Source organism: Congregibacter sp., assembly GCF_965662665.1.
Lineage (GTDB): Bacteria > Pseudomonadota > Gammaproteobacteria > Pseudomonadales > Halieaceae > Congregibacter.
Genome location: NZ_CBFIIF010000004.1, coordinates 1 through 57,671 on the forward strand (window position 1 = coordinate 1; position 57,671 = coordinate 57,671).

The following is a 57,671-nucleotide window of genomic DNA, read 5'->3' on the forward strand; positions in this document are numbered from 1 at the left end:
TTTTCGCCCCGAGAGCTGCTACTGCAGCAGCTCAGTGACCGCATGGGTGTGAGTCGCCTTCTAAAAGTGCCGGGTCTGGCAACGTTGCTGGGGCCGGTTCAGCAAAGCGTCGAGTTTCTCGACAGCTTTGCAGACCCCAATCACCTTTATATGCGTTGCGTAGCTTGTAACCTGAATTAAGCGGAGCGCCGCTTACGCGGCTTTAGGTGTTTCGCCTGAAGTCTCTTCCGGGCGCTGCATATGCAGTTCCATTTGCGGGAAGGGAATAGAGATACCTGCCTCGTCAAAGCGGAGTTTTACCGATTGGGTGGTATCCCAGAGCACGGCCCAGTAGTCCGCCGCATTCACCCAGGGGCGCACCAGAAAGTTGACACTGGAGTCGGCGAGTTCGCCAACGGTGACAACGGCCTCGGGCTCAGCGAGGACGCGGCTGTCAGACTTAATAATGTCCTCAAGAATGGCCTTAGCATCCAGCAGGTTGTCTCCATAGGAAATACCAAACACCATGTCGACGCGCCGCGTGTCTTTTGCCGAGAAGTTTGTGATATTGCCGCCGATGATGCTCCCGTTGGGAACGAAGATTTCTTTGTTATCTGGCGTCGTGAGCGTGGTGGTGAACATGCTGATCGATTCTACGACCCCCATGGTGCCCGCGGCTTCTACAAAGTCTCCCTTTGTGAAGGGCTTGAAGATAATCAGCATGACCCCCGCTGCGAAGTTGCCCAGCGAGCTTTGCAGTGACAGGCCGATGGCCAATCCTGCAGCACCCAGTAGTGCGACGAGAGAAGTGGTATCAACACCCAGTCTGCTTAGCGCAGCAATGGTGACAAACAGCAAGCCTACCCAGCGTAAGATTGAGCAAACAAAGTTAACCAGCGTTTCGTCCGTACCCCGGGAGAGCATAATGCGTTGGCAGACGCTCACTACCCGCCCGACCACCATGCGACCAATGTAAAAAATCACAATAGCGAGCGCTAAAGCGGTGCCGTATTCGATAGCCAGCGGTAGCCACTGCGCGGGGTCTTTTAAAAACTCCATGATCATCTCCTTAATTGGGTTCTAGTGTTGATGTCTGTTTCTACTTCAATAAGCTTTTCATCGCTCAGGGCGTTTGTGGGCAATCCAGGTTTATCAGTAACTGCGGCGGTGAGTTCGTCAGCGAAGCTCCATAGCAACTGGCTCATGGCCAAGGCGATGTCTTCACCATCGCCGCTGCTCAGGGAGCGAGAGTCCTCGAACACGACGGACTCCACGATCACCATATCCTTTGTTTTTTGCTCCCATCGCCCCTCGGCTGCAATGCGCGCTACCGAGCCCGTTGCCTCAAAGTGCGTGATAGTGACACGAAGCTGCCAGTCCGCCGGCGTTGAGGGAGCATCGGGGAAGAGTATTACCCGCTGCGTGTTAAGAGAGGCCTTGAGCCTGCGTCCTAAAACCCGCTGAATCCCCAGATCGAGGGGCTCTGCCCAGCGTTTTGCGGCTTCGTAACGCAGCGCAACGGCACTCTCGCGATGTAGCAGTTCGTCCCGAAGGAGATAGTCGGGAATTTCGATGCCATCCAGAACGATGATGGGGCTGTCGCCTTTGGGAATTTGGGCATCACCCGCAGAAAGTTGCAGGTGCTGGATTTGTGTCGACTGGGCGACACAGCCTGCAAGGACCAGGGCGACGACGGCAATGTAGGGGTAGCGAATCAAGAGTCATCCTCCTTACGCCCGCGAAGCAGTGACTCCGGGTGCTCTTCGAGGCTTCTTGCCAGAGAGCGCAATGCGCGTGCGGCCAGAGTGACTTCCTGCATAGCCTGACTCAGTTGTCGTCGGGGAGGGGAGTCCGGTGCGGAGGCCTGCTCGAGGCCTTCAAGACTCTTGTTGGCCGACACCAAAGCCTCGTCAAGGCGCTGGAGGGAGCTTTCTATGGAATTCGTGATCTCGGGTAACTGTGCATTGAGCGTGGCAACCGTGTTGGTGCCCTCTTCCAACAACGCGGTCAATGCGGGGGAGTTATCGGCTAATGTTGTGGACAAACTATTGCTGGCGGTCTCCAGCGCTGCGAGGCTGCTGCGCATGGAGCCTGGGAGCGCCTGCATATCACTGCTATTGAGTAGCTCGTCCAGTCCTGTGGCGATGTGATCGATGTTTTCCGCGATGGCCGCGTAATCAATGGATTCCAAAGAACGACGGATTTGTTCCAGTTCCGTAGGAATAGTCGGTATTTGTGGATGCGACGAATCGATCTGGCTGAGTGTGGCCTCCTTCTCGGGCTGAAAGTCTAGTTGAATGTATAAAAGCCCGGTCAACAAGCTTTGAGTGTTCAACTGTGCTGACAGCCCCCGCGCTACTAATTCATCGAGCACTGATTCGGTCACGCTGCTCACTAGTTGCATAGACGTGGGATCGATTTCTGCTTCGACAATCATCGTTACTTCACCTTGATCGGCGTCCAGGATCAGGTCGATGTCAGTCACTTGGCCGATAGTCACGCCGCGCAGTGCCACAGGTGCTCCGATGGTCAGTCCGCGGAGCGAACCGTCGAAGACCATGACGACCTTGCCTTTTTCGATGCCCAGGCCACCGCCGGCAAAAAATAGTGCCCCGGCAGAGGAGATGATCAGAGCACCCACAACGAAGGCACCTACTAATATGCTGCTCCTTCGTTCGCTCATGCTGCTGGGCCTCTCTCGATCTGCTGTGCGGCTCGGTTGAGAAACTGCCGTACCACAGCGTGATCGCTGTGATCGCGCATCCAGGCTGGATTTCCGGACTCAATCATTCGCTTGCTATCCGCGTCTAGGTAAATCGCATTGTTGGCTATGGCAAATATGCTGGGCAGCTCGTGAGTCACCATCACAACAGATGCACCGGTGGACTCCTTGAGCTGCAGGATCAGGTCATCCAGCCTCCGGGAGCTAATAGGATCCAGTCCCGCTGATGGCTCGTCAAAAAAGAGAATATCAGGGTCCAGCGCAATTGCACGCGCCAGTGCGGCGCGTTTGCGCATCCCTCCGGAGATCTCAGCGGGTAAAAAGGTCTGATAGCCATCCAGCCCCACCAGGGCCAGTTTGAGAGCGACGATCTCCGAAATATCACTGGGACTGTAGCCGCTGTACTGCTCAAGCGGCAGCGCAACGTTGTCTGCCAGCGTCATGGCACTAATCAGGCCCCCTGACTGGTAGGTGATTCCCCAGTTTTGCCTGAGTTTTTGCCGTTCTTGCGGCTCCGCCTTTGTGAAGCTTTGGCTTCCGTAAAATACTTCTCCTTTGGCGGGCTCAAGGAGTCCCAGAAGATGCTTTAGCAGGGTGCTCTTACCGCAGCCCGAACCTCCCATGATGACAAATATATCGCCACGCATTATGTCGAAACTGACGTCCTGTTGAATCAGCCTGCTGCCATAGGCCATGGTCAGGTTTCGAACGCTGATGACGGCATCACTCACGCCTAAACCCCGAGTAACTGGCAGAGGATGTTGATCCCCGCATCTGCGACGATCAGGTAAACCACCGCCGTAACTACCGCTTCTGTGGTCGCTCGGCCTACGGCCTCGGAGTTCCGCCCAGCATTCATTCCTGCGCGGCAGCCGGCAGTAGCAATGAGTGCGGCAAAAACAAAGCCCTTGAATAGGCCGACGAAAAAGTGCGTCATGGTGATCGCGCTTTCCAGTTGACTAATGTACTGCAGCGGCGTGACGCCCATGCCTCCCGCAACCACCGCGCCGCCAACAATGCCCAGGGCATCCGCGTACACGATGAGCAGGGGCATCATCAAAATTAGTGCCAGTACCCTGGGAACGACAAGAAACTCCAGAGGATTGATACCCAGCGTGCTGATGGCGTCGATTTCTTCGTTGCTCTGCATGGTACTGAGCTGAGCTGCGTAGGCTGCGCCCGTGCGCCCAGCCATAACAACGGCAGTCATTAGCGCACCCATTTCCCGGAGCATGCCGATGGCCACGAGATCAGCGACGAATACGGCCGCGCCAAACTGCTGGAGCTGTGCGGCCCCGAGGTACGCCAGGATCATACCCACCAGGACACTTGTTAGCGTAATGATTCCAATGGCCTGAGGGCCTGCTTGCGCCAGACTCTCTACAAACTCACGGCTGCGCATTGCCGAGCGTCCCAGCAGCGTGCGGAACAGGGCTATCGAGGTTGCGCCCAAAAACTCCAATGAATCCAGTAAATCATCACCAATATCGGCGAGAGCGCCGCGGAGACGTTTGAGAGACAGGAAACCTGAGCGAGTCTCAGCTGTGCCGTCATAGGGCGCAACGGCGGTCGCCAATTTCATGAGCTGGATGTAGGACGCGCTTGCACCGAGGTATGTGATCTCCCGATTACCTGCGCTCGCAAGCCGTTCAAGTTGCAAAAGTCTCGCCTCCAGGCGAGGGTCCCAGTTGTTCACCGCCGTGAGGTTTACAGTCACAGTACCCGGACTGTCCAGGAGGGACTCAAACAGCGGCAGCAGTGCGGGAAGCTGCTCATCGCTCCAGTCACCACTGATCAAAAGCTGACCCTGCTCATCGCTTAGGGAGGCTCGGGCGCTCTCGCTCATGCGCTTGCGTCTGTAAGCATGGAGGAGGGGCGATCAGTCATTCTTGAAAAGGTAAGGGCGGCCGAACCGCCTCAATTGCCTCATAAGCCTGCGCGTAGATATCGCTCACCTGTGTCCTGTCTCCTCCCTCATGTCGTCTGGCAATCATGGTGATAGGAAAGAGGTAGTTTTCGGTTTCGCCTAAGCGCAATGCCCGGCTTCGGCCCTTAATATCCTCGTAGACCACCCAGTGCATATCCAGTTCTGTTGCTAGCAAATCACCCAAAGCAACGCCCATGGCCTGCAGCTCTCTCGTTTGGTCGGCCGTAACATGGCCGTCATCAAGCAGGCGTTGCAGGTATTCCAGTTCACTTTGACTGCGGCAGCAGCGACCTCCGTAGAAGCGCAGGGTGAGTTCGTTGAGCGACTGACGCTGCAAATCCATGTACTGGCGGTCAAGGGGGTTGAGGGCTGTTACTCGCTTGTCCAGCAGCTGGCCAAGCGTTCCCTGAGAAAAAATGAGAGAAGCCAATAGCGCGATAACAGCGGCTGAACGCGCGGTCGCGGACAGCGCTGGGCCCTTTAAGCGCTGTAAAAGTGGCGTTTGAGCTTGGTCGAAGTGCTTTAGAAAAGAAATCAAGGTGCCTAATCCCCTCGGCTTTGCTTGTGTTCGCCATATTGTCATGGATAATTGCGGGCCTTCAATGGCGTAAGAGCCAGATAATCCGAGCGGTACTCATAAGACTATGATCAAAGGCAGTATTGTTGCCCTCGTCACACCCATGCACCCGGATGGTCAGATCGACTACTCCGCGCTTGATGGTTTACTGGACTGGCATGTTAGCGCAGGTACTTCTGCGATTGTCGCGGTAGGGACTACGGGAGAAAGCGCCACTCTGGATGTGAATGAGCATCTGGAGCTCATCAGGCATTGCGTTGACTATCTTGCGGGCAGAATTCCTGTTATCGCAGGCACTGGCGCTAATTCCACGCGGGAGGCTATCGAGTTAACCCGAGGAGCCGCCTCCGTGGGAGTTGACGCCTGTCTGCTGGTCACCCCGTACTACAATCGCCCATCTCAGCGCGGACTTTATGAGCATTTCCGAGCTATCGCTGAGGCCGTAGCGGTCCCGCAGATTCTCTACAACGTGCCTTCCCGGACCGCGGTGGACCTGAGTAACGACACCACGATCCGATTAGCCGCTATCGATAACATCGTGGGCATCAAAGATGCCACGGGAGACCTTTCTCGCGGGCAGGAACTCCTTGCGGAGGTTCCTGACGGTTTTGCAGTGTATTCCGGAGACGACGCCACGGCGGCGCGTTACATGCTCGCGGGAGCGGTAGGCAATATTTCGGTTACGGCAAATGTGGTACCTGACCGCGTCGCGGCACTCTGCACAGCAGCGCTGGATGGCGATGAAGCGACCGTGGAAGCGATTGATGCAAGTCTTGAAGGCTTGAACGCGGCGCTGTTCATAGAAGCGAACCCCATGCCGGTAAAATACGCACTGGCGCGCTTGGGACGTATGCAGAACGGTATTCGACTGCCATTGACCTTACCTGAGGGAGAGTGTGCAGTCACCATTGATGCAGCTCTGGCGAGCATAGACGTATGAGGTACCTGAAACTCGGTGGCCTTTTAATGCTGCTGGCGTCTTTGTCGGCCTGTGGTTACTTGTTTGGCGATAAAGGCGTATTTCGCGACTCGGCGGGAGACTACCGCGAGGCCAAAGACATGCCGCCTATCAGCCTGCCAAGCGGTACGTCCACGGACCAATTAGTGGATATTTATCCCATCCCTCAAATCGAGAGCGACCCGCAGTTTGTTGATTCGGACAAGGTGCCTCGTCCCGCGCCCCTGGTCTCCGCAAGTGCCGACCAGTTAGTGCGAATCCAAAAACTGGGTGACGATACCTGGGCTCTGGTTGCGATTGCTCCGGGGCAGTTGTGGCCGCAGCTGCGCAGCTTTCTGTCCGCGGCAAATATAGATATCGCACGGATGGATGCCCGCGCGGGCATTATTGAATCCACTTACCTTGTGCTCGAGGAAGATCCCCGGCCCACGCGATTCCAATTTCGCGTAGAACGCGGGGTGCAAAGGGGAAACAGCGAGCTCCACGTACTGCAAATGTTTCAGACCAGTGCTGGCGAAGCCTGGCCTGCACAATCTGACGACTTCTTCCTGGAGTCCGAGATGCTTCGCGGTGTGGCTCAGTATGTTGCGAATAGCGCCGATACCGCACCCGTCTCTATGATGGCTGAACAGTCTATTAGCGCGGGCGGAAAAGTCTCCCTGGGAGATGATGAGCAGGGCGGCTTTATTGTGTTGGAGTTGCCCTTTGATAGGGCCTGGGCGTCTACTGCGCGCTCCCTCGATATTTCGGGCTTTGAAATTACAGACCGCAATCGTAGTGAAGGCCGTTACTACCTGCTTTACGTAGGTGACAAAGAAGAGGAGTCTTCGAGCTGGTTTGCCTGGCTTGGCGATGACGAAGAGCATCCCGCCGAAGGCGTTCCGCTGATTCTTGATGTCGAGACTCAGGCACCGGAACGTATGGTCTTGCGACTGTCCTTTGAAGACACTGGCAAATCACTTACCCGAGAGCAGATAGATGCCTTGCTCGTACTGATTAAAGGCAACATCAACTAGTGAGAATGGCTTCTTTGGGGAGCGGCAGCCGGGGCAATGCAACCCTACTGCAAGCTGGCCAAAGTTGTGTGCTTGTGGATTGTGGGTTCACGCTGCGCGAGATGCAGCGCCGGGCTGCGCAGCGGGACCTTGATCTTGCCTCTCTGGATGCCATTTTAGTCACTCACGAACATAGCGATCATGCCAGTGGGGTGGCGGTGCTCGCGAGGCATTATGGAATTCCCGTCTACCTGACTCATGGAACACTCGCCAGCGGTCGCATTGAGAACTGCCCTGATACACGCGTATTTAACGGCGATACCGAGCTTCAAATCGGCGAGTTCACTGTGCAGGCCGTCACGGTGCCTCATGATGCTCGAGAGCCGGTACAGTATTGTTTCGAACATGCGCAGCAGCGCGCTGGGGTGTTGACGGATTTGGGATCCGTAGCTGCTCACGTGCGAGACGCCTTTGATGACTGCGAGCTCTTGCTGCTCGAATTCAATCATGACGTCAGACTATTGGCTGATGGGCCATATCCACAGTCGCTGAAGCGCCGGGTTGGCGGAGACTGGGGACATTTATCCAATGCTCAGGCTGCGCAGCTACTAGGCCAGCTCAATTTGCAGCGTTTGAAGCATCTTGCCATCGCCCATATCAGCGAAAAGAATAACCGGCGGGAATGTGTGGAGACACAGTTGCAACAGATAGACCCGAGCCTACTTAAAAAAACCGTCTGGGCATCTCAGGCGAGTGGCTTTGACTGGATCGATCTTGCGCAGCACACAGTTATCAAAGATGCCTGCGTTGCGTCTGCCTGAGAGCGACAACTGGCGTCCTGCCAGAACGACAGTGCATACTGCCCCTGCTTACTGTTCACGAGGCGCGCGTGTCTAAAGACCCCATCAATATTGTGCAGCGGGGGAACCTCCAGAATCTGGAGAAGACCCTGAGTAAGCAGTGGCGTCTTGGCCAGAATATAGTGCTCTGCTGGTGCTGGGATGAGCGCGGTTTACTGGTTATTTTTGTGCCGCATTACTTTCTCGGTAACTACTGTGCTCACCGCGATGATCCGAAAATTGCCAGCGAGAACGAAAATTACATACGGGTTTTGATTTCCGGAAGGCGTCGTAAAAGCCGTGACGAGCTGTTCGCGGTGGCCGTCCGCCTGAGCGTGTCGCCAACATTCATCAAACTGGAAAACCCTCTCGATGAATCCATTTCGGTGATGAGTGGTGTTGAGGAGATTATTCGGCGCTACGGCATCAGCTTTGTTGAGCGACGTGGCGCTCTCCTCTTTGATATTGCAGATTTTTCGCTGTTCAGTTCCTTTGAGCAGGCCAGTCAGCTAAACAGTTTGTCCTACTCCATGAATTCGGTTTACAACAAACTGGCCGCTCGCGGCATGGAGATTAATTTTGCGCGCACCACCACCGGAGATGGGTATTACGTATGGAACCGTGATAACCATCCGCAAGCAGATCAGGAGCTCTTTCTGTTTTTGCAGCTCGTGCTTGCTGACAATGCGCTGGCAAGGGCGGCATCTCGCGGTAATACGGTACCCGTAGTTCGCTCCGCTTTTCATATTGGCAGTCACTATGAGCTTTATCAGGCGGAGGGTGTGAACCCGACGGTGTTTAGTTACATTGTGGGTGATGTGACCATCGAGTTGGCGCGGATACTGGATAGAACTTTGCCCGGGCAGGTGATGTTGGGTGATTTTGGGGATTGCGCTGGCGAGGAGCATGGCAGCGCGGAGTTCGTGCAGAACTGTACGGAAGCTGCAAAAGCACTTGAGGGCCTCACCCTCATGGGCAAGCCATTGCGCTCGCTGCGCAATTGGCTGTCCCGGGACTCGTCTGACGACGCTGGCGGTCAGCCTGTGGACGTTACCATCACTGATAAACACGGCATCAAGCATCACGCTTTCAACCTTCAAGGCGAGCTTGTGTTTGACGACTCCACCCTGACTCTCGGTATGACGCCCGAGGAGTTTGGTAAAGCGCGTGAGAACAAAATGTCTCGAGGAAGCGGCAAATAAGATTCCTGATGGGTGTCATAGCCGGATCGACATCCGATGAGGAACGCGCAGCGCAAATTGCCCGTCGCTTTGACGTGCCTTTATTAGACTCAATGTGCTCCCCCAGAGGTCTGCCGGAGCGTCGCGCCGTTGTGCAAGTCATCGACGGCATTCCCGGGATACAGCTGACGGGACGGGACGTGCCGGGGGCCGTGACCATCGACTTTGCTGATAAGTCCCTGGCTCACCGGCGACGGGCTGGGCATAACGAGTTATTGGGTAAGGCCGTTGGCTGGAAACAGGCTCGCGCTCCGCGGGTCCTCGATGCCACGGGTGGTTATGGTCGCGACGCGTTTTTACTGGCTGATCTTGGTTGCACCGTGGACGTATGTGAGCGTGACCCCATTATGGGGCTGTTGTTCCAGGAGGCTCTGTCTCGCGGCCTAGCGTCTACGGATGAGTGGTTAGTGTCGGTGCTTGCGCGTATACGCCTCCACAATGAAGATGCACAGACTTTAGATTTGTCGGCGTTAGGCGGTGTGGATGTGATTTATCTGGATCCCATGTTCCCCCTTGATCGCCGTGCTGCGCCCGCCAAAGAAATGCAGATTCTTCACTTGCTACTGGCCTCGGAGGATCGGGAGCCTGTTGCTGAGTCTGAAGACGCTTTAGCTGGGGATCATGATCACACCCGAGAACAGCAGGATGCGGCACTTTTGGCCTGGGCAAGAGCTCAGGAAGTGCAGCGGGTCGTCGTTAAGCGGCCCCGGCGAGCGCCGGAGATAGGGGGGCCGGCCCCCGGGCACTCCCTTACAGGGAAGGCCGTACGTTTTGATGTGTATCCCGTCTCCCGTGAGGGGAGTAATTGATTGCAAACAATAAGGAACCGTAACAGTGAGTAAAAAATTTCGTGCGTTAGTGACCGGTGCATCGGCCGGTCTCGGGGACTCCTATGTTCGGCAGCTCGCTGAACGTTGCGACAGTATGATGGTAGTTGCCCGCCGTGGAGATCGACTTCATGAGCTTGCCGCTACTCTCAAGGATCAGTGTGCATTGGAAGTCATAGAAGCAGATTTGGCTGCGGTCGAGGGGCAGGGGCGCGTCGTGGAGGCGATTCGTCAGGGTCCAGCCGTTGATTTGCTGGTAAACAATGCCGGGTACTCAACCATTGGAGCCTATGCGAGCAGCGATCTGGATGACGAGCTGGGTATGTTACGCCTGCACAATGAAGCTACTCTGGTGCTTATCAGTGCGGTCATCAATGTCGCTTCGGTGGGGGGGCTGGTAACAGCACCCAATGTAGCTGCCTACGCGGCGACAAAAGCTTTTCTTGTGAGTTTTACGCGATCCCTTCGCCAGGAAGTAAAAGCACAGGGTCTGCGCGTGCAGTGTCTTTGCCCGGGCTACACGCGTTCAGAAATTCACAGTCGCGATACCATGGCCGACTTCGATGTGAATATCGTGCCAGAGAAGCTATGGATGGATGCGGACACCGTAGTTGCCGAAAGTCTGGCCGCCATCGAAGATGATGCCGACCAATGGCTTCTGGTCACCGGTGAGCACAATCGAAAGATCGTTGCCAGGGAAATGGACGCTCTGCGGGCAGATCTGCACTACCCGAGTTGATGTTCGGCTGCACGTTGCCTTAGCCCGCGGGCAGCAAGCGCGTGAGAATGCCCTGATACATTGCGGCCAATTTTGGCAGGTCATCCACGCGGACATGCTCGTTGACGCGGTGGATACTGGCGTTGGTCGGTCCCAGCTCGACGAGCTGCGCACCATAAGGCGCGATAAATCGACCATCTGATGTGCCGCCGCTGGTGGAAAGTTTAGTTTCTACGCCGTCTACGTCCCGAACAGCTGCTCGGCAGGCCTCGGTAAGAGATCCTTCGCCAGTGATGAACGGATCGCCGCTTAGGTTCCACTGAATTTCTGCGCGTACGCCGTGATCTGCGAGAATTTTTTCCACTGCTTCCTGAAGTCCCTGGGCGCTCTGCTCTGTGGAGAAACGAAAATTGATCAGCACGTCGGCATGTCCGGGAATGACGTTGGTGACGCCGGTGCCCGTATGAAAGTTGGTGATCTGAAAGCTGGTAGCAGGGAAATACTCATTGCCCTGATCCCACTGCCGCGTCACCAGTTCCTGGAGCGCGGGCAGAGCGCCGTGCAAAGGATTGTCCGCATGCTGTGGGTAGGCCACGTGGCCCTGGCGACCAAGAATTTTGAGCGTGCCGTTGAGAGAGCCCCGACGTCCGTTCTTGATGGTATCGCCAAGAACCTCAGCACTGGATGGCTCACCAACAACGCAGTAATCGATGCTGACTCCCTGCTCGGCAAGCCATTCCATGACCCGCACGGTGCCATCGGTTGCAGGCCCTTCTTCGTCTGAGGTAATGAGGAATCCTATGCGTCCTTGGGCAGAATCACCGGCGCTACTTAAGTGCGCGATGAAGTCTTCGCAGGCGATGATCATCGCCGCCAGGCTGGCTTTCATATCCGCTGCCCCACGTCCATACAGCAGACCATCGCGAACCGTTGGAACAAAAGGATCACTGTCCCATTGGTCACGGGGTCCGGGGGGAACTACATCGGTATGCCCGGCAAAGACAAGCAGCGGTCCGCACTCGCCCCATTGGGCCCAGAAGTTTTCTGTGTCACCAAAGGGCAGGGAGGTGCAGCGAAATCCAAGGGCCTCAAGCCGCCGCATCATTAATGCCTGGCAGCCAGCATCTTCTGGCGTCACAGAGGCGCGGGCGATGAGTTCGCAGGCGAGGTCAAAAGTACGTTTGTGGTCGAGCATGTCAGTTTGAGCCGTTAGTCATTGGCGTGGAGTTCGGCGTTAAGCTGCACGGAAGTCTTGTTAGTCAAACACTCTACGGCGCCATTGAGACTGTTGCGGCGAAACAGTAGATCGGACATGCCCTGCAGATGCTTCGCTGCGAGCGTTTCTGTAACGGAGCCGGCTGCGTCGAGCATGGTTACCTTGGTGCCGGAAGTCACATAGAGCCCTGACTCGACGATGCAGCGGTCGCCGACAGGAATACCGATACCGGCGTTCGCGCCGATGAGACACTGTTTGCCCACAGAGATAACAATATTGCCGCCTCCGGATAGGGTACCCATGGTAGAACTACCTCCCCCAAGGTCGGAGTCTGCACCCACGAGCACGCCGGCGGAAACCCGCCCCTCAATCATGCCGGGTCCGATGGTGCCCGCATTGAAATTGATAAAGCCCTCATGCATTACGGTGGTCCCCTCGCCGACATAAGCGCCTAGACGAACCCTGGCGGTGTGGGCAATGCGCACGCCGCTGGGTACCACGTAATTTGCCATCTTGGGAAACTTGTCGACGCAGCTAACTTCCAGCACTTCCCCGCGAAGGCGGGCGTCCAGTTGCTGTTCCGCCAGTTCGGAGAGGGCAATGGCGCCTCGATCTGTCCAGGCAACATTGGGAAGTACACCGAAAACGCCCTGCAGCACGGTTTCCTGGGGCAATACCAGCCGGTGCGATAGTAAGTGCAACTTCAGGTAGGCAGCGGGAACCGTCTCTGGTGCAGAGTCCTCTTTCAGGCACACGGCAACGGCGGGACGATTACTCTCTGCCACTTTGCGCGCCAGCGTTGCGACGTCACCATGGCCAGCGGCATCGCACTCGACGGCAAGAGCCTGCAAATCGTCCGCGCTTAAAGCCAGATCTGATCCAAGCTTTCCAAAACAGGCGGCGAGGGAGGGGGCCGGACTCAAGATCGGCGCCGGGAAGAAGACGTCTAACCAGTTACCCTCCCGGTCACGTGTTCCCAGTCCCAGTCCTAATGCATATGCATCCATGCCTATTTCTCCTGTGAGTTCTTGGGGTTAACCGTTGCCAAGCAGCTTGCTATAGCGCGCTTCACTAAAACCAAATTCCAGTATGTCATCGTCTTCCAATACCGGGCGTTTGATGAGCGTTGGCGCGGCGAGGGCAGCGAGCGATGCACTTTCGGCATCCATGGTTTCTCTGTCTTTCTCGGACAAGGCTTTCCAGCTCGTACTGCGGCGATTGATCACCTTGTCCCAGTCCTGGGCGGCTATCCAACGCTCTACGGCGCTCCGCTGGAGACCATCCTGACGAAAGTCATGAAAACGATAGTCTATGCCAGCCTCGTCCAGCCAGCGGCGGGCTTTGCGAACGGTGTCGCAATTGCTGATGCCATAGAGCGTGAGAGCCATTTTTCCTACCCCAGCAAAAGGGCGGGGAATATAGCAAATATCCTCAGGCTTTGCGGGTGAGCTTTGGGTTCTTGCGTTTGGGATAGCAATGCCGGCAGATTTCACAAACCCGGCCATCGCAGCCGCGCGCGCTACAGTACTCTCGTCCGTAAAATATGATTTGCAGGTGAAGCCGGTTCCAGTGCTCTCGAGGAAACAGTTTTTTTAGGTCCCGCTCGGTCTGAACCACACTTTTCCCGGAGCTGAGACCCCAGCGCTGGGCAAGACGGTGGATATGCGTGTCCACCGGGAACGCCGGCACACCAAAGGCCTGGGACATCACGACGCTCGCGGTCTTGTGGCCGACGCCGGGTAACCGCTCCAATGCTTCCATATCCTCGGGCACGACGCCCTGATGTTCTTCCATCAAGATATGTGACAGCCCAGAGATGGCCTTGGCTTTTTGTGGAGATAAGCCGCAGGGTCGGATGATGGCGCGTATTTCTTCGACCGATAACAGCAGCATCGCCTGGGGTGTCGCTGCTCTGGCAAAGAGTGCGGGCGTCACTTGATTAACACGTTCGTCAGTACATTGCGCGCTGAGTAATACCGCTATCAATAGGGTGAAAGGATCATTGTGATCCAGGGGGACAGGGGTTTGGGGATACAACTCCTGGAGTCTCCCCAGTATGTAACTTGCGCGCTCGGCTTTTAACATTAAGAAGCTTAAGTAAGTCCAGTTGGGTGGGTGAGGCTACAGAGTACGCACGAAGCTTGCTATGCGTTGCGCCGCTTCTACGCAATCTTCTTGTTCGGCAACCAGCGCCATGCGGATGCGACCGCTTCCCGGGTTCTTAGCGTTAGCCTCGTGGCTCAGGTAACTGCCGGGCAGCACTAATACTCCTGCCTCTGCAAAGAGTCTGCGAGTGAAGGTTTCGTCATCAATAGGCACCCGCGGCCAGAGATAAAACCCGCCGCCCGGACTATTTAACGCCAGGACCGGCTCAAGAATCTCACGCACCGCCGCAAACTTCTCGCGATAAAGCGCCCTGTTGTTGCGAACATGCGCCTCGTCATTCCAGGCCACTGTACTGGCTAGCTGATGATGGGGAGGCATGGCTGAGCCGTGATAACCCCGGTAGCGTAGAAACTCAGCGATGATCTTGGCATCGCCGGCGGCGAATCCCGAGCGCAGGCCAGGAAGGTTTGATCGTTTGGACAGGGAGTGCATGCTGATGCAGTTCCGGTAATCGTCCAGGCCCATCGCCGCGCAGGCAGCCAAGAGTCCCGTGGGTGGTGCTGCCTCGTCCGGGTAAATCTCCGAGTAGCACTCATCGGATACCAGCACCACATCATGTTCCAGCGCTTTCTCAATAAAGCGTTGCAGAAGTTGTTTGTCCATGATGGCGCCCGAGGGATTGCCGGGAGAGCACAAGTAGAGCAGCTGCATCGCTTTCCAGTCATGGTCGCTCACGGCGTCTGGGTCCGGGAGGAAGTTCGTATCCTCATCGGTGTTGAGTAAGACCGTTTGCGCGCCAGCCAGTAACGCAGCTCCCTCGTAGATTTGATAGAACGGATTTGGAGAGCCTACCAGAGCTCCTTGACCGTGCCCCACGCAGGTTTGCGCGATAGCGAAAAGCGCTTCTCTTGTGCCGTTAACCGGCAGCACCTGTGTGTCGGGATCAAGGCTTGGCAGTGCATGGCGTTTGCTCAACCACCGGGCTTGAGCTGCACGTAAGTCCAGCTCTCCGCGAGTGCTTGGATACTTAGCGAGAAGATCAAGGTTGTCTGTGAGGGCCTCGACAACGATCGCCGGTGGGGCGTGTTGTGGTTCGCCGATTGAGAGTTTGAGTAAGCGCTGATGATCCGGTGGCGCCACCCCGTCCAACAGCTTCGCAAGACGCTCGAAGGGGTAAGGCTTAAGTAAGTCGAGTTCCGGATTCACGTCATTGGGACTCTTGAGAGTCCAGTTTGTTTCGTATGGAGCTCTGAATTTGCTCGGCGAGTTGCTCGTCAAAAATAGGTTGTTGCTGCATATCGGTGACGAAAAACACGTCCTCGACGCGCTCACCCAGAGTCTGAATCTTTGCCGCCTGGCAGATGAGTTCAAATTCCACAAAAACCTCACCGATGCGGGCGAGCAGTCCCGGGCGATCCAGAGAGACGACCTCCAGGACCGACACCGAGCGATCCTCATCGACGCGCATACTTGTCTCGGTGTCGAGGCGGAACGAGCGTACCCGGCGGGGGGTAAGTCGTGAAGTAATGCTGCCCTGGCCCGTTTCCGGGGAGAGTTTGTCACTCAGGTACGAGGTGATGTGCCGTAGGCGGTCGGTGTCCTCTACGGCTTTTCCGCTGGAATCCAGGACAAAGTAGGTATCCAGGCTCATGCCGTCACTGCCGTGATAGATGCGCGCATCGTGGATGCTCAGATCTAACTGCTCAAGGCGAGAGCAGGTGCGTGAAAATGCCCCAATGTCAAAGCTGGCGTAAATAAAAATTTGCGTCGTATTGGCAACGCTGGATTCCACTCCGTTACGCACTAACACCAATGGTTGGCCCCGGTCCTGATGCCCTTCAATGGCCTCGGTGTGCCATGCGATGTCTTCGGCTCGCTCACGCAAAAAGTAATCTTCGCCCCGTTCTTGCCAGAGGTTCGAAAGTTCGCTCTCTGTGAAGCCACGATATTCGAGTAATTTTGCGGCCGCTTCCCGGGTTTCGGTAATCCACTCCTGCTTGTCCGCAGGGTTTTCAAGACCCCGTCGGAGCGCGCGCTTACATTCGGTGTACAGCTGGCGCAGGAGACTGCCTCGCCAGGCATTCCAGAGTTTCGGGTTGGTGCCATTGATGTCGGCGACCGTTAGTGCAAATAGGTAGTCGAGGCGATTTTGATCGCCCACATGTTTTGCGAATTCCTGAACAACGTCCGGGTCAGAGATGTCCTTGCGCTGTGAAACAGCCGACATGAATAAGTGATTGCGCACCAACCATTCGATGAGATTGGTGTCGCGGCGGCCAAGGCCGTGCTCCTCGCAGAAGTTTCTCGCGTCTACTGCCCCAAGTTCCGAATGATCCCCACCACGACCCTTGCCGATATCGTGAAACAGTCCGGCGATGTACAGCAGCTCTATTTTTGGAAGCCGCCGAGCAACGCGACTGGTAACCGGAAAGCGCTCGTCGTTTTCAGGTTTGAGGAAGCGGCGGATATTTTCGATTACCTGCAGAGTGTGAGCATCGACGGTATAGCTATGAAACAAGTCATGCTGCATTTGACCGACAATTTGTCCGTAGGCCGGCAGATAACGTCCGAGAATGCCGTAGCGCGACATCTGGCGTAATTGGCGCGTCAAACGGTTGTTGGACCTGAGGACTTCCAAAAACAGCTGCCGGTGCTCGGGATTGCGGCGAAAATCGTCGTCAATGAGGTGCCGGGCTTCTCTGATAAGCCGAATCGTTTGTGCCGCGATTCCCAGAGCCTGGGGATTATTCCCAGCGTGCAAAAATACCTCCAGCAATCCGCCGGGGTACTCCTCAAACACCGTGTCGCGCTTTGCGCTGATGTAGCCGTTTCTGAGTTCGAACCAGTCGTTGATGTCCAGAGTGACATCGTCCGCCGCGGCTTGAAGCACTGCCTGATCAAAGCTCAGCATCAACACTTCGTTCAATTGCGATAGTGCCAGTGCCCAGCGATAGTAAAGCTGCATGAATTGCTCTACGGCAAGCTTGTCGCCGTCTACAAAGCCCCACATTCGTGCCAGTTCCCGCTGGTGATCAAAGAGCAGGCGATCTTCTTCACGACCGGTAATCATGTGTAGGGCGTAGCGCACTCTCCAGAGAAACTCCTGACCATGGATGATGGTGGTCGCTTCGGCCTCAGTTAAAAACTGATTGTCAGTAAGTTCTGCGACGGAGCGCCAGCCAAAGTGTCGTTGAGCGAGCCAGCCAATTAACTGTAAATCGCGCAGTCCGCCTGGGGACCCCTTCAGATTGGGCTCTAAGCTGTATTCCGTATCACCAAATTTTGCGTGTCTAGCTCCCTGTTCACTGAGTTTGGCTTTAAAAAATTCATCGGGAGCCCACATTTCAGTGTCTTGCGTACCTGCGGCAACAGCGGTTAATAACTTCTCCTCGCCCAGCAGCAACCTCGCTTCAATGAGGTTGGTGAGTACCGTGACATCCTTGCGAGCCTGCTCGATACACTCATCAACGCTGCGCACGCTGTGGCCGATCTGGAGACCTAGGTCCCAAAGCAGTGTTAGAAAGCTCTCAAGCCCTTTGCTGTCCGCCTCGTTATTACCGTCGCGCAGTATCAGTAGGTCGATGTCCGAGTGGGGGTGTAGTTCCCCTCGTCCATAGCCTCCTACCGCAACCAGGGCGATTCGCTCCTTGGGTAGACCCAGAGCTTCCCAGGCGTGGCGTAACAGATCATCGATGAGCGTAGCTCTGGATCTGAGGAGCTCACCCGCACTCCTGCCGTCACCAAATTCGCAGTCCAATTGCGTTGATGCAGATTGGAGTGCATTGCGCAGCTTGGGAATTAAGTCTGACTCGGCACTCTCTTCCAGTAACCCCGGCAGGTCGAAGTGAGCGATAGGCTCTGCAACGGCGGTGTCCATAGAGGCTTAGATCGCCTCGTCACTTCGGCGTGTAAAAATCTCACAGCCATCCTCGGTCACGCCGAGCGTGTGCTCCCACTGGGCAGACAGACGACCGTCGCGCGTAGTCACAGTCCAGCCGTCCCGAGCGTTGAGCTTTGTGTGGCGTTTGCCGGCGTTGATCATCGGCTCGATGGTAAAGGTCATACCGGGTTGCAGCACAAGTCCCGTATTGGGGCGGCCGTAATGCAGTACTTGTGGGTCTTCGTGGAACACCTTGCCAATGCCATGACCACAATATTCACGGACTACGGAGTAGTAGTTGCTTTCTGCATACTGCTGAATGATGTTGCCGATGTCGCCCAGACGTGCGCCCGGTTTTACCAGTGCAATAGCCTTATAGAGACACTCCTGGGTGATTTGCATGAGGCGTTCGGCATGCGCTGGTACATCACCGACCCCCACCATAATGCTGGTGTCCCCGTGATAACCATCCTTAATCACCGTAACGTCGATGTTGATTATGTCGCCGCTGCGCAGCTTCTTGCTGTCCGAAGGTATGCCGTGGCACACCACTTCGTTGACGGATGTGCAAATTGACTTTGGAAAGCCGTTGTAATTCAGGGGGGCGGGTATAGCATCGAGCTTGTCGGTAATGTACTCGTGGCAGATTTGGTCGAGCTTGCCAGTAGTGACTCCAGGCACCGCGAGGGGGCGAATCATTTCGAGCACTTCTGCGGCCATGGCTCCGGCGACACGCATCCGTGCGAACTCTTCTTCGCTTTTAATTGAAACAGACATTTCTAACTCTTTCTGGCCGACTCGCGACGGTGGAATCCTGACGATTCACAAGCACGCCGTGAAAAACGCGGCATTGTAGCGTAACTACGCCCGATGGGCATCAGATCAGTGGTTTTTCTGGAGTTAAGGCGATGCTTGTGCTATAAAGCGCGCCGCCGTATTTGGGGAGACTCCCGAGCGGCCAACGACGCCCGCATGCCACAACCTTCTGCAGGGTGCCCTAAAGTCAGGTGTAAAGACTTGAATCAGGGGTTTGCAGCTGGGGTGTGCGGAAGACTAACCCGTTAAAAAATCAGGTAATTTTATGTCACAGGTAAGCATGCGAGACCTGCTCCAGGCTGGAGCACACTTTGGTCACCAGACCCGCTACTGGAACCCCAAGATGGACCAGTACATTTTTGGCGATCGCAATAAAATCCACATTATCAATCTTGAGTACACGGTTCCGGCGTTCAATGAAGCGCTGGATATGGTGAAGCGTTTAGCTGCCTCCAAGAACAAGATCATGTTTGTAGGCACCAAGCGTGCGGCCGGCAAGATCATGAAAGAGCAGGCAGAGCGCGCTGGTATGCCTTATGTCAGCCATCGCTGGTTGGGCGGCATGCTCACTAACTACAAGACTATCCGTGCATCTATCAAGCGCCTGCGGGAGCTCGAAGCGCAGCAGTCTGACGGCACTTTCGATGCGCTGACTAAGAAAGAAGCACTGATGCGTGCTCGCCAGATGGAAAAGCTTGAGCGAAGCATCGGCGGTATCAAGGATATGGGTGGACTTCCTGACGCGCTGTTCGTCATTGATGTTGATCACGAGCGCATTGCGATTACTGAAGCCAACAAGCTGGGCATTCCTGTGATTGGCGTAGTTGACACTAACAGTGATCCCGATGGCGTTGACTACGTGATCCCCGGTAACGATGACGCGATTCGAGCGATTAAGCTCTACGTAACAGCCGTTGCAGACGCTTGCATCGCAGGCAAGGTCGAGGCGGGTGGTGCGGTTCCTGTAAAGGATGAGTTTGTAGAGGAAGAAGCGGCGGTTGCTGCTGAGCCTGCTCCGGCCGCAGAGCCAGTAGCTGCAGCTGTCGAGCCAGTTGCTGCACCTGCAGAGGAAGCAGCTGCTACTACAGACGCTTGATCACTGACCGCGGTCAGATCATTCATCGCCACTTGAAGATCCACGAGTTACTAAATATCCAATTGGGCGCTGGCTTGCAGCGCCCCTACGGGAGAATATTGCATGTCAGCTTCACAGGTTAAGGAGCTCCGGGAGCGCACAGGTCTCGGGCTTATGGAGTGCAAAAAAGCACTCACAGCAGCAAACGGAGATATCGACGCAGCTATTGAAGAGCTGCGTAAGTCCAGCGGCATGAAGGCCGCTAAAAAGGCTGGACGAACGGCCGCAGACGGCATTGTTGCTGCGCGCGTTGCCGATGATGGAAGTTACGGCGTCTTGGTCGAAGTCAACAGCGAAACCGACTTTGTCGCCCGCGATGACAGCTTCCTGGGCTTTGTATCCCAGGTTGTTGATCGCGCTTTTGAAACTAAAGAGACCGATGTCGCAACACTAATGGGCGACGGGCTCGAGCAGACCCGTGAAGCGCTGGTACAAAAAATTGGCGAAAACATTGGTGTACGACGCATCGCTTTGACAAATGCGGAAGACGGCGTGGTGGGCGCGTACGTTCATGGCAACAATCGCATCGCTGTATTGGTTGAGTTGCAATCAGGCGATCAGGATTTGGCGCGAGACGTAGCTATGCACGTTGCTGCGGTAAACCCGCAAGTTGTGCAGCCTTCTGACATGCCCGCTGAGCTGGTCGAGAAAGAAAAAGAGATCTACACAGCGCAGGCCCTGGATTCTGGTAAACCCCCGGAAATCGTTGAGAAAATGATTGGTGGTCGAATCAAGAAATACCTGGCGGAAAACAGCCTGGTAGATCAGGCGTTTGTTAAAGACCCCGATACAACGGTTGGCAAGCTGGTAAGCAGTGCCGGCGCAACGGTCGTGTCCTTCTCGCGCTTTGAAGTGGGAGAGGGGATTGAGGTTGAAACGGTGGATTTTGCGGCTGAAGTAGCAGCACAGCTTAAGAGCTGATTTTAGTCAAACGATCAAAACGGGGCTCAGGCCCCGTTTTTTGTATCTGCCAGACAGATTCAACGCCGCTCAGCTCAGTATTTTTAGTAGACTTGCAACCTAAAAGGAGCGTTCATGAATAAAGCTAGCGTCGAAAAAAAGTATAAGCGGATTTTGCTGAAGCTAAGTGGTGAAGCGCTGACGGGGAGTGAGCGTTTCGGTATTGATCCCAAAATACTCGATCAGATGGCTCTCGAGATCGGCCAGTTGGTTGGAATCGGCGTGCAGGTTGGCCTGGTAGTGGGCGGTGGCAACCTGTTTCGCGGAGCAGCTTTGCAAGCAGCGGGACTTGACCGTGTCACGGGCGATCACATGGGCATGTTGGCGACCGTCATGAACGCCCTGGCTTTGCGAGACGCCCTGGAGCGCTCAAACATCGCTACGCAGGTCATGTCGTCGATCCCGATGAGCGGCGTTGTCGATCACTACGATCGCCGCAAAGCGATTCGTGCCCTGTCCAATGGCGATGTGGTCATCTTTTGCGCAGGCACAGGAAATCCCATGTTTACGACGGACTCCGCCGCCTGTCTCAGGGGAATCGAGGTTGAGGCGGAGGTAGTGCTCAAGGCCACCAAAGTGGATGGCGTTTACTCCGCTGATCCCATGAAGGATCCAGACGCAGTTCGCTATGATCGTTTGAGCTACGACGAAGTGCTTGACCGCAAACTCGAGGTGATGGACTTAACCGCCATTTGTCTGTGTCGCGATCACCGCATTCCCCTGCGCGTATTCGAGATGGAAAAGGCGGGAGCTTTACTCAACATCGTCCGCGGAGGCGATGACGGAACGCTGATAGAATAGAACGTTGGTTTTTTGGAGAAGTCATAGTGCTCGATGATATTCGTAAAGACGCCGATTCCCGGATGAAAAACAGCCTGGAAGCGCTTGGCACAAACTTTAATAAAATACGCACTGGCAGAGCTCATCCGAGTTTGCTCGATGGTATCAAGGTCTCGTATTACGGTGCCGACACACCCTTGAGCCAGGTAGCCAATGTCAATGTTGAAGACGCCCGAACGCTCTCTTTAACCGCCTGGGATCGCTCCATGATTCCCGACATTGAGCGCGCCATCATGAAGTCTGATCTTGGACTTAATCCTGCCACAGCCGGTGAGGTCATTCGGATTCCCATGCCTGCTTTGACGGAAGAGACGCGCAAGGGATATATCAAGCAGGCTCGCAGCGAAGCGGAAGCCGCCCGGGTGTCCGTGCGCAACGCGCGCAGAGATGCCATGGGTATGTTAAAGGAGCTTGTAAAGGATAAAGAGATTGGCGAAGACGATGAGCGTCGCGGCCAGGACCAGATTCAAAAGCTCACCGACAGTTTTGTTGCACGCGTTGACGAGATGCTGACGGCAAAAGAAGCGGATCTGCTCGAAATCTGAGCACGCATAGTGGCTAAGAGTGGAGCAATAGCGGCGGTGTCGAAGCCGTCTGAAGTTCAGACGCCGCGACACGTTGCCATCATTATGGATGGCAATAACCGCTGGGCGCGAAAGCGTTCCCTGCCCGGAGTGGCCGGGCACCGGGCGGGTGTCGAGGCGGTGCGCGGCGTAATGCGCGCCTGTCGCGAGCACGGTATCGAGGTTCTCACGCTGTTTGCCTTTAGCTCAGAAAACTGGTCGCGACCTCTCCCGGAGGTGCGTTCTCTGCTGGCATTGTTCTCTCGTTACCTTCGCACGGAAGTAAAGCAGCTGCATGAGGATAATGTTCGTTTGCACTTCATTGGCAAACGCGATCGCTTCAGCGCAGGCTTGCAGCGCCTGATTGGCCATGCCGAAACGGTGACCGCAAATAACACAGCTGCGACGGTAATCATTGCTGTGGATTATGGTGGTCAGTGGGATATTGCCCGAGCGGCGCAGGAGCTTGCCGAGCGTTGCCAGCGTGGTGAGCTGAAAACTGCCGACATTACGCCAGAGTTAATGCAAAACACCTTGTCTCTGGGTGAATTCCCGCGTCCGGATCTGTGTATCAGAACCGGCGGTGACGCGCGCATCAGCAATTTCCTGTTATGGGATTTTGCCTACAGTGAGTTTTATTTTACGCCAGTACTGTGGCCTGACTTTGGAGAGCTGGAGTTTGCTCGGGCTCTGGCGGATTACGGCAAGCGTGAGCGACGCTTTGGCGGTCGCGGAGAGCCTGACGGTATCGTCTCTGGTGGATCTCTGGATGCTTAAGCAGCGAGTTCTGACTGCTGTACCCATGGCAGGCCTCTTTTTGGCTGGCGCCTATTGGCTCCCGGTACCAGCGTTGGCTGCTATTTTCCTGGTTATTATCGCTGTGGGCGCGTGGGAATGGGCACCTATGGCAGGTCTGACCCACCTCCGCTCAAAAATCCTCTACGTTTTGCTGGTTATTGCCTGCGCGGCTGCGCTCTATCGCTACGCCGGTGATGGTCGCGATTTTTCACGGGAGTTGGTGCAACCCGTGCTCGGGCTGAGCTGTCTGTGGTGGTGCTTTGCCTTGCTTTGGGTGAGGTCCTTCCCGGCGAGTGCCGGACTCTGGGATAGCCGCCTGGGCCGATCTTTCCTGGGGATTTTTGTGCTCGTGCCCGCTTGGTTTGCGGCAGTTTATCTATTGAGTATTGAGGCGCGCAGTGCCGTGATGGTGGTGTTCGTGCTTATTGTGGCTGCGGCAGACATCGGGGCGTACTTCACAGGTAAGACCTTTGGACGCCATGCCTTATCTCCGCAAGTGAGTCCGGGTAAGACCTGGGAGGGCTTCTGGGGTGGCGTACTTGCCGTTGCGCTAGTGAGCGGCGCTATCTGGAGCTTGCTCCCCGAACGATTCGATCACCTGAGCCTGGTCGCTACGCTGGTGATAGCACTATTCACCGCCTTCGCCTCGGTGCTCGGTGACCTGACTGTCAGTATGGTAAAGCGAGAGGGGGGGGTAAAAGACTCCGGCAGTATTCTGCCAGGACATGGCGGATTGCTCGACCGGCTGGATAGCCTCTGCGCTGCAGCGCCAACATTTGCGCTGGGTCTTGTCATGGTGGGCTTCTGATGGAGACGGCACATGGTCAGTCGGTTTCTGGCGTGCAGCGGGTTGCCGTTTTGGGCTCTAGCGGTTCCATAGGTGTAAACACGCTTGATGTGCTCGCACGTCATCCCGAACGCTACGAAGTTTTTGCCCTTGCGGCGCGCAGCTCCGTCGATGCTCTTTTCGCACAGTGCCAACAATATCGGCCGCGCTACGCACTCCTTACCGATGACGCGTCAGCAGCAGAACTTGCACGGCGAGTGGCTGCGGATGCGGAGCTAAGTACCGAAGTATTGTCGGGAACATCAGCGCTGGAAGACATTGCGGCGCATGATGATGTGGATATTGTTATGGCCGCGATTGTTGGATCCGCGGGTATGGCCTCGGCCATGGCGGCCGCTCGGGCCGGCAAGCGTCTGTTACTCGCCAATAAGGAAGCATTAGTGACCGCTGGTAGTTTACTGATGCGGGCGGTAGAAGAGGGTGGCGCGACACTACTGCCCGTGGATTCAGAGCACAATGCCATTTTTCAGTGTCTTCCTGTTGATGCTCGCGCGCGGCCTCAGATCGATGGCGTTTCAGGATTGATACTAACTGCTTCGGGCGGCCCTTTTCGTGGCAAAAGTCCGGAGTTCCTCGCGCAGGTCACGCCGGCGCAGGCCTGTGCCCATCCCAATTGGGATATGGGGCGCAAGATATCCGTCGATTCGGCGAGTCTTATGAATAAAGGCCTGGAGCTGGCCGAGGCCTGTTGGTTATTCGGGCTTCCCGAAGATCGTGTCGAGGTGGTGGTGCACCCTCAGAGTATCGTCCATTCACTGGTGCGCTATGACGACGGATCTGTCCTGGCGCAGCTTGGTGAGCCGGATATGCGCACGCCTATCGCCTGCTGCCTGGCATGGCCGCAGCGTATCGACGGTGGGGTGAAGCCTCTGGATTTGTTGGCTGCGGCCAGACTCGATTTTGAACCTCCCGATATGACGTCCTTTCCCTGCTTGCGCATTGCTCGGGAGTGCATTGCCAGTGGTGGTAGTGCCATGGCTGTGTGCAACGCAGCCAATGAGGTTGCGGTAGCGGCATTTCTCGAAGCTCAGATTGGTTTTCTGGATATCGCTGCAGTGATTGAAGCAAGTCTGGCGGCGCTACCGCTCATTGAACCTGAGAGTCTTGCTGAGGTCGAAGATATAGATCGACAGGCGCGTGCCTTTGCGGGCCACTATGTGAGTCGTCAGATGCAGGGTAGCGCTAGCTTGAGCGTAGGAGCAGGACAGGTTTGATCGATATTCTTTACAGCATTGGTATTACCCTTGCGACACTGGCTGTGCTGGTCGCAGTGCACGAGTTTGGGCACTTCTGGGTGGCTCGTCGTTGCGGGGTAAAAGTGCTCCGTTTCTCCATTGGTTTTGGCAAGCCATTTTTGCGTTGGAGCGACTCCCTGGGTACCGAGTACGCCGTGGCCGCTATACCTTTGGGCGGTTACGTCAAAATGCTCGATGAGCGCGAGGGCGATGTTGATCCACAGGAGCTGCATCTTGCTTTTAATCGTAAGCCCGTGTTGTCCAGGATCGCGGTGGTTGTTGCTGGCCCCCTGGCGAATTTTATCCTTGCCCTCGTGGCTTACTGGGGGTTATTCCTGGCCGGCGAGAGTGGTTACGCCCCGGTCATCGGTGAGGTAGAGATCGAATCCGTTGCGGAAGTCGCAGGCTTGGAGCCCGGGCAAGAAATTATTGCCATAGACGGGAGGAAAACACCGACCTGGCAGGCGGTGTCTTTCCGGCTTCTGGAGCGTATCGGTGACACAGGACCCATAGGTTTTTCCGTAAGCTATCCGGACTCAGATGTTGTTTATGAATCCAAGGGCCAGCTGAATCGCTGGTTGGCGGGCGAAGAAGAGCCAAATCTTTTGGCTGGGCTCGGACTAACGCTTTATATGCCGCCTATTGTGCCGTTGTTAGACGAAGTAGTGCCGGATAGCCCGGCAGAGCGCGCGGGCCTGCAGACGGGCGATAAGATCTTATCCACCGATGGCGTGCCCATGGCGCTGTGGGAAGATTGGGTAGACTACGTGCGTGCCCGTCCTGGCCAGAGAATGGCGGTGCTGCTCGAGCGCGATGGCAGGTCTCTCGAGTTGTCTCTTACACCAGAGGAATCCACCACCGCCGAGGGCGAAACCATTGGTCGCGTGGGCGTAGGAGTCCTGTTGCCAGAAATGCCTGAGAGTCAGCGGCGTGAGTTTCAGCGCGGCCCCCTTGAGGCGCTGGCTGCTGGCGCGCAGCGCACCGGTGAAATGGTCGGTTTCACGGTAAACTCCATGGTCAAAATGGTGCAGGGTTTAATCTCACCGAAAAACTTGAGTGGGCCCATCACCATTGCTAAAGTGGCGACCACTTCAGCCAAGTCGGGTCTGGAGTCCTACATCAGTTTTCTAGCGCTGCTTAGTGTGAGCCTTGGCGTATTGAATCTTTTACCCATACCCGTGCTGGATGGCGGCCATTTGCTGTATTACAGCATCGAATTATTGGTGGGTAAGCCGGTACCGGAGCGTGTGCAGATGGTGGGTTACCAGATTGGCTTGCTGTTGGTGGTGAGCCTGATGGTATTCGCGCTTTATAACGATTTTTCGCGCCTGTCCTAGTGCGCACGGGGAGATTAGCCGAGCGTTTAGGCGCATGGCAGATACAACTTTGACAACAGTATTTGACACAGTAGTTTTCCGGAGCGTGGCAGCACTTGTTGTCAGGTCGCTATTTGCCAGAGCGGGTGTTGGTAGCTTGCTTTTGAGCAGCGCGCTGTCCAGCCGCTCCCTTACGCATAACAAAGCTCGTCGCTTACAACGATCAGTGGCTATTCTTGCCTGTGGATTGGCTGCGATGATAGCCCTACCGGTCGCCGCACAGGAACCCGATCCGGCCGCGGCGGGCACGCCCCAGCCCATTAGCGCCCAGGGCTTTGTTGTGTCCGATATCCGCGTTGAGGGACTTCAGCGTATCGCCGCGGGTTCCGTGTTTGCCTCTATGCCCATTGGGGTAGGGGATGTCGCCAATAGCGCCTCTATTCGGAGTGCGGCCCGGTCGTTGTTTGCCACGGGTAACTTTGACGATATTCGCATCGGCCGTGACGGCTCTGTTTTGGTTGTCGTGGTTGCCGAGCGTCCGAGTATTAGCGAGATCACCATCGACGGTAACAAAGCGATTGAGACCGAGGCGCTGCTGGACGGTTTGAAGGGAGCGGGTCTTGCGGTGGGGCAGGTGTTTCAGCGCTCGACTCTGGAGGGCATGCAGTTGGAGCTTCAGCGCCAATACGTGATTCAGGGTCGCTACGATGCCGCTATTGATGCCGAAGTCATTCCTGAGCCCAGAAACCGGGTTGCCATCAGCATCGACGTGGATGAAGGCACTGTCGCTGCCATCAAGCACGTTAACGTCGTGGGTAATAAAGTTTACTCGGACGAAGAGCTCAAGGATTTCTTCGAGCTTAAGACGACGGGATTGCTGTCGTTTTTCACTAACGATGACAAGTATTCCCGCGAGAAGCTCACGGGCGATTTGGAAAAACTGACATCCTATTATATGGATCGTGGCTACCTGCAGTTCGAAATCGATTCCACTCAGGTCTCGGTCTCCCCGAACAAAGAAGAGGTCTACATCACAGCGAATGTGAGCGAGGGAGAGAAGTTCACCATCAGCGAGGTAGACCTATCCGGGGACCTGGTGTTACCTGAGGCTGATCTTCGCCGTTTTGTTCTTGTGCGCGACGGGCAAACTTTCTCCCAGCAATTGGTGACGTCTACGGAAGACTACCTCACGCGTCGATTGGGCAATGAAGGCTACAACTTTGCCAAAGTGACGGGCATCCCCGAGATGAACGAAGACGACAATACGGTGGCTCTCAAGTTCTTCGTAGATCCCGGAAAGAGAACCTACGTTCGTCGAATCAGCTTTAAAGGTAACACCCGAACCGCTGATGATGTTCTCCGTCGGGAAATGCGTCAGATGGAAAGTGCGCCGGCGTCTGCTGCAGCCATCGAGCAGTCCAGGATACGTTTGCAACGATTGGGCTTCTTTAGCAAGGCCGAGGTAGAAACACCGGAGGTGCCGGGCCACGACGACCTCATCGACGTTGAGTTTACCGTCGAGGAGCAGACCTCCGGAAGTATTGGCGCAAGTCTGGGTTTCGCGCAGCAGGCGGGCCTCATTTTGAGTCTGAATTTGCAGCAGAATAACTTTCTGGGTACCGGCAAGCGTGTGGGTATTAATCTGTCATCGTCCCAGTTCCAGGATCTTTACAACTTTAGCTACACGAACCCGTACTTTACCGAGGACGGCGTGAGTCGCGGTTTTAATATTTTCTTCAGATCTACCGACCTTGCTGAAGTTAACGTTGCGAGTTATACGACGGATACCTGGGGTGGTGCGATCAACTTCGGATACCCCATTAAGGAAACAGCGCGACTCGGCTTCAGTTTCGGTTTGTCAAAGACGGACATCACGGCGGGTAGATTTGCCGTGCAGGAAATTAAAGCCAGTCCCCGGCTTTTACAGGGCGTGGAGAGTTTCTATGAGAGCACGCAGCTAAACGACGGGAGTTTTGGTGCACCGGAAGTGATTCAGCCTCTGGAAGACTTACCGCTTAGCGCGCTGACTATTCCGCCGGAGCTGGGCTTTCTCGACGAGAATGGTGATTCGTATCTGAACTGGACGGTTACCAGTAGTTGGAGTCAGTCCACCCTGAACCGAGGGCAGATGGCGACGCGGGGAGCGGCGCAGTCGGTTGCTCTGGAAGTTTCCATGCCGGGTTCGGATCTGGAGTTTTACAAGCTCACCTACCGCGGCGAAGTTTTCTATCCCATTAAGAACGACTGGATTTTGCATTTCCGGTCGGAGCTGGGCTATGGCGATGGCTACGGCAAGACCACGGAACTGCCTTTCTATGAGCACTTTTTTGCCGGGGGCTTTGGTTCCGTTCGCGGTTTTGAAGTGAACACGCTTGGTCCACGCAGTACACCGCCGAGCATCTACACGGTGGATCAACCGACAACGGGTATTGACGAGAATGGCAATCCCACAGAAATTGGTGGTCCCGATGGCCGGCAGTTTGGTTATCAGCTGAATCCCGAAACAGGAAAACTGGACTTTGAGACTTTCCAACAGCAGCGACGCGCTGCACCATTTGGAGGTAATGTTCTGGTAGAGGGTAGTGCAGAACTCCTGTTCCCCCTACCATTCCTTAAGGATCGAAGTCGGGTCCGTTCGGCATTTTTTGTCGATGTAGGTAACGTTTTTAACAATCGCTGCGGCGTAAATCAGCCTAATTGTTTTGATTTCGATGCAGCGGAGCTGCGCTATTCTGCAGGTGTAGGTGTGACTTGGCTGAGTGGCTTTGGTCCGCTCACTTTCGCGGTTGCGAAGCCTTTGAATGCGTCGGAAATCGATCGTGAAGAAGTGTTCCAGTTCACTCTGGGACAGAGCTTCTAGTTTTGTTGCTAGTTTTTTAGTTTATTGAGTTTTTCTCCAAGGAGTAATTGTTGTGATCAAGAAGTTTATAGCCGTTCTTGCCCTCGGTATTGCGATGGTACCGGCGCTCGCGTCAGCGCAGGGCAAAGTTGCCGTGGTAGACCTTCAGGCGGCCATTTTGCAGTCCGACGCTGCTCAGCAGCGTCTTGACAGTGTGCGGAACGAAGAAGGCTACAAGGCCGATAAAGATGAGTTTGATCGGCTGCGGGAAGAGCTGGACAAGCTGGTGCGAGAGTTTCAGAAAGATGCGGCAGTGATGAGTCAGGAGCAGCAGGTTGCGTCGCGTAAGCGTCTGGCCAGCAAGCAGGCAGATTTGGAGCACGTGGGAGGCAAATTGCAGCAAGCTGAGCAGGCCACGGGTCAGGCCTTATTGCAGGAGATGTCGCCTATGGTTCAGGAAGTGCTGAGCGAACTCATTGCCACAGAAGGCATTGGTTTACTGCTCCAGCGTACCTCGGTCATCCATGCGGATCCGGGTTACAGTATTACCGCTAAAGTCACGGACAAGCTTAATCAGCTTTCTGCTGCTGAATAAGCTCCCCAGCTAACGATGGTAACCCTTGGCGACTTGGCGGCACATTTAGGCTGTGAGCCAGGGTTGGCCGATGCGAGTATTGAGCTTGATGGTATAGCGCCGTTAGGTCGAGCCGGACCTCGGGAGTTGGCCTTTGTGTCCGAAGCCCGTTATTTGGATGCACTGAAGAGTTGTCGGGCCGGCTGCGTCCTTCTTAAGTCTGAATGGCAGGCGGATTGTCCGGTACCCAGTCTTTGTGTGCCGGACCCGTATCTGGCCTACGCTCGCCTATCGAGTCTTTTCGATCTTCTTCCTGCATCCGTTCCCGGCATCCATCCGGGAGCTTTCGTGGATGCCTCTGTCAAACTCCCGGCTTCTGCAAGTGTTGGGCATGGTGCCTGTGTGGAAGCTGATGTCGTGCTCGGCGAGGACGTTGTCATTGGCCCGGGGGTACATGTCGGCCGCGGTGCTCAATTGGGTGCTCGCTGCCGCATTTGGCCCGGGGTTGTGCTCTACCACGGAGTGATCCTGGGTGATGACTGCGTGGTACATGCCAATAGTGTCATTGGAGCAGACGGTTTTGGCTTTGCAAGGCGCGTCGACGGCTGGGAGAAAATCAGCCAGCTAGGTAGTGTTAGCATTGGTGACAGGGTAGATATTGGGGCTGGAGTCACCATAGACCGAGGAGCCTTGGACGATACTTTGATCGCAGATGACGTGATCATCGACGATCAGGTGCATATCGCCCACAATTGTGTCATTGGACGACGAACCGCGATTGCGGGCTGTGTGGGGATGGCTGGGAGCACCGAAGTGGGCGAGGATTGTACATTTGCCGGACAGGTCGGAGTATCCGGGCATCTTAAGATTTGCGACAATGCTCACTTTACAGGGCAGGCTAGGGTGATCGGGGCTATTGATGAGCCCGGCAGCTATTCATCCGGGACGCCACTGGCGCCGACGAAACAGTGGCGCAGGAACGCTGTGCGATTTGGGCAGCTGGATGCCCTTCAGCGTCGCGTCGTAAAGCTAGAGGCCAAGCTGGAAGCGCTGGGTGGGGCAGCTAGCGACGACGAATAACGCTTAATTTTTAAAAAGAGGAATTACGGACTTGAATAATGACTGTCTAATGGACATTTCGGAAATCCGTGAGTACCTCCCCCATCGTTACCCCTTTTTGTTGGTTGATCGCGTTGTGGAGCTTGTTCCCGGTGAGTCGATCGTCGCCTACAAAAATCTCAGCATTAACGAGCCTTTCTTTGACGGACATTTTCCCGGTAACCCGGTTTTTCCTGGCGTGCTTTTGGTGGAAGCCATGGCGCAGGCCGCAGGTGTCCTGGGCTTTAAAACCATGGATAAGACGCCTGCGGACGGTTCTATCTACATGTTCGTGGGAGCGGATAATTTGCGCTTCAAACGCCCCTGCGTTCCCGGTGACCGCGTTTATCTTCATGCGCGTATAGCGGGAGAAAAACGCGGTATATGGAAGTTCGAAGTACATTCCGAGGTCGATGGCGTTCGTTGCGCGTCGGCCACAATCCTCTGTGCTGACCGCCCCGCGTGATTCATCCGCAGGCCATTGTTGAGCCGGGCGCGAAGGTCGCCGAGGGGGTCCATATTGGCCCCTGGTCTTACATTGGTGAGGGGGTAGAGATTGAGCGCGACTGCATCATTGAGTCCCATGTCGTGATCAAAGGGCCCACGCATATTGGAGTGGGCACGCATATCTACCAGTTCGCTTCCGTTGGCGAGGCAACGCCCGATCTCAAATATCGGGACGAGCCCACGCGGCTCACCATTGGCGAGCGCAACACAATTCGCGAGGGTGTCACTATTCATCGTGGCACGGTGCAGGATCGTGGAGAGACGGTGATCGGTAATGATAATCTGATCATGGCCTACGCCCACATTGGGCATGACAGTGTCATTGCCAACAACACGATTTTGGTCAATAACGTTGCGCTGGCCGGTCATGTTTACGTGGGAGACTGGGCGATTCTCAGTGGATACACGCTTGTCCATCAATTCTGTCGCATAGGCCAGCACAGTTTTAGTGGGATGCAGACGGCGATTGGCAAGGACGTCCCTGCTTATGTGACGGTGTCGGGTTCCCCCGCAGAGGCGAAGACCATCAACACTGAGGGTTTACGCCGCCGTGGTTTTTCCGACTCCGCGGTTAGTCAGTTACGTCGGGCGTTCAAGATTCTTTACCGCCAGAATTTGACTCTCGATATCGCTATTCAACGTCTTGAGACGATGCTTAGCGATACTCCTGAAGTTAAGGTTCTCATCGATTCTATTCGCGCTTCCGAGCGCGGCATTGTCCGCTGAAGCCCTGAAAGGTTCCGCCCCAGATTCTCCCGATGATTCAGGCGATACCCTGCGTATCGCTATGGTGGCCGGTGAAAGCTCCGGCGACCTTCTGGGTAGCCGCGTGATTCGCTCCCTTCGTGCACAATTTCCTGATAAGGAATTGCTGTTTGAAGGTATCGGAGGTGAGGCAATGGGCGCTGAGGGCTTCCAAAGCTTGTACCCCATGGAGCGTCTGGCAGTGTGGGGATTGATTGAGCCCCTTGGTCGTTTGCCGGAGCTCCTGCGAATACGCAGTGACTTGTTCCAGCGCTGGAGCGATTCTCCTCCCGCATTTTTTTTGGGGATTGACGCGCCGGACTTCAATCTCGCTTTGGCGCGGCGTTTGCGAAAGACCGGCCTCAAAACGGCGCAATTGGTAAGCCCCACGGTATGGGCATGGCGGCAGGGTCGCGTGCACACGGTCGCAAAGTCTGTAGACAGCTTGCTTTGCCTGTTTCCCTTCGAGCCTCCGCTTTACAAGGACCTGTCGCTGTCGACGTCGTTTGTAGGACATCCGCTACTGGCCGAGCTCGAGGATGTTCCCAGCAAAGAATCAGTGCGGAGAGAGCTCGGCATTGATCCCGACGTTCCCGTCATTGCCTTGCTGCCCGGAAGTCGCGGAAGTGAGGTTGCGCAGTTAGGGCGATGCCTTATTGAAGCGGGTCGTTTGTTGCGTTCCCGCGACGAAAGACGGCAGCTCCTTATGCCGGCCGCAAATCCTGAACGACTCGAGCAGTGTCGCGAGCTCTTGCGAGAAGCCTCTGCAGAATCAGAAATACGCCTGCTGGACGGTAAGTCCCGCGACGCGATGCTCGCAGCGGACGTCGTGGTGTTGGCCTCCGGGACGGCGACTCTTGAGGCGATGCTTCTTCAGCGTCCCATGGTTATAGCCTATCGGGTGGCGAAAACCTCCTGGGCGTTGATGTCGCGTTTGGCAGTTACCTCCTTTGTGGGCCTGCCTAACATTTTTGCGGGTGGTCCCGTGGTCCCCGAACTTTTGCAGGATGCCTTATCGCCCTCAGCACTTGCTCTGGAGGCTGAGATTCTGTTGGCTAACGGGGATGATCAAATCAAAGCCCTGGAGCCATCTATCAAGACCCTGGAGCGCAGCTTTGATTCGGCGGTGGGGGTTGCCTTGGGCGAGCTGTTAGAGTCGGGAGATGTCCTTTAGTGAAACTTGATGATTGGGAGCTTGCCGTTGCCGGATTGCCGGCAGATGCCTGTATCGTCGGCGTGGATGAAGTCGGTCGCGGCCCCTTGGCAGGGGATGTCGTTGCCGCAGCGGCGGTTCTTGATAGCAATGACCTCATAGAAGGACTAGCCGATTCAAAAAAGCTCACCGCCAAGCGTCGAGAAGCGCTGTCAGAGCAGTTGTACCTGCGTGCACGGGGCGTTGCTTTGGGTCGAGCCACCCCCGGGGAGATTGATGAGCTCAATATTCTCCAGGCCAGTCTCTTGGCAATGGCGCGCGCGGTAGACGCGCTAGGGTTGACGCCGGACCTCGTCTTGGTCGATGGGCGACAGCTTCCGCGCTGGGGCTACCGGAGCATCGCCGTTATCAAAGGAGATTCGCGAGTGCCCGAGATAGCTGCGGCCTCTATCATTGCGAAAGTCGCTCGAGATCAATACATGTGTGAGCAGCATGAGCGTTGGCCTATGTATGGTTTTGACGCTCACAAAGGTTATCCCACCGCCGCGCATTTGGCCGCGCTTCGCGATCATGGGGTAACTCCGCTGCATCGCCGCAGCTTTGCGCCGGTGCGCGCTGTTATAGGAGGAAATTAAAGCTTGTCCGACTTTGTTCATCTACGGGTGCACAGTGAATATTCACTGACAGACGGCCTGGTAAGAATTAAGGCTCTTGCAGCACGGGTCGCAGAGTTTGCTATGCCCGCAGTGGGTGTCACCGATGTCTGCAATTTTTACGGCCTCATCAAGTTTCATAAAGCGGCGGTTAGCGCCGGTATCAAGCCTATATTCGGCGCCGATGTCTGGGTGGCGGATTCGCTAAAGAGCGACGACGCCCACCCGCTGTGTCTGCTGGTGATGAACTCTACCGGTTATCTCAATCTTACCCGTCTGCTATCCAGAGCCTATCGTGAGGGGCAGACTCATGAAGGTCCTCGGGTGCTTTGGGAGTGGCTAAGCGAGGGCGGAGAAGGACTTCTGGCGCTTTCCTGCGGTGCTGCAGGTGAAGTGGGGCAGGCGCTGGTCAATGAAAAAACCGCATTGGCAAAAGAGCGAATGGAGCGCTGTCTTGAGGTGTTTCCCGGCCGTTTCTATCTGGAGCTACATCGCACGGGTCGCGACGGCGATGAGGAACATGTGCACGCTGCCCTGGATCTTGCGGCGCAGTACGCCTGCCCCGTGGTCGCGACCAATGACGTTCGTTTCCTTCATAGCAGTGAATTTGAAGCTCACGAGGCCCGGGTTTGTATTGCCGAAAGCCGGGTGCTCGATGACCCTCGTCGTCAACGACGCTACAGCGAAGAGCAGTACCTCCGTTCTGCCGATGAGATGCGGGAATTGTTTGCGGACGTTCCTGAGGCAATTGAGAATACCGTAGCGATAGCAAAACGCTGCTCTATGGAGATGGAGCTTGGGCGAGTGTGTTTGCCCGACTTCCCCGTGCCCGAAGGTATGACCATGGATACCTTCTTCCGCGAGCTTTCGCATCGTGGCCTTGATGAGCGTCTCGTGACCCTGCAGATCCACAGTCGCGAGAACGCGCAGCAGCTCGAAAAAGACTATCGCGCGCGCCTGGATTTTGAACTCGACACCATCATTGATATGGGCTTTCCCGGCTACTTCCTCATCGTGATGGATTTTATTCGCTGGGCGAAGGAGCGGGGCATTCCCGTGGGGCCGGGGCGGGGCTCCGGTGCGGGCTCTCTGGTGGCTTACTCCCTGTCCATCACCGATCTTGACCCCATGGAGTACGAGCTGCTCTTTGAGCGATTTTTGAATCCCGAGCGGGTGTCCATGCCCGACTTCGACGTTGATTTTTGTATGGAGCGTCGGGATGAGGTGATCGATTATGTTGCAGAGACTTATGGTCGCGAGGCCGTTTCCCAGATCATTACCTTCGGTACCTTGGCGGCCAAGGCGGTGGTGCGTGACGTGGCCCGGGTGCAGGGCAAGTCTTATGGTCTGGGCGACAGGCTGTCAAAAATGATTCCCTTTGAAGTGGGGATGACCCTGGAGAAAGCCCTGGAGCAGGAGGAGAGTCTGCAGCAGTTTCTCCGGGACGACGGCGAAGCCCAGGAAATCTGGGATATGGCGGTACAGCTCGAAGGTGTTACCCGAAACGTGGGTAAGCACGCGGGTGGTGTTGTTATCGCGCCTTCACAGCTCACGGACTTTTCGGCGTTGTATTGTGACGGCGAGGGCGCTGGCCTCGTTACCCAGTTTGATAAGAATGACGTAGAGGATGCGGGGCTCGTCAAGTTCGACTTTCTGGGCTTGCGCACGCTGACGATCATCGACTGGGCTCAGGGGATGATTAACGAAATCCGCGCCCGGCGCGATGAGCCGCCTCTGGATATCAATCAGATTCCTCTGGATGATGAGGCGTCTTTTGATCTCCTGCGCTCTGCGGAAACCACAGCGGTGTTCCAGCTTGAATCCCGGGGCATGAAAGAGTTGATCGCTCGGCTACGGCCGGACAGTTTTGAGGACATTATTGCGCTGGTCGCGCTTTACCGTCCGGGGCCCCTGCAGTCAGGAATGGTCGATAACTTTATTGATCGAAAGCACGGGCGCGAGAAAGTCTCTTACCCCGATGCGGACTATCAGCACGAACTTCTGCAGCCGGTCCTGGAGCCTACCTACGGGATTATTCTGTATCAGGAACAGGTGATGCAGATTGCTCAGATTCTGGCGGGGTACACCCTGGGCGGAGCCGACCTGTTGCGTCGAGCCATGGGTAAAAAGAAGCCCGAAGAGATGGCCAAGCAGCGCTCTGTATTTGCGGCCGGTGCCGCGGATAAAGGTGTTGACGCAGATTTAGCCACCAAGCTCTTTGACCTGGTGGAGAAATTTGCCGGTTACGGATTTAACAAGTCTCACTCAGCGGCGTACGCCCTGGTGTCTTATCAAACGGCATGGCTGAAGAGCCACTATCCCGCGGCATTTATGGCGGCGGTGATGAGCTCGGAACTCGATAACACCGATAAAATTGTGGTGTTCATCGAAGAGTGCCGTCGCATGGGTCTTACCGTGCGTCTGCCTGATGTCAATGAAGGGCGTTACATGTTCACTGTGAGCGAGGCCGGTGAGATTGTGTATGGCCTCGGCGCTATCAAGGGGCTTGGTGAGGGGCCGGTCTCCGGCTTATTGGAGAGTCGTGAGGAGCAGGGCCCGTTCCGTGACCTTTTCGACTTCTGCGCAAGGACTGACCCGCGAAAACTTAATCGCAAGGCGCTTGAGGCTCTTGTGCGAAGCGGCGCGTTTGATTCGCTGGGTACCGATCGCTGGATACTTCTTGGGGGCATTGATGATGCTCTTCGGGCAGCCGAGCAAAACGCCGCCAATCGCGATGCCGGTATGGTCGACCTCTTTGGCGAAACCGTGCAGGCAAGCCGGGAACAGGGGGACCCCTATGCGGAGCTGAGACATGTTCGGCCCTGGACTGATCGGGAGCGCTTGCAGGGTGAGCGGGACACCTTGGGACTCTATGTGACGGGTCATCCCATCGACAGTTGTGAAGACGAGCTGCGCCGCTTTGCACCGCAGCGACTCGCAGATCTGCGCACCGATAGCCGGGGTAACTGTCGCGTAGCCGGTCTGATACTGAACATGCGGGCGATGAAAAGTGCCCGGGGTGCCATGGCGATTTTTGTGCTGGACGATCGCAGTGCCCGGCTAGAAGCCACCGCCTATTCCGAGGTTTATCAGCAGTATCGCGAGTTGCTGGTAAAGGACCAGATCGTTATTGCCGAGGGGCGTTTATCTCAGGACGATCGCAGTGGCGCATCGGTGTTGCGCGTGTCGGCACTGCACAGCCTCGCAGAGGAGCGCGCACGTCTCGCCTCTGGTCTAACGATTCACGTGGATGCCTCCGAGCTTAATGATCGTTTTCGGGAGTTTCTTCGGAACATCCTGTCTACTGCTCCCGGGGAGTGCCCCGTGCGACTTCGCTATCATCAGGGCCGCCAGAGTGCATCATTGATGCTCGGGCAGCAGTGGCGCGTGTCTCCAAGTGAAGAACTGTTGGAAGAATTGCGCCGGGAACTGGGGGGCGATAGGGTGAAGCTTGCCTTCGATAAGCAGCTTACCGCCTCAGAAGAGTATTGAGTGACACAGGAGCATCAGGAATGAGTAGTGAAGAAAGCATCCAAAGAGACATCGAGGCGGCGGTGTTTCGTCGCCTATTGGAGCATCTGGACAACAATAAGGATGTTCAAAACATCGATTTAATGAACCTCGCGAGTTTTTGCAGAAACTGCTTGTCGAAGTGGTATGCGACTGCTGCCGAGGAGCGTGGTGTGAGCGTCGACTACGAAACGGCCCGTGAGCGGGTGTATGGCATGCCCTACGCCGACTGGAAGAGCCAGTTTCAAAAAGAAGCGAGCCCTGAACAGCTTGCGCAGTTTCAGGCGCAGCAACAATAATTTTTTTGTAGCCCGCAAGCTTTAGCGCCGGTTTGATCGAACAAAAACAATAAAAGTCAAAAAATAAGAAAGGAGAATACTATGAGTGTTTTTACGCGCCTTCGCGCGCTGATGGGAGCCCTGATTCTTGCGAGTGTCGCTGGCACCAGCCAGGCGGCGGATACCCCCAATATTCTCGTCATTTGGGGAGATGACATCGGTATTACCAATATCAGCGCCTATGGCGATGGAATTATGGGTTACCGCACCCCCAACATCGATCGCATAGCGGAGGAGGGTGTGCGATTTACTGACTACTACGGTGACCAGAGCTGCACGGCAGGACGTTCGAGCTTTATCACCGGGCAGTCACCCTTGCGTACGGGCTTGTCAAAAGTTGGGCAGCCGGGCGCTGAGCTCGGCCTTCAGGATCGCGATATCACCCTTGCCGAAGTGCTTAAAACCAAGGGTTATGCCACAGGCCAGTTTGGCAAAAACCATCTCGGCGACAAGGATGAGTTCCTGCCCACCGAACATGGCTTTGATGAGTTTTTCGGCAACCTCTATCACCTAAATGCCGAAGAAGAACCAGAAGATGAAGACTATCCCAAGGAAGCCTGGTTTCAGCAGCGCTTCAGTCCCCGCGGTGTGATTCGCTCTTACGCGGATGGGCGTATCGAAGACACCGGCCCGCTTACCCGTAAGCGTATGGAAACGGCCGATGAAGAGTTTGTGGATGCGGCGCGTGCGTTCATCGACCGAAGCGTCGCTGATGACAAGCCGTTTTTTGTTTGGGTAAACACTACCGGCATGCACTTTCGGACTCATCGCGCAGATAAGCACAAGGGCAAGTCCGGGCAGGGCTTTTACAATGATGTGATGGTGGCTCACGACGAACTGGTTGGTTCTCTGCTGGATCAGCTCGACAGTCTCGATATCGCAGAAAACACTATCGTCATGTACTCCACGGACAACGGCGTTCATTACAATACCTGGCCCGATGCAGGGATAACGCCGTTTCGCAGCGAAAAAAATTCTAACTGGGAAGGCGCTTATCGCGTCCCTGCCATGGTTCGCTGGCCCGCAGAGATTCCGCCCGGGCGGGTCTCCACAGAGATCATGTCGCATCTGGATTGGATGCCGACTCTCGCGGCGGCGGCGGGTGAGCCTGAACTCAAGCAGGAGCTCCTGGAAGGAACGCGGATCGGTAACAAGTCGGCGACCCTCCATCTGGATGGCTACAACTTTTTGCCCTATTTGACGGGCGAGGCTGAACAAGGCCCTCGAAAGAGCTTTATCTACATCAATGATATCGGTGCCCCGGTTGCTGTTCGCTTTGGCGGCTGGAAGTCTGTTTACGCTGAGAATCGTGCCAAGACATTAGCGCTCTGGGCGGAACCGTTTGTCACACTGAGATTGCCAAAGCTATTCCATCTTCGCAGAGACCCCTTCGAGCGTGCGGATCATAATTCCAATACCTATTGGGATTGGTACGTAGATAAGGCTGCGCAGATGTATATGGGTGGCGCTGTTATGCAGCAGTTTCTCATGACCTTTGAGAAGTATCCGCCTAGTCAGCGACCCGACTCCTGGTCTATCGACAAACTAACGGACGCTTATCTCAAGTTCGAAGAGTGAGGCTCTTTGGACGAGCGAGGAGAAGATAAGATAAAGCCAGATAGAAAGCCGCGCCATCCGGCGCGGTTTCTCAGGGTGCGTCTGTATAGGTAGAGCTAGAGGTCTCAATGACAGGAGTGGTACTCCCTCCTGGCCAATAACGCTGACGTGCAACGCGCATTGCCTTGGCCACGTCTTCTCCTATCAGGTAAAGCGATGGGACCAGAAGGAGGGTAACGAACAGCGCGAACAAAACGCCGAAGGACAGGGACAGCACTGCAGGTTTTAGGAACTGCGCGTTCGTACTGCGCTCCGCCATGATGGGTATCAGGCCCACGAAGGTTGTTACCGTCGTTAGCAGGATCGGTCTGAAACGATTGATTCCGGCTTCTATGACAGCCTCAAAGGTGTCTTTGCCTTGCTCTCGCAATCGCCCGATGTAGTCCACCAGTACAAGGTTGTCGTTGACCACAACGCCAGCGGCAGCGCCAATCCCAAAGTACGAGAATAGGGCCAACGGCGTCGCGAAGATCAGGTGTCCGAAGATGGCGCCCATAAAGCCAAACGGTATCGCGGTCATAATCAATAGTGGCAGCCAATAAGAGCCAAACGCGATGGCGATCAGAGCGTACATCGCAAAGAGCGCGATGGAGTAGAGCGCTACGATTTCATTGATGAATTGGTCTTCTTCTTCCTGCGATCCCCCTTTGAGGATGACGAGTCCGGGGTGTCGGGCCTGAAAGTCATCGAGATAGGTTTCTTCGATGTCGCGCTTGATGTCACTGATGAGGTCTTGTTCCAGGTCGGCTCGGACATAGACCACACGGTTGCCATCCCGACGCTGGATGCGCTGTACGCCGCCCTGTAGCTCCACATCCGCGATTGCGAAGAGCGGTACTTCCCGACCATCCGCCGTGCGGACTCGAAAGCTACTGAGGCTCGAAAGCGTTCGTCTGGCTTCGGTGGGGTAGCGGACCATGACTTTCACGTCCCCATTGGCCCGGGGAAGGCGTTGAACCTCCTCTCCAAAGTAGGCCTGGCGTACCTGGCGCGAGACATCTGCAAGGCGAATACCGAGAGTTTCAGCTCCCGGTTTAAGGCTCAATACGATCTCGTCAGTCTCGCCCTGTTGGCTGTCACGGACATCCAGTACACCGTTGTAGCTGCTGATTTTTGCCTGTAACTCTTTTGATGCCGCGGTGAGCGCCTCGCCGTCACGGTGTCGGAGCAGGTAGGTAATATCCGCACCGTTGTCATTAAGCGTGTAGTTCACCTGAATCTCGTCGGCATCGGGAATGTCGCCCACCAGGGTTCTCAAGCGCTCGGCGGTTTCTCGCGCCGAGAGGTCACGAACTTCCGGTGGCGCCAGCTTTACGATAGCGATGACACTGTCGCGACGCGAACGGGTGTACCAGCCCTCGATCAACTGCCCTGTGCCTTCGCCAGTTGCCCGTGCGGCCGCATCAACTTCATCGACCAATGTCCGCTCGGCTGTCTGGAGTTGATCAAGAACGCTCAGGGCGCGATCGTAAGAAGTGCCCGGCGGAAGCTTCACGTCTACGACGATTTGCGAGCTCTCAATCTGGGGCATGAAGTAGAACTTGACCCAGCCAGTGCTGAACAAGCCGATGGCGATCACAAATGCGCCGACGAATGCACTGGTGGTGAGGTAGCGACGCTCGGCTGCCCAGCGCAGGATGGGTTGATAAATACGTTTTGCAAAGCCCGAGATACTGTGTTCGATGCGCTGCTGCCGCAGGGCCAGGCCTTTTAGGTCCTTTCGATGAGATAGGTCGCGCAGATGTGAGGGCAGTATCAGGAATGCTTCGATAAGCGATATGGTGAGCGCCGCCGTGATTACAATCGATAGTTGGCGTGTGACCTGAGCGGCTTCGCCAGACACAAAGAGCCATGGCGCAAAGGCGATCATGGTGGTGAGTACTGCAAAGATGACTGGTCGTGATACGGCAAAGGCGCCTTTTACTGCAGCTTCGCTGCCCCCACCCATTTCGTGGGCGTGATGGTGGATGCTCTCACCCACGACAATCGCGTCATCGACGACGATCCCCAGTACCAGCAAGAACGCGAAGGTCGACATGATGTTAAGGGATACATCGTTCACAGGAAGTATCGCGAAGGTGCCTACAAAGGCGACGCCAATACCGGCGGTAACCCAAAGTGCAACCCGGGGGCGCAAGGACAAAATTAAAACCAAAAATACCAGCGCGAGCCCCAAATAGGATGACTTTCCAATGAGTTCCATACGCTCGCTGTAAATGTCCGCAGTATCAAACCACATGGAGAGTTCAATGCCTTCGGGTAAAGTCGCCCGGCGTTCTTTCATCCATGCACGTACGGCTTGACTAGCTTTAACAACCTGCATGTTGTCAGAGCTCTGCACCTGCAAAAGCACCGCTGGCTGACCGTTCATGGTTGCGAGGATTTCATTGTCCTCAAAGCCGTCTACGACTCGTGCCACATCACCGACGCGAATGGTGCCGCCGTCAGCGCTTTGGCGGATGATAATTTGCGAAAAATCCTGTTCGGTATCGGCGAGGTTTCGTGCGCGAATCTGCACATCGCCTGTTGATGTTCGTACCTGTCCGGATGACAGGTTAATGGAGCTTGCTCGAATAGCGTCGGCGACCTCGGCGAAAGAGAGAGCGTACTGACGGAGGCTGGCTTCCGAGAGCTCTATGGTGACTTCCTCTCGTCGGGTACCGAATAGCTCAATAGTTGATACCCAGGGTAGAGCTGCGACTTCTCTGCGTAAGTCCTCCGAGAGCCGGGTGAGTTCCCGTTCGCTAACGTCGCCGTGAACGGCTACGCGGAGCATCTCCTGTTTAAACTGGCTTCGACGCACTCTGGGGTTTTCAATGTCTCGCGGTAGCGAGGTAACCGAGTCCACCGCATTCTTTACATCATTGAGAAAGCCGTTGATATCCACGCCGGGAAATGTGGTGACCGTGATTTCGGCCATGCTCTCCACGGCTGTGGAGTAGATGTGGTTGATTTGATCAAGGTCCTTGAGTCGGTCCTCAATGCGCGAAACAATTTGCTCTTCGACTTCCTGGGGCGCTGCCCCGGGCCAGATAACCTCAATGCTTGCCTGATAGGGTTTTACCTGTGGGAATGCCTCGCGCTCCATGGCAAAGAAGCCCATTATTCCGGCTAGCAAAATACCGACCATCAAGAGATTGGAGGCTACGGGGTTGTTTACCCACCAGGATATAAGTCGTTCCATGATCAGTCTTCCCGCGCCGCAAACTGACGTTCATCGATGGTGGATAAGGCCATGCCCGAAATGGGGTTGCGCAGAGCGGACACGATTAGCCGCTCTCCCGGCCGCAGGCCTCGACTGATGATTGCGTGTTCGGAGGTGGCATGGGCGACATCGGCGGTGCGGATATCCAGCAGTCCGCTTGAATCCACTACAAACAGCTGGTTTCCAGGGCGCAGTCCCTTGCTGGGTATGCGCACGGTGTTTTCTAAACGACGGCCCATAACTTCGGCTTCGACAAACAGGCCGACGGCCAGGGGCATCCCCTGTGGGGAGCGTCCAAGACCGTAGGGGTCCTCGACTTCAGCTGTGGCGTAGATCAAGCGGGTGCTGGGATCCACGGCTGCATCAATGCGCACCAATTGCCCCGTCCACTGCTGCTTTGCGCCGGCGACCTCGGCGGAAAATTCTACTGTAGGGGCTGCGCCAGGCTCGGCGGCAAAGCCTATGGGTAAACCCAGTGATGATAGTTGACGGTTATTGAGGGGAAGTCGAACCTGTACGCGATCAGTAGAAAAAACCTCCGCCAGTGTAGAGCCTATGTTTATCACCTCGCCAATATGCACATTGGTGCGCGCTACGCGGCCCTCGAAGGGTAATCGCACATGGGTGCGCTCAAGGTTGAGTTTGGCAAGTTCCAGAGCAGCTAAAGCGGCTTCGCGACTCGCCTTGGCTTCGGCAATTTGCGGTTCTTTCAGGGACAGGCTCGAGGCATTGGGTACATCACGTAATTGCTTGCGGGCCACGTCTGCATCCGCCAGCGCCTGCTCGACAGAGAGGTTTGCGGCGGCGACAGCGGCTTCGGCCTGGCGAAGCGCCAAACGGTAATCTCCATCATCGATTTCTAAAAGTACCGTGTCGGGATCAAAACGGCCGCCCTCGACGTACTCAGGTGATACAGATATCACCCTGCCGCTCACCTGTGCCGTGAGATTGATCATGGTGCGGGCGCGAACTTCGCCCTGGGTTTGTACGTTCAGTACTGCGTCGCTTCTTTCCGCGAGATGGGTGTACACCGTGACGGGGCGGGGAGGGGCTTCGTCAGTCTCTGGTTCAGGGGCAGTCGCCTTGAGAAGCAAAACCGCGCCAACAGCGACACCCAGTACCAAAACCGGACCGCTTAATTTCAGCAACTTTGCCCGCATTATTTTCCCCTGATTTAGTTCGTCAATTAACGTGTTGCAGTATCTTTTCGAGGCTCATTGTTAGCAATGCGGTCTGTCGCTTCACCCCATCACTTTGCCGCAAGCGCCTGGAATTACGCTCTTTATATTAATTTCATAATGAAATAAAATTTCAAAAAGCTACTATTGTTCGCTGTTTTGCCCATTAAACGCGCTTCTGCTCGGCTGTATCTGGGCCGTTAACTTCTTGAAAAATAGCGGGAATATAGGATTTTTGACTTTGATGAGAATTTTGGACTGATTGTTGCAGAGTCATCTGCGATGTTCTTTCCGGCGTGGCTGTTTTACCGGTCGAGGACTACTCCTGTCTCCGGCAGCTGCTTGGCGACAGATTTGTGCCACAGACTGATCATCGAAGGCACTAGAACAATAAAAGGAGTGACCGCATGGCAAAACCCCTGAGTGGCGTGAGAGTTCTTGATCTCACCCACATGCTATCCGGACCCTACGGAGCGATGATCCTCGCCGACCTCGGTGCGGACACGATTAAGGTTGAGCCTCTCAAAGGCGAGGGAACGCGCAAGTTGCTGGCGAACGACCCCAACAACTCTCTAAATGGGCAAGGTGCTTACTTCGTTACGTTGAACCGAAACAAACAAAGCGTTGCGCTGGATCTGAAGTCGGACGAGGGATTGGCGGTTTTCTACGACCTGGTTCGCAACAGCGATATTGTTATCGAAAACTTCAGCGCTGGCGTAGCCGCAAAGCTCAGGATAGATTTTGCGCATCTTAAAGATGTGAATCCCAAAATCATCACCTGCTCAATTTCCGGCTTCGGCTCTGCAGGACCCAATTATCAGCGTCCGGCCTTCGATCAAGTGGTTCAGGCGATTGGCGGTGGAATGTCCATTACTGGCCACGATAGCGGCCAGCCCACACGTGCCGGCATTCCCATTGGCGACCTTGGGGGTGGCATGTTTGGAGTGATGGGCGTGCTGGCGGCGCTCTACGAGAGGGAGCGAAGCGGACTTGGGCAACACGTTGATATTTCGATGTTGGACTGCCAGATTTCCATGCTCAATTACATGGCTACCATGCACTTCCTTTCGGGAGAAGTTCCCCATCCTATCGGTAACAGCCATTTTGTTCACGTGCCCTATAACAGCTATCCCACGGTCGATGGTCACATCATCATTGCGGTGATCTTCGATAGTTTCTGGGACAACCTCATGGACGTTATCGATGAGCCTTTGTTTCGCGAGGAAAAATATCGCACACAGCCCGCGCGGCTCGCGGATAAAGAGTTTATCGATAAGCGCCTGGGTGAAATTCTTAGCACCCAGAGTTCAGAGTACTGGCTCGCCAAACTCACGGAAAAACGTATTCCCTGTGCTCGGGTGAACACCCTCGATGAAGCCCTTGCGGATGAACAGGTCCTGTCACGCAATATGGTGGTTGAACTTACTCATCCCGAAGGAGGAAGCACGCGAGGTCCGGGTAACCCCATCAAGCTGTCCCGAACAGACGAAGAGAGCTTTTCGCCAGCGCCCTTGCTTGGACAGCATACCGAGGTCGTGCTTCGTGATGTGCTGGGGTATAGCAATGGGCAGCTCGAGAGTCTGAGAGCAGCAGGAGCCGTCGCGTGAACGACAAGGTGATTATCAACGAAGTGGGGCCCCGGGACGGGCTGCAAAGCCAGGACGGATCCTTGAGTCTGGAGCAGCGCTTTGCATTTGTAGAGGCGATCCTGAAGGCTAGTATCAGCCACGTTGAGATGGGCAGTTTTGTATCTCCCAAAGCAGTGCCGCAGATGGCCGGCACTGGAGACCTCGCGCGCCAGCTTGGGAGTCGCGACGGCGTAGAGCTCAGCGCTCTCGTCCCAAACATGAAAGGCTATGAACTGGCCTGCGATGCCGGCGTGAATACCGTCGCGGTGGTTGTTTCTTCTACCGAAACTATGAACAAGAAGAATATCAACCTGAGTATGGACGAAACTATGGCGGTCTCGCGAGCTGTTATCGAGCGTGGCCGCCGTGAAGGAGTTCGGGTCCTTGCTTATCTGGCGGTTGCTTTTGAATGTCCTTTTGAAGGCGCCGTGGATCCCGGTTATGTACGCGCTCTTGCCGCACAATTGCTCGACGCCGGGGCTTCTGAGTTAGTCATTGCGGACACCATCGGTGCGGCGAACCCCCTGCAGGTTAAGCATTTGATGAGCGCCCTGGCGCAAGAGCATGGCGCGCAAAAGCTGGCCTGCCACTTCCACGATACCCGGGCACTCGGTTTAGCAAATGTTTATGCCGCTCTGGAAAGCGGCGTGCGACGCTTTGATTCCTCCGTAGGTGGTCTCGGTGGCTGTCCCTTTGCGCCGGGCGCAAAAGGAAACGTCGCCACGGAAGATGTGGTCATGCTGTGTGAGCAGATGGGCTGCGAGACGGGAGTCGATATGCAGGCTTTGCTGATGGTCGTGGATTTGGTGAGTGAGATGCTGGGTAGGCCGCAGGGCGGACGAGCGCACTACTGGCTGAGTCGTAACGCAGCTTAATAAACCGTATTGCGTTGGCCTGTAGCCGCGCTCTAACAAAGAGAAGGACGAGGAATGAGTTACCGATTAGGTGTAGATGTAGGCGGTACTTTCACGGATTTTCTTCTGCTCAATGAAGAAAGTGGTGCGACCTTTACTGCAAAGGTCCCCTCCACGCCAGAGGATTCGTCCATCGGTGTGCTAAATGGTATCGCACGAATTTGCGATGAGTCCGGTGTGAGTCCCAGTGACATCGAGCTGGTTATGCATGGCACTACCGTGGCTACTAACGCCGTGCTCACGGGTCGGGGAGCGCGCGTTGGACTTGTTACCACCGCTGGCTTCGAAGACACCCTGCAAGTCGCTCGTTCCTATTGCCCGGGTGGTCTGGGTGGTTGGGTCAGCTTTGTTAAGAGTCCTTTACTCGCGCCCCTGGAGCTCACCATCGGTGCAGTGGGTCGCATCGGCGCGGATGGCGAGATTGTTGAGCCGATCGATGAGGAGTCGCTGCGACGAGATCTTCAGGTTTTGCGTGATCGCGGAGAGGTTGAGGCTCTGACAATCTGTTTGATCAACGCCTATATAAATTCGGAGCACGAGCGGCAGGTCGCTGCCATCGCTGCGGAGATCTTTGCGGATACCCCTATTTCGGTCTCCAGCGATGTCGTTCCAGAAATGCAGGAGTACGAGCGAACAGAGACTACTGTTGTGAATTCCTACGTGCGACCCGAGGTGGCTCGCTACGTTAACAATCTGCAGGCTGCCCTGGATGAGCGACTGGGTGAGGGATCACAGCTTTCTATTCTGCGATCTGATGGTGGTTTGGCGTCGGCACGTGCGGCGGCTTACTCACCTGTGAACTTGTTGATGAGTGGCCCAGCAGGTGGCGTTGCCGGCGCAATCTACTTTTGTGAACGAGCAGGCTTTCGCGACATTCTCACCTTCGATATGGGCGGGACCTCTACTGACGTAGCGCTTATTCAGGATGCTCGCGCCCGCGTGCGCCGCGAAACCATCGTCGGCGATGTTCGCGTCCGAGCCCCTTCCGTGGATGTCCGCACCGTTGGTGCCGGTGGAGGATCTATTGCCTTTGTTCCCGAGCTCACCAAAGCGCTGCGCGTTGGGCCGGAGTCAGCTGGCGCTGTCCCTGGCCCAGCTTGCTACATGAAGGGCGGCGAAGAGCCCACGGTATGTGACGCTAACGTAGTCCTGGGCTACTTACCGTCTGATGTACAGCTCGGTGGCAAGATGCAGATCAATCGCGACGCCTCAGAAAAGGCGGTGCAGAAGGTTGCTGATGCCATGGGTATCGACCTTATGGAAGCCGCCGAAGGCATTATCAAAATCGTTAATGAGTCGATGTTTGGTGCTCTCCGACTTGTGTCTGTTGAGCAGGGCTATGATCCGCGAGACTTTGCGCTAGTGGGTTTTGGCGGTGCAGGTCCTCTGCATGCTAACGCGCTGGGTATTCTCACGGACGCCTGGCCGGTGATTGTGCCGCCAGGTCCGGGCGTTTTATGTGCTTACGGTGATGCGACGACTCAGGTTCAGGATGAAGCCGCGCGCACCTATCTGACGATGGCTGGTGACTTGAGTGACTCACAGATGCTGACGGATTTGCATGACTTGCGCGATCGCGCAGGCGAGTCGCTCCGAGCTGATGGCATTCCCGATGCTGAGCAGGAGGTCTCCTATCAGGCTGACCTGCGCTATGCGGGGCAAGCGTTTCAGATCACCGTGGACTTCGATGAGCAGGAGCTCATGGATAAAGGCGTGGCACTGCTTACGGAGGCCTTTGACGCCGAACACGAGCAGTTGTTCACGTTCAAGCTGGGCGACGGTCACGAGATATTGATGATCCGAGCGGTCGTGAAAGCAGCGGCTCGCAAGATTTCGGATAAGCAAATGGATGCGAGCGAGAGCTCCCTTGAAGAGTGCAAGATACATGACAGCCGCTTCTACTTTGAGGGTGCCTGGCACCCGGCGCCTATCTACGACCGTGGGCGTCTCCATGAAGGCCTGGATGTCGCTGGCCCCTGTGTTGTGGCGGAAATGGACTCTACTACTGTGGTGCTTCCCGGCTACACGGCAAAAGTAGACGCCATCGGCAATCTTTTGATCAACCCAAGCAATGGAGGCGTCTGATATGCCCGCGATCATCAAAGAGACTAATACCGCGGCACTTCAGAGTGTCGACGTCGATGGCGTGACGGTCGATATTATTGAGAATGCCCTGCGCAACGCTCGCGAAGAAATGGACGCGGTGCTATTTAGAACCGCTATGTCGCCAGGTATCCGAGAGCAGGGTGATTGTTTTCCCATGATCGCTAACCGCGAAGGAAAAATGGTTGTAGGTCAGTTCGGATCCTTCATCGGCCCCTTTCTGGAAGCCTACGACGCGGAGATCGAGGAGGGTGACATCATCCTCACGAATGATCCTTACATGTGTAACGCGGCGGTTTCTCACTTGCCCGATTGGGTGGTTCTTGTGCCTGTATTCAAAGGCGGTCGCCACATAGCCTGGTCGGCTATGTTTGGGCATATGTCTGATAACGGTGGCATGGTCCCAGGGTCAATTCCCATCGAGGCGACCACCATTTACCAGGAAGGCATTCGCATACCGCCTACTAAGCTGTACAAGCGCGGCGAGTTGCAGACCGACCTCCTAGAACTGATTTTGCATAATGTGCGAACCCCGCAGTGGAATCGCTTTGATCTGAATGCCTTGGTGGCAGCGTGCAATACGGCGGCAAAACGCTGTGTGGAGCTGGCGGAGCGCTTCGGCGATGATGTGCTCAAGTCCACCATGGACGTGATGCTCGATCGCAACCATTCTGCAATGAAGCACATTATCGAGATGTTTATCCCGGAAGAGCCCCGGGAATTCGAAGACTATCTTTGCGACGACGGTATGGGCATGGGGCCATATCGGATTAAGTGCCGCATGTGGCGCGAGGGCTCCACAGCCATCTTTGACTTTGACGGCACGGATCCTCAGGCGCAGAGCTCTGTGAACTTCTTCCTCAATGAGGATATGTTCAAGATGTTCTTTGGCTCCTTTACTATCAACGTCGTGGACCCCCAGATTGTCTTCAATGACGGTTTTTATGATCTTGTAGACGTGCGTATTCCTGAAGGCACGCTCTTAAAACCTAAGTTTCCCGCTGCCTTGTCAGGACGGACCCATGCACTGGGACGAATCTTTGATTTGCTAGGCGCGTTACTGGGCATGGGGGCGCCAGAGCAAATGCTCAACGCAGCAGGTTTTTCTGACTCTCCGCACCTTTTTTACTCGGGCTATGACCAGCGCCCAGGTAAGGACGGAGAGTGGTTTCAGTTGTTTCAGATTGGCTTCGGCGGCATACCTGGCCGTCCTGTTGGTGACGGACCAGATGGCCACTCTTTGTGGCCGGGCTTTACCAATGTTCCCAATGAATTCATCGAGTCCTACTTTCCACTGCGCATAGAGCGCTATGAAACCATTTGCGACTCAGGCGGTGCCGGCTTGCATCGCGGTGGTAATGGCCTGTCTGTCGCCTATCGCTTTTTGGCTGATGGTGAGATTGGTATTCACGACGAGCGCTGGCTGACCCATCCCTGGGGTGTCTTGGGCGGAGATACGGGGCAGCGTTCTACCAAGCGTCTGGTTCGGGTCGATGGCAGTGAGCAATGGTTGCCGGCCAAGGTAGAGGGCATAAAGGTTAAGGCAGGAGATCTTTTGTACTTTAACACCTGGGGTGGCGGCGGCTGGGGTGACCCCTTCGCAAGGGACCCCGAGCTGGTTCGTGCGGACGTAGCGAGGCGCTTGGTGAGTGCAGAAGGCGCACAGCGATACGGCGTGGTGATCGCTGCGGATGGCAGCGTTGACACCGATGCCACTGAGTCCCTTCGCCAGCAGCTTCGGTCCGAGCGCAGCGACGATCAACCTCTGTTTAATCGCGGTGGCACCATCGAAGAGATTAAGGCGCGCTGTGAAGAAGAGACGCATCTTCCTCCACCGGTGACTCCGCAGTTTCCTACGGAGCGTCAAGCCTGAGTCATGGCTGATCTCGCCCGTCAATCGCAAGCACTCGGAGCCCGTCCAGCTTTGTTGCTGATCGATATGATCAACGCGTTTACTGATCCCAAGAGTCCTCTCGGGTCAGAAAGCGATGCGGTTGTTGCGGCCTGCGCTGATTTGCAGACAGTGTTTCGCAGTCGTGATTTACCGGTCTGCTTTACCACAGTGGAGTATTCAAACGAATCACAGGCGGCCGTATTTCGCAGACGGCTTCCCGCATTGAATGCTCTCTCTGCGGGCAGCGCGGCGGTAGAGATAGACGACCGGCTTAGCCCTCGGGCTTCAGAGCCGGTTTTTGCGAAGCACTATGCCAGTGCGTTTTTTGCGACGGGTCTTCAGGCGTGGCTGAAAGGTCAGGCAGTGGACTCTTTGGTGGTGGTTGGTTTAACCACGAGCGGCTGCGTAAGAGCATCGGTGGTGGATGGACTGCAACATGACTACGTAGTTTGGGTCGCTGAAGAAGCAGTAGGTGATCGCAACGAAGAAGCTCATGACGCAAACTTGCACGACATGCATGCGAAGTATGCTGAAGTCGTATCAGTGAATGACGTGCGCGATGCGATTGGGGTCGCTTCATGAGCAGCCGCGCGCGCATCTTACTCATTGGCTATCGCAAGTTTAGCGAACTCATTAACTCTGTACTCCCGGATTATAAGGATGAAGCAGAGATCATCATTGTGGAGTCCGTGGCCTCTGGTAGCGTGGACTATCACGCGCTTGTTAAAGAGCATAAGCCGGACGTGGTCGCGAGCGCGGGTTCCAATGCAGCGTTTTTACAACATTCGTTAAAGCTTCCTGTTATTGCCCAGCCTGTTACCGACACTGACATCGTAGATGCAGTGGCCCGGGCTCGACGCATAGGTGATCGGGTGCATGTTTTTACCTACGCGGCGCAGCCAGAATCCGAGGGCAGGCTCTTTACCGCATTACCGGCCTTGCTCGGTGGCGATGGCCTGCGCCACGAAAGTTATGCAACGACCGATGAGGCAGCAGAAAAGCTTCTGGCTATGGCGGCTGCCGGTAGCGCCGATGTCGTAGTCGGACCCAGTTACATTTGCGAACTCGCGACTCGTCGAGGCTTGCCCGCAGTCTTGCTGTATAGCCGGGAGTCTGCTCGAGCGATGCTTGACGAAGCTTTGCGCCAGGCGCGGGTGCGTTCAGCGGAGCTTGAGTCACAACAAGCCCCTGGTCGTTTTGTTATTGATTCCCCGCAGATGTCCCGCGTAGCGGAACTGGCGAGAACCTATGCGCGAGGGAGTGCCGCGGTACTGCTACAGGGGGAGAGCGGAACAGGAAAGGAGCACATAGCCCGCGAGATACATCAGGCCTCCGACTATCGAGATGGTGCGCTCGTCGCCATCAACTGTGGAAGCATTCCCAACGAACTGTTTGAAAGCGAGTTGTTTGGTTACGTCGACGGCGCGTTCACCAGTTCACGGCGAGGTGGTCGCGTAGGGCTTGTGGAGCAGGCTAACGGCGGCGTTCTGTATCTCGATGAAATCGGCGAAATGCCTCTATCGCAGCAGGTAAAGCTTCTTCGCGTGCTTCAGGAGCGAAGCGTGCGTCCCGTAGGCAGCACCCGGGAGTTACTCCTGGATTTCAAGGTAATAGCCGCTACCAACGCCGATCTGCAGGGGGCGGTTGATGCCGGTGCATTTCGAGATGATCTTTATTACCGCCTCAACGTATTTACCTTACGCCTTCCACCGCTTCGTGAGCGACCTGAAGACGTGGCAGCGATTACCAAACACTACCTGGCGGAGTATGGCCAGCATTACGACGTCGACATGGATGTGTCGGCGTTAATGGAAAACTTACTGAAACCGTTCATGCAGTACCGATGGCCGGGGAATGTTAGGGAGCTACAGAACTTTGCCGAGCGTATCGCGGTGAACGCCGCTCACGGTGTTGCGATTGACGAGCTGAGCCTTGAAGAACTGCTCCCCGAACTGCGGGTGGCTCAAGCTTCGACGGGCGTGCCCGCAGGACTCCTAAAGGAACAAGAAGGCCGCGCCATAGCGGAAGCCATGCAGCGGCTAGGTGGCGATAAGGCTGCGGTAAGTAAGGCGTTAGGTATTAGTCCGACCACCTTGTGGCGACGCCTCAAGGAAATGGACTTGAATCAGGATTTCGGCGCCGACGGGGCTGGCAATAAAAAAAGCAAACAATACTCACGAGGGTAGGAGAACGGTAATGCAAAGTATGAAAAAACCGCTAGTGCAGGCGCTTGCAGCAACATTGTTGTTGCCGGCGACGCAATGGGTGATGGCTCAGGGGAACAACCTTGCCATCGAAGAAGTGGTGGTGACGGCGCGAAAGCGTTCTGAGAACCTTCAGGAAGTCCCCATCGCGATTTCTGCTATCGATGAAGATACGATTCAACGTGCAGGGATTCAGCGCGCCGGTGACTACGTGGGACTCATACCCAATGTCACCTTGGTAGACTCTGCGAACGTCGGTGATACGCAGCTGAGTATTCGCGGCATTATTTCTACCCGGGATGCGGAATCGACTTTTGCCTATGTCGTCGATGGTGTTTTAAGCACCAACCCGAACAGCTTCAACGAAGAACTCTTCGATGTTCAGCAGATAGAAGTGCTGAAAGGTCCTCAGGGGGCACTCTATGGTCGTAACGCTGTGGCCGGTGCGATTCTGGTTACCACTAAAGAGCCGACGAACGAATTTGAAGGTCGCGTTGGAGGCACCGTCGGCAATGTCGGTACGCTCCGCGCTAACGCTATGTTCAGCGGACCTATCGTAAAGGATAAGTTGCTGGGTCGTATTGCGGTTAGCACCAGTGAGACGGACGGCTTTTACGAGAACATTTTCACCAACCAGGATGACGTCGTCGATTATCTAGAAGACACCAGTGTTCGTGGCCGCCTCAAGTGGAACGTTACGGACAATCTGACTATGGATTTTCGCGGAGGCTACTCCGATGTGACAGCGGGCGCCATCAACTTTAATGCCGGATTTGCTATTCCCGCATTTGTTGATGCCTTTGGTGCGCCTAACTACAACCAGGACGTTAATGACGTGGATTTCCGCTTCATCTTCAACACGCCCGGCGAGAATGAGCAGACCACCACGGACTTCGCTATCAAGCTTGATTGGGCTTTGGACTTCGCGGATTTGGTAGCGAACGTTGCTTACAGTGACTTATCCGAGTCTTTGCTGTCTGATGGTACCGCCGCGACTTTCTATGGTTATGAGCTGACACCATCCTGTCAGGCAGGGCGTGGCGAGTTAAACAGCTTTACGCGGCCTGATCTGTTCGGCGAGCCCTTCAATCCCTTTGGTGTTCTGCCCCCGGGCGCAGACTCTCAGGGAGTTTATGGTCCTTACAATCCTCTGACCTGTGACGGCTATCAATACCAGGAGCGAAATCAGGAAGACATCAGTATTGATGCTCGTCTGGTAGGCCCTGAGGACGATGCTATTCGTTGGATTGCAGGTGTTTACTATGCCGACATCGAACGTGAGTCGCTGGTGGCCTACGGCGCCGATCAGGGGCAGGGCTTTCTAAAGCAGCCCTACGTGGATCCAACCGGGCCGAACCCCACAGACCTGCTTTTCTGGGATGAGTTCAACACCGAAGTGTATGCAATCTATGGTCAGTTGGAGTTTGATCTCTCGGACACCATGGAGCTTGCCTTTGCTCTGCGCTATGACCGTGAAGAGCGGGAAGTCAGCAACAAAGTGCCTAACGTTTTGAGCTCGGGTCTCAACAACAACCTGTTGGATCCGGCGACAGGCGCACCGTTGCCCATCAACCCTGCTTTTGGAAGCAACCCCAATGGCATTCCTGATCGTGCGCGAGATTTCAGCCAGCTTCAGCCCAAGGCGACCTGGAACTGGGCGATGACTGATGCGGTGAATGTCTATGCAAGTTACGGTCTGGGATTTAGAAGCGGTGGCTTCAATGCGATTGGTACCGAGGATCTGCTGAATTTCTGGTTTAACTCAGGCTTTGGTGGCCCGGGTGAAGCCGTCGATGCGCAGCTCCAGGTAACCGACGACTATGACAAGGAAATATCCACGGCCTTTGAAGTGGGCTTTAAGTCCGAACTGATGGATCGACGTTTGCGCTTAAATGCCGCTGCTTTTCGCACGGATGTTGAAGACAACCAGTTCTTTGAGTTCTACGCGGGGCCTTTCGGCATCTTGCGTACTGTAACAACCATTGATGAACTCTATATTCAGGGTGTTGAAGCGGACTTTACCTTTGTCGCGACTGAGTATCTGACAGTTTATGGCGGGATTGGCTTAATGGATTCGGAGATTGAGAAGAACAATCACCGTCCTCTCTCTGAAGGCAATGATGTACCTCAAGCGCCAGAGACAACCGGTAATCTCGGTGCGGAGCTAAGCTTCCCTGTGGGTGGCAGCATGCAGTTGGTGAGCCGATTGGATTGGCAGTACACCGGCGAGATGTGGTTCCACACACTACAGGGTGAGGAAACTCCGACCATCTGGAACGCCTTCTTCGGTCCTGGGTTCAATCAGAACTTTTCCAAGTCATCTCGCGACGCGTTTAGCACCGTGGACTTGCGGGTAGGGCTCGAGGGTGAGAACTGGGCGATAACCGCCTGGGGTCGCAACATCACCGACGAGGAGTATCTGCAGGAAGTGATTCCGACGCCTGAGTTCGGCGGAAGCTTTTTGCATCCTTCGGCGCTGCAAAGCTACGGTGTGGACTTCCGTTACAGCTTTTAAAACCTCTAGACCTTGAAAAGGCGCCTTCGGGCGCCTTTTTTATACACGGACATTTTGTGTAGGTAGATCTTGTAGGCTTCTCGTGGCTGGCTCAAGCCTTGTGCGCACGTAGCAGTACTTCTGCGCGCGGCGCATACATCGGCATGCCATACAAAAATCCCTGAAAATGAGTGCAGCCCAACTCCTTTAACACCTGCGCCTGCGAGTCCTGCTCTATGCCCTCCGCGATGACTGGTAGACCCAGCGCGTCTCCCAGCGCGAGTACTGCCCCGGCAATGATGCGATCGCTTTCATCACTGACAATGTTGTCCACAAAGGACTTATCGAGCTTGAGACGATCTATGGGCATGCGCTTAAGATAGGACAGAGACGAGTAGCCGGTACCAAAATCGTCGATAGCGAACATAACGCCTAAGTCTCTGAGTTCGCGCATACTTTTGATGAGTGCGTCTGTGTCCTGCACTAAAACACTCTCCGTGAGCTCCAGCTCAAGTTTTTCTGGAGGGAACTGGGTGTCCTCGAGAACGCGTTTTACCTGGCCTACGAAGTCTTCGGCTCGGAACTGGGGCGCAGATACATTTACCGCAAGATGACCGAATTCCAATCCTTCAGCGATCCATTGGCTACCTTGGATACAGGCTTGTTCGAGTACCCAGTGACCAATGTTGCGGATCAGCCCGGTGCGTTCGGCCTGAGGAATAAACTGCGCGGGGGGTACTGTACCCAGCGTCGGGTGATGCCATCGCAGTAGAACCTCTAGCCCGAGCAGTGTTTGGCTGTCGTTAATCACCTGCGGTTGAAACGCCAAACGTAGTTCATTCCTTGCCATGGCCTCGTGAAGGGCAGAGTCAATGAGGACATTCTGGAATGCCTGTCGCGTAAGATGCTCCGAGTAAAACCGGAAGGTGTCCCGCCCTTGATCTTTGGCGTTGTACATCGCCGCATCGGCATTGCTCATCAGTGTTTCGGCGGTTTGGCCGTCCTCCGGAAACATACTGATACCAATGCTCGCACTTACCGAAATGCTGCGGCCTTCCAGGGTAATGGGTTTACGCAAAGCGCCAATGATCTTCTCGGCGATGTTGGTGGCATCGTTGGGTGATGCGATGTCATCAAGAATTATGAGAAACTCGTCGCCACCGATTCGACCCACGCTGTCATCTTCGCGAAGCACATCTTTCAAGCGATCTGCGGTGATACTCAGTAGCCTGTCTCCGGTGAGGTGTCCGAGACTATCGTTGATGTTTTTGAAGCCGTCGATATCCAGAAAGAAAATGGCGAGATGATCCGAACGACGCTGAGCTCGTCGGATACCCTGCTCGAGCCGCTCATTAATAAGAAAGCGGTTGGGTAGGTTGGTGAGAGGGTCGTAGTGCGCGAGTTTTTGGAGCTGGGCTTCGGTCTCTTTAAGTTGGCTGATGTCAGTGAAGATCGCCATGAAGCCGCCATCTTGACCGTCAATCTTGCTGATCGTAAGTAGCTCGGGGAACACCGTCCCGGACTTTCTCCGGTTCCATATCTCCCCTCGCCATACCCCATTTTTTTGTAGTGAGCGCCACATTTCCTGGTAGAAATCGGCGTCATGACGACCAGATCGCAGTAAGTTTGTAGATTCGCCGATAGCTTCTTCACGGCTATAACCGGTTATGCGTGAAAAAGCGGCATTCACATCGCGGATGCGTCCGTCTGCATCAGAGATAAGGATTCCTTCGCCGCTTTTGTTGAACACTGCCGCAGCCTGCAGCAATTCACGGCGGGCTGCGTGCTCCTCGGAAATGTCTCTGCCTACTGCGCAGATAACTGACTCTCGGTCTGCGGTGGCAGCAGACCAGGCAATGACTCGATAACTGCCATCTTTGTGCCGATAACGATTTTCGAAGTACAGGGTTTTCAGACCCTTTGACAGGTTGACCATTTCGGCAACGGTACTTTCCTGGTCCTCCTCGTGCACAAGATCAAGAAAGTTTCGCCCGATGAGTTCTGAAGCGGTGTAGCCCAAAGCGAGTTGCCAGGCACTGTTCGCCAGTGCAATAACGCCGTCAATGCTAGCGACCAGATGCATGCCGTTAGGCTGCTGAAAGAACGTGTCGAAGTACTGCTCAGCATTGTGCTGACCGGTGACATCAACAAGCACGCCCGAAGCGTGAGTGACGCGGCCATCATCGGATTCGTAGCTTTGACCAACCGCGCGATACCAGCGTGTTTCTCCGTCATCCAGCAGGGCACGAAAATCCACTTTGATGAGACCGGGCTCTGCCATGAGTTGGGCCATGGCTGCTTGGAAGTCATCGACATCTTCGTCGAGGATCTGGCCGAGGATGGTGTCTGTGCTTAGGGGGAGCTCGTCATCACGCACTTGCAGCATTTCAATGCCGTCATCGGACAACTGAAATTCCCCGCTCGCTGCGCTCCAGCGCCAGGTGCCAATGCCCGCCGCCAGAAACACTGCATTGCTTTGCGGCAAGAGGGGTGTCTCGCTCACTGTGTCTCGCTCACTACAGC

48 protein-coding genes are annotated in these 57,671 nt (G+C 55.4%); 32 read left to right on the top strand and 16 right to left on the bottom strand.

The features are described from left to right. The coding region (locus tag ACTG39_RS02620) for a hypothetical protein (protein WP_439105971.1) at positions 1-180 on the top strand (180 nt) is incomplete at its 5' end. Between the two features lie 12 nt (positions 181-192). On the opposite strand, the gene ACTG39_RS02625 is transcribed toward ACTG39_RS02620, so the two are convergent. From ACTG39_RS02625 to ACTG39_RS02650, 6 genes are read right to left on the bottom strand one after another with little or no spacing between them, the layout of a single operon-like run. Beyond that, positions 193-1,038: a mechanosensitive ion channel family protein gene (locus ACTG39_RS02625; protein ID WP_439105972.1), complete on the bottom strand. Its 846-nt coding sequence runs from the start codon at positions 1,036-1,038 to the stop codon at positions 193-195. Positions 1,039-1,040: 2 nt separating this feature from the next. Then, on the bottom strand, positions 1,041-1,697 hold the full coding sequence (locus tag ACTG39_RS02630; RefSeq protein ID WP_439105973.1) for a PqiC family protein: 657 nt from the start codon (positions 1,695-1,697) through the stop codon (positions 1,041-1,043). Next, a complete protein-coding gene (locus tag ACTG39_RS02635) occupies positions 1,694-2,662 on the bottom strand; it encodes an MlaD family protein (protein ID WP_439105974.1) in 969 nt (322 codons plus the stop codon). The genes ACTG39_RS02630 and ACTG39_RS02635 overlap by 4 nt, the downstream gene beginning before the upstream one ends. Then, positions 2,659-3,432 (bottom strand): ABC transporter ATP-binding protein, encoded by a 774-nt coding sequence (locus tag ACTG39_RS02640; protein ID WP_439105975.1) that lies wholly within the window; start codon positions 3,430-3,432, stop codon positions 2,659-2,661. The genes ACTG39_RS02635 and ACTG39_RS02640 overlap by 4 nt, the downstream gene beginning before the upstream one ends. 2 nt (positions 3,433-3,434) lie before the next feature. Then, the gene (locus tag ACTG39_RS02645) at positions 3,435-4,547 is read right to left on the bottom strand and encodes an MlaE family ABC transporter permease (RefSeq protein WP_439105976.1); all 1,113 of its coding nucleotides are present in this window, start codon (positions 4,545-4,547) and stop codon (positions 3,435-3,437) included. A 37-nt stretch (positions 4,548-4,584) separates the two neighbouring features. Then, positions 4,585-5,166, bottom strand: a complete 582-nt coding sequence (locus tag ACTG39_RS02650) for a DUF3806 domain-containing protein (protein WP_439105977.1) — start codon at positions 5,164-5,166, stop codon at positions 4,585-4,587. Positions 5,167-5,272: 106 nt separating this feature from the next. Here ACTG39_RS02650 and dapA point away from each other — a divergent pair, with 106 nt between their 5' ends. The 6 genes from dapA to ACTG39_RS02680 all read left to right on the top strand — a co-directional run bounded on the left by dapA (position 5,273) and on the right by ACTG39_RS02680 (position 10,804). Further along, a complete protein-coding gene (gene dapA, locus ACTG39_RS02655) occupies positions 5,273-6,145 on the top strand; it encodes a 4-hydroxy-tetrahydrodipicolinate synthase (protein WP_439105978.1) in 873 nt (290 codons plus the stop codon). Then, on the top strand, positions 6,142-7,179 hold the full coding sequence (gene bamC, locus ACTG39_RS02660; protein ID WP_439105979.1) for an outer membrane protein assembly factor BamC: 1,038 nt from the start codon (positions 6,142-6,144) through the stop codon (positions 7,177-7,179). Before dapA ends, bamC begins: the two co-directional genes overlap by 4 nt. A 5-nt stretch (positions 7,180-7,184) precedes the next feature. Next, positions 7,185-7,979: an MBL fold metallo-hydrolase gene (locus ACTG39_RS02665; protein WP_439106091.1), complete on the top strand. Its 795-nt coding sequence runs from the start codon at positions 7,185-7,187 to the stop codon at positions 7,977-7,979. Positions 7,980-8,047: 68 nt separating this feature from the next. Next, positions 8,048-9,199: a hypothetical protein gene (locus ACTG39_RS02670; RefSeq protein ID WP_439105980.1), complete on the top strand. Its 1,152-nt coding sequence runs from the start codon at positions 8,048-8,050 to the stop codon at positions 9,197-9,199. Between the two features lie 8 nt (positions 9,200-9,207). After that, positions 9,208-10,047, top strand: coding sequence for a class I SAM-dependent methyltransferase (locus tag ACTG39_RS02675; protein WP_439105981.1), 840 nt, complete (start codon positions 9,208-9,210; stop codon positions 10,045-10,047). A gap of 25 nt (positions 10,048-10,072) precedes the next feature. After that, on the top strand, positions 10,073-10,804 hold the full coding sequence (locus ACTG39_RS02680) for an SDR family NAD(P)-dependent oxidoreductase (protein ID WP_439105982.1): 732 nt from the start codon (positions 10,073-10,075) through the stop codon (positions 10,802-10,804). Between the two features lie 19 nt (positions 10,805-10,823). Here ACTG39_RS02680 and dapE read toward each other — a convergent pair whose 3' ends face one another. Genes dapE through map form a run of 7 tightly spaced genes read right to left on the bottom strand, consistent with a single transcriptional unit; the run spans position 10,824 to position 18,762 of the window. Beyond that, a complete protein-coding gene (gene dapE / locus ACTG39_RS02685) occupies positions 10,824-11,978 on the bottom strand; it encodes a succinyl-diaminopimelate desuccinylase (RefSeq protein ID WP_439105983.1) in 1,155 nt (384 codons plus the stop codon). A 14-nt stretch (positions 11,979-11,992) separates the two neighbouring features. Continuing rightward, on the bottom strand, positions 11,993-13,006 hold the full coding sequence (gene dapD, locus ACTG39_RS02690; protein WP_439105984.1) for a 2,3,4,5-tetrahydropyridine-2,6-dicarboxylate N-succinyltransferase: 1,014 nt from the start codon (positions 13,004-13,006) through the stop codon (positions 11,993-11,995). Between the two features lie 27 nt (positions 13,007-13,033). Continuing rightward, the gene (locus ACTG39_RS02695; protein WP_439105985.1) at positions 13,034-13,387 is read right to left on the bottom strand and encodes an ArsC family reductase; all 354 of its coding nucleotides are present in this window, start codon (positions 13,385-13,387) and stop codon (positions 13,034-13,036) included. A gap of 43 nt (positions 13,388-13,430) precedes the next feature. Next, on the bottom strand, positions 13,431-14,084 hold the full coding sequence (nth, locus tag ACTG39_RS02700; RefSeq protein WP_439105986.1) for an endonuclease III: 654 nt from the start codon (positions 14,082-14,084) through the stop codon (positions 13,431-13,433). 36 nt (positions 14,085-14,120) lie between these two features. Continuing rightward, entirely contained in the window at positions 14,121-15,311 is a 1,191-nt protein-coding gene (gene dapC / locus ACTG39_RS02705; protein WP_439105987.1) for a succinyldiaminopimelate transaminase, read from the bottom strand. A gap of 1 nt (position 15,312) precedes the next feature. Continuing rightward, on the bottom strand, positions 15,313-17,982 hold the full coding sequence (gene glnD / locus ACTG39_RS02710; protein ID WP_439105988.1) for a [protein-PII] uridylyltransferase: 2,670 nt from the start codon (positions 17,980-17,982) through the stop codon (positions 15,313-15,315). Positions 17,983-17,988: 6 nt separating this feature from the next. After that, positions 17,989-18,762 carry a type I methionyl aminopeptidase gene (map, locus tag ACTG39_RS02715; RefSeq protein WP_439105989.1) on the bottom strand — a complete coding sequence of 258 codons (774 nt, stop codon included), beginning with the start codon at positions 18,760-18,762 and terminating at the stop codon, positions 17,989-17,991. 304 nt (positions 18,763-19,066) lie between these two features. Here map and rpsB point away from each other — a divergent pair, with 304 nt between their 5' ends. The 18 genes from rpsB to ACTG39_RS02805 all read left to right on the top strand — a co-directional run bounded on the left by rpsB (position 19,067) and on the right by ACTG39_RS02805 (position 39,489). After that, positions 19,067-19,897, top strand: coding sequence for a 30S ribosomal protein S2 (gene rpsB, locus ACTG39_RS02720; RefSeq protein WP_439105990.1), 831 nt, complete (start codon positions 19,067-19,069; stop codon positions 19,895-19,897). A gap of 102 nt (positions 19,898-19,999) precedes the next feature. After that, positions 20,000-20,857 (top strand): translation elongation factor Ts, encoded by an 858-nt coding sequence (tsf, locus tag ACTG39_RS02725; protein WP_439105991.1) that lies wholly within the window; start codon positions 20,000-20,002, stop codon positions 20,855-20,857. Between the two features lie 114 nt (positions 20,858-20,971). Then, entirely contained in the window at positions 20,972-21,697 is a 726-nt protein-coding gene (gene pyrH, locus ACTG39_RS02730) for a UMP kinase (protein WP_439105992.1), read from the top strand. 26 nt (positions 21,698-21,723) lie between these two features. Then, positions 21,724-22,281 carry a ribosome recycling factor gene (gene frr / locus ACTG39_RS02735; RefSeq protein ID WP_439105993.1) on the top strand — a complete coding sequence of 186 codons (558 nt, stop codon included), beginning with the start codon at positions 21,724-21,726 and terminating at the stop codon, positions 22,279-22,281. Between the two features lie 84 nt (positions 22,282-22,365). Continuing rightward, entirely contained in the window at positions 22,366-23,076 is a 711-nt protein-coding gene (gene uppS, locus ACTG39_RS02740) for a polyprenyl diphosphate synthase (RefSeq protein ID WP_439106092.1), read from the top strand. Continuing rightward, positions 23,009-23,905, top strand: coding sequence for a CDP-archaeol synthase (locus ACTG39_RS02745; RefSeq protein ID WP_439105994.1), 897 nt, complete (start codon positions 23,009-23,011; stop codon positions 23,903-23,905). Before uppS ends, ACTG39_RS02745 begins: the two co-directional genes overlap by 68 nt. Next, a complete protein-coding gene (ispC, locus tag ACTG39_RS02750; protein WP_439105995.1) occupies positions 23,905-25,158 on the top strand; it encodes a 1-deoxy-D-xylulose-5-phosphate reductoisomerase in 1,254 nt (417 codons plus the stop codon). The genes ACTG39_RS02745 and ispC overlap by 1 nt, the downstream gene beginning before the upstream one ends. Then, a complete protein-coding gene (gene rseP, locus ACTG39_RS02755) occupies positions 25,155-26,516 on the top strand; it encodes an RIP metalloprotease RseP (RefSeq protein WP_439105996.1) in 1,362 nt (453 codons plus the stop codon). Before ispC ends, rseP begins: the two co-directional genes overlap by 4 nt. A gap of 235 nt (positions 26,517-26,751) precedes the next feature. Continuing rightward, a complete protein-coding gene (bamA, locus tag ACTG39_RS02760; RefSeq protein ID WP_439106093.1) occupies positions 26,752-29,355 on the top strand; it encodes an outer membrane protein assembly factor BamA in 2,604 nt (867 codons plus the stop codon). Positions 29,356-29,407: 52 nt separating this feature from the next. After that, positions 29,408-29,929: an OmpH family outer membrane protein gene (locus ACTG39_RS02765; RefSeq protein WP_439105997.1), complete on the top strand. Its 522-nt coding sequence runs from the start codon at positions 29,408-29,410 to the stop codon at positions 29,927-29,929. 15 nt (positions 29,930-29,944) lie between these two features. Then, entirely contained in the window at positions 29,945-30,988 is a 1,044-nt protein-coding gene (lpxD, locus tag ACTG39_RS02770) for a UDP-3-O-(3-hydroxymyristoyl)glucosamine N-acyltransferase (protein ID WP_439105998.1), read from the top strand. A gap of 49 nt (positions 30,989-31,037) precedes the next feature. Then, positions 31,038-31,472, top strand: coding sequence for a 3-hydroxyacyl-ACP dehydratase FabZ (gene fabZ / locus ACTG39_RS02775; RefSeq protein WP_439105999.1), 435 nt, complete (start codon positions 31,038-31,040; stop codon positions 31,470-31,472). Next, positions 31,469-32,239, top strand: a complete 771-nt coding sequence (gene lpxA, locus ACTG39_RS02780) for an acyl-ACP--UDP-N-acetylglucosamine O-acyltransferase (protein WP_439106000.1) — start codon at positions 31,469-31,471, stop codon at positions 32,237-32,239. Before fabZ ends, lpxA begins: the two co-directional genes overlap by 4 nt. After that, entirely contained in the window at positions 32,229-33,431 is a 1,203-nt protein-coding gene (gene lpxB, locus ACTG39_RS02785; RefSeq protein WP_439106001.1) for a lipid-A-disaccharide synthase, read from the top strand. Before lpxA ends, lpxB begins: the two co-directional genes overlap by 11 nt. Then, a complete protein-coding gene (rnhB, locus tag ACTG39_RS02790) occupies positions 33,431-34,045 on the top strand; it encodes a ribonuclease HII (RefSeq protein ID WP_439106002.1) in 615 nt (204 codons plus the stop codon). Before lpxB ends, rnhB begins: the two co-directional genes overlap by 1 nt. A 3-nt stretch (positions 34,046-34,048) precedes the next feature. After that, positions 34,049-37,555: a DNA polymerase III subunit alpha gene (dnaE, locus tag ACTG39_RS02795; protein ID WP_439106003.1), complete on the top strand. Its 3,507-nt coding sequence runs from the start codon at positions 34,049-34,051 to the stop codon at positions 37,553-37,555. 20 nt (positions 37,556-37,575) lie between these two features. Then, complete coding sequence (locus ACTG39_RS02800; protein WP_439106004.1) at positions 37,576-37,872, top strand: DUF1244 domain-containing protein; 297 nt, start codon at positions 37,576-37,578, stop codon at positions 37,870-37,872. An 81-nt stretch (positions 37,873-37,953) separates the two neighbouring features. After that, positions 37,954-39,489, top strand: a complete 1,536-nt coding sequence (locus ACTG39_RS02805; RefSeq protein WP_439106005.1) for an arylsulfatase — start codon at positions 37,954-37,956, stop codon at positions 39,487-39,489. 70 nt (positions 39,490-39,559) lie between these two features. On the opposite strand, the gene ACTG39_RS02810 is transcribed toward ACTG39_RS02805, so the two are convergent. Together ACTG39_RS02810 and ACTG39_RS02815 are read right to left on the bottom strand one after the other, a co-directional pair. Continuing rightward, entirely contained in the window at positions 39,560-42,712 is a 3,153-nt protein-coding gene (locus tag ACTG39_RS02810) for an efflux RND transporter permease subunit (protein ID WP_439106006.1), read from the bottom strand. 2 nt (positions 42,713-42,714) lie between these two features. Continuing rightward, positions 42,715-43,881, bottom strand: coding sequence for an efflux RND transporter periplasmic adaptor subunit (locus tag ACTG39_RS02815; RefSeq protein WP_439106007.1), 1,167 nt, complete (start codon positions 43,879-43,881; stop codon positions 42,715-42,717). 437 nt (positions 43,882-44,318) lie between these two features. Here ACTG39_RS02815 and ACTG39_RS02820 point away from each other — a divergent pair, with 437 nt between their 5' ends. Genes ACTG39_RS02820 through ACTG39_RS02850 form a run of 7 tightly spaced genes read left to right on the top strand, consistent with a single transcriptional unit; the run spans position 44,319 to position 55,169 of the window. Further along, positions 44,319-45,518, top strand: coding sequence for a CaiB/BaiF CoA transferase family protein (locus ACTG39_RS02820; RefSeq protein WP_439106008.1), 1,200 nt, complete (start codon positions 44,319-44,321; stop codon positions 45,516-45,518). Next, on the top strand, positions 45,515-46,414 hold the full coding sequence (locus tag ACTG39_RS02825; protein WP_439106009.1) for a hydroxymethylglutaryl-CoA lyase: 900 nt from the start codon (positions 45,515-45,517) through the stop codon (positions 46,412-46,414). The genes ACTG39_RS02820 and ACTG39_RS02825 overlap by 4 nt, the downstream gene beginning before the upstream one ends. Positions 46,415-46,468: 54 nt before the next feature. Further along, positions 46,469-48,538: a hydantoinase/oxoprolinase family protein gene (locus tag ACTG39_RS02830; RefSeq protein WP_439106010.1), complete on the top strand. Its 2,070-nt coding sequence runs from the start codon at positions 46,469-46,471 to the stop codon at positions 48,536-48,538. 1 nt (position 48,539) lies between these two features. Beyond that, a complete protein-coding gene (locus ACTG39_RS02835) occupies positions 48,540-50,429 on the top strand; it encodes a hydantoinase B/oxoprolinase family protein (RefSeq protein WP_439106011.1) in 1,890 nt (629 codons plus the stop codon). A gap of 3 nt (positions 50,430-50,432) precedes the next feature. Next, positions 50,433-51,032: an isochorismatase family protein gene (locus ACTG39_RS02840; RefSeq protein ID WP_439106012.1), complete on the top strand. Its 600-nt coding sequence runs from the start codon at positions 50,433-50,435 to the stop codon at positions 51,030-51,032. Continuing rightward, positions 51,029-52,636: a sigma 54-interacting transcriptional regulator gene (locus ACTG39_RS02845; RefSeq protein WP_439106013.1), complete on the top strand. Its 1,608-nt coding sequence runs from the start codon at positions 51,029-51,031 to the stop codon at positions 52,634-52,636. Before ACTG39_RS02840 ends, ACTG39_RS02845 begins: the two co-directional genes overlap by 4 nt. A gap of 10 nt (positions 52,637-52,646) precedes the next feature. Next, positions 52,647-55,169: a TonB-dependent receptor gene (locus ACTG39_RS02850; RefSeq protein WP_439106014.1), complete on the top strand. Its 2,523-nt coding sequence runs from the start codon at positions 52,647-52,649 to the stop codon at positions 55,167-55,169. Between the two features lie 91 nt (positions 55,170-55,260). On the opposite strand, the gene ACTG39_RS02855 is transcribed toward ACTG39_RS02850, so the two are convergent. Further along, positions 55,261-57,651: a sensor domain-containing protein gene (locus tag ACTG39_RS02855; RefSeq protein ID WP_439106015.1), complete on the bottom strand. Its 2,391-nt coding sequence runs from the start codon at positions 57,649-57,651 to the stop codon at positions 55,261-55,263. Between the last annotated feature and the right edge of the window lie 20 nt (positions 57,652-57,671).

Excerpts from the sequence above, each read along its gene's own strand:
- bamC (WP_439105979.1), top strand. The coding sequence starts at position 6,142 with ATGAGGTACCTGAAACTCGGTGGCCTTTTAATGCTGCTGGCGTCTTTG.
- ACTG39_RS02645 (WP_439105976.1), bottom strand. The coding sequence starts at position 4,547 with ATGAGCGAGAGCGCCCGAGCCTCCCTAAGCGATGAGCAGGGTCAGCTT.
- dapA (WP_439105978.1), top strand. The coding sequence starts at position 5,273 with ATGATCAAAGGCAGTATTGTTGCCCTCGTCACACCCATGCACCCGGAT.
- ACTG39_RS02805 (WP_439106005.1), top strand. The coding sequence starts at position 37,954 with ATGAGTGTTTTTACGCGCCTTCGCGCGCTGATGGGAGCCCTGATTCTT.
- ACTG39_RS02635 (WP_439105974.1), bottom strand. The coding sequence starts at position 2,662 with ATGAGCGAACGAAGGAGCAGCATATTAGTAGGTGCCTTCGTTGTGGGT.
- pyrH (WP_439105992.1), top strand. The coding sequence starts at position 20,972 with ATGAATAAAGCTAGCGTCGAAAAAAAGTATAAGCGGATTTTGCTGAAG.
- nth (WP_439105986.1), bottom strand. The coding sequence starts at position 14,084 with ATGTTAAAAGCCGAGCGCGCAAGTTACATACTGGGGAGACTCCAGGAG.
- ACTG39_RS02810 (WP_439106006.1), bottom strand. The coding sequence starts at position 42,712 with ATGGAACGACTTATATCCTGGTGGGTAAACAACCCCGTAGCCTCCAAT.
- ACTG39_RS02665 (WP_439106091.1), top strand. The coding sequence starts at position 7,185 with ATGGCTTCTTTGGGGAGCGGCAGCCGGGGCAATGCAACCCTACTGCAA.
- fabZ (WP_439105999.1), top strand. The coding sequence starts at position 31,038 with ATGGACATTTCGGAAATCCGTGAGTACCTCCCCCATCGTTACCCCTTT.
- map (WP_439105989.1), bottom strand. The coding sequence starts at position 18,762 with ATGTCTGTTTCAATTAAAAGCGAAGAAGAGTTCGCACGGATGCGTGTC.
- rpsB (WP_439105990.1), top strand. The coding sequence starts at position 19,067 with ATGTCACAGGTAAGCATGCGAGACCTGCTCCAGGCTGGAGCACACTTT.
- ACTG39_RS02840 (WP_439106012.1), top strand. The coding sequence starts at position 50,433 with ATGGCTGATCTCGCCCGTCAATCGCAAGCACTCGGAGCCCGTCCAGCT.
- ACTG39_RS02800 (WP_439106004.1), top strand. The coding sequence starts at position 37,576 with ATGAGTAGTGAAGAAAGCATCCAAAGAGACATCGAGGCGGCGGTGTTT.
- dapE (WP_439105983.1), bottom strand. The coding sequence starts at position 11,978 with ATGCTCGACCACAAACGTACTTTTGACCTCGCCTGCGAACTCATCGCC.
- ACTG39_RS02820 (WP_439106008.1), top strand. The coding sequence starts at position 44,319 with ATGGCAAAACCCCTGAGTGGCGTGAGAGTTCTTGATCTCACCCACATG.
- ACTG39_RS02695 (WP_439105985.1), bottom strand. The coding sequence starts at position 13,387 with ATGGCTCTCACGCTCTATGGCATCAGCAATTGCGACACCGTTCGCAAA.
- uppS (WP_439106092.1), top strand. The coding sequence starts at position 22,366 with ATGGATGGCAATAACCGCTGGGCGCGAAAGCGTTCCCTGCCCGGAGTG.
- lpxD (WP_439105998.1), top strand. The coding sequence starts at position 29,945 with ATGGTAACCCTTGGCGACTTGGCGGCACATTTAGGCTGTGAGCCAGGG.
- ispC (WP_439105995.1), top strand. The coding sequence starts at position 23,905 with ATGGAGACGGCACATGGTCAGTCGGTTTCTGGCGTGCAGCGGGTTGCC.
- ACTG39_RS02675 (WP_439105981.1), top strand. The coding sequence starts at position 9,208 with ATGGGTGTCATAGCCGGATCGACATCCGATGAGGAACGCGCAGCGCAA.
- dapD (WP_439105984.1), bottom strand. The coding sequence starts at position 13,006 with ATGGATGCATATGCATTAGGACTGGGACTGGGAACACGTGACCGGGAG.
- tsf (WP_439105991.1), top strand. The coding sequence starts at position 20,000 with ATGTCAGCTTCACAGGTTAAGGAGCTCCGGGAGCGCACAGGTCTCGGG.
- ACTG39_RS02835 (WP_439106011.1), top strand. The coding sequence starts at position 48,540 with ATGCCCGCGATCATCAAAGAGACTAATACCGCGGCACTTCAGAGTGTC.
- ACTG39_RS02830 (WP_439106010.1), top strand. The coding sequence starts at position 46,469 with ATGAGTTACCGATTAGGTGTAGATGTAGGCGGTACTTTCACGGATTTT.
- ACTG39_RS02845 (WP_439106013.1), top strand. The coding sequence starts at position 51,029 with ATGAGCAGCCGCGCGCGCATCTTACTCATTGGCTATCGCAAGTTTAGC.
- ACTG39_RS02625 (WP_439105972.1), bottom strand. The coding sequence starts at position 1,038 with ATGGAGTTTTTAAAAGACCCCGCGCAGTGGCTACCGCTGGCTATCGAA.
- glnD (WP_439105988.1), bottom strand. The coding sequence starts at position 17,982 with ATGGACACCGCCGTTGCAGAGCCTATCGCTCACTTCGACCTGCCGGGG.
- bamA (WP_439106093.1), top strand. The coding sequence starts at position 26,752 with ATGATAGCCCTACCGGTCGCCGCACAGGAACCCGATCCGGCCGCGGCG.
- ACTG39_RS02850 (WP_439106014.1), top strand. The coding sequence starts at position 52,647 with ATGCAAAGTATGAAAAAACCGCTAGTGCAGGCGCTTGCAGCAACATTG.